General features: G+C 72.5%; 31 protein-coding genes (1 of these 31 only partly in view). 12 read left to right on the forward strand and 19 right to left on the reverse strand.

What is annotated here, in order from left to right; all coding sequences use genetic code 11:
• From EBO15_RS17635 to recD2, 4 genes are all read right to left on the reverse strand, one after another.
• Positions 1-82: the beginning of a hypothetical protein gene (locus tag EBO15_RS17635; RefSeq protein WP_147481535.1), read on the reverse strand. 329 nt of this gene lie to the left of the window's left edge; the window shows 82 of its 411 coding nt (coding positions 1-82); its start codon is at positions 80-82; its stop codon lies off the left edge, out of view.
• Positions 83-235: 153 nt separating this feature from the next.
• Entirely contained in the window at positions 236-859 is a 624-nt protein-coding gene (locus EBO15_RS17640) for an ATP-binding protein (RefSeq protein ID WP_122195490.1), read from the reverse strand.
• Between the two features lie 126 nt (positions 860-985).
• Complete coding sequence (locus EBO15_RS17645; RefSeq protein ID WP_233616264.1) at positions 986-1,507, reverse strand: hypothetical protein; 522 nt, start codon at positions 1,505-1,507, stop codon at positions 986-988.
• Between the two features lie 72 nt (positions 1,508-1,579).
• On the reverse strand, positions 1,580-3,790 hold the full coding sequence (gene recD2, locus EBO15_RS17650) for an SF1B family DNA helicase RecD2 (protein ID WP_233616265.1): 2,211 nt from the start codon (positions 3,788-3,790) through the stop codon (positions 1,580-1,582).
• 165 nt (positions 3,791-3,955) lie between these two features.
• Between recD2 and EBO15_RS17655 the strand changes: the two genes are divergently transcribed.
• Both EBO15_RS17655 and EBO15_RS17660 read left to right on the forward strand, forming a co-directional pair.
• Positions 3,956-6,061 (forward strand): M28 family peptidase, encoded by a 2,106-nt coding sequence (locus EBO15_RS17655; RefSeq protein ID WP_122195493.1) that lies wholly within the window; start codon positions 3,956-3,958, stop codon positions 6,059-6,061.
• A 38-nt stretch (positions 6,062-6,099) separates the two neighbouring features.
• Positions 6,100-7,227 carry an aldose epimerase family protein gene (locus EBO15_RS17660; protein WP_233616266.1) on the forward strand — a complete coding sequence of 376 codons (1,128 nt, stop codon included), beginning with the start codon at positions 6,100-6,102 and terminating at the stop codon, positions 7,225-7,227.
• A gap of 91 nt (positions 7,228-7,318) precedes the next feature.
• Here EBO15_RS17660 and mtnA read toward each other — a convergent pair whose 3' ends face one another.
• Together mtnA and EBO15_RS17670 are read right to left on the reverse strand one after the other, a co-directional pair.
• Positions 7,319-8,344, reverse strand: coding sequence for an S-methyl-5-thioribose-1-phosphate isomerase (gene mtnA / locus EBO15_RS17665; RefSeq protein WP_122195495.1), 1,026 nt, complete (start codon positions 8,342-8,344; stop codon positions 7,319-7,321).
• A gap of 4 nt (positions 8,345-8,348) precedes the next feature.
• On the reverse strand, positions 8,349-8,873 hold the full coding sequence (locus EBO15_RS17670) for a CGNR zinc finger domain-containing protein (protein ID WP_233616267.1): 525 nt from the start codon (positions 8,871-8,873) through the stop codon (positions 8,349-8,351).
• Between EBO15_RS17670 and EBO15_RS17675 the strand changes: the two genes are divergently transcribed.
• Entirely contained in the window at positions 8,866-10,116 is a 1,251-nt protein-coding gene (locus tag EBO15_RS17675) for an MFS transporter (protein ID WP_233616268.1), read from the forward strand. The genes EBO15_RS17670 and EBO15_RS17675 overlap by 8 nt on opposite strands.
• On the opposite strand, the gene EBO15_RS17680 is transcribed toward EBO15_RS17675, so the two are convergent.
• Positions 10,025-10,984: a D-2-hydroxyacid dehydrogenase family protein gene (locus EBO15_RS17680; RefSeq protein ID WP_122195497.1), complete on the reverse strand. Its 960-nt coding sequence runs from the start codon at positions 10,982-10,984 to the stop codon at positions 10,025-10,027. The two genes, EBO15_RS17675 and EBO15_RS17680, sit on opposite strands and share 92 nt — an antisense overlap.
• A gap of 109 nt (positions 10,985-11,093) precedes the next feature.
• Here EBO15_RS17680 and EBO15_RS17685 point away from each other — a divergent pair, with 109 nt between their 5' ends.
• Genes EBO15_RS17685 through EBO15_RS17695 form a run of 3 tightly spaced genes read left to right on the forward strand, consistent with a single transcriptional unit; the run spans position 11,094 to position 16,646 of the window.
• Positions 11,094-11,837, forward strand: a complete 744-nt coding sequence (locus EBO15_RS17685; protein WP_199744614.1) for a hypothetical protein — start codon at positions 11,094-11,096, stop codon at positions 11,835-11,837.
• Entirely contained in the window at positions 11,834-13,357 is a 1,524-nt protein-coding gene (locus tag EBO15_RS17690) for a DNA polymerase Y family protein (RefSeq protein ID WP_233616269.1), read from the forward strand. The genes EBO15_RS17685 and EBO15_RS17690 overlap by 4 nt, the downstream gene beginning before the upstream one ends.
• Positions 13,350-16,646 carry an error-prone DNA polymerase gene (locus tag EBO15_RS17695; protein ID WP_122195499.1) on the forward strand — a complete coding sequence of 1,099 codons (3,297 nt, stop codon included), beginning with the start codon at positions 13,350-13,352 and terminating at the stop codon, positions 16,644-16,646. The genes EBO15_RS17690 and EBO15_RS17695 overlap by 8 nt, the downstream gene beginning before the upstream one ends.
• Before the next feature lie 12 nt (positions 16,647-16,658).
• On the opposite strand, the gene EBO15_RS17700 is transcribed toward EBO15_RS17695, so the two are convergent.
• On the reverse strand, positions 16,659-18,113 hold the full coding sequence (locus EBO15_RS17700; protein ID WP_147481536.1) for a polysaccharide deacetylase family protein: 1,455 nt from the start codon (positions 18,111-18,113) through the stop codon (positions 16,659-16,661).
• 236 nt (positions 18,114-18,349) lie between these two features.
• Between EBO15_RS17700 and EBO15_RS17705 the strand changes: the two genes are divergently transcribed.
• The gene (locus EBO15_RS17705) at positions 18,350-20,449 is read left to right on the forward strand and encodes a protein kinase domain-containing protein (protein ID WP_233616270.1); all 2,100 of its coding nucleotides are present in this window, start codon (positions 18,350-18,352) and stop codon (positions 20,447-20,449) included.
• Here EBO15_RS17705 and EBO15_RS17710 read toward each other — a convergent pair.
• The 3 genes from EBO15_RS17710 to EBO15_RS17720 form a co-directional block, all read right to left on the reverse strand.
• The gene (locus tag EBO15_RS17710) at positions 20,409-22,547 is read right to left on the reverse strand and encodes an MMPL family transporter (RefSeq protein ID WP_122195502.1); all 2,139 of its coding nucleotides are present in this window, start codon (positions 22,545-22,547) and stop codon (positions 20,409-20,411) included. The genes EBO15_RS17705 and EBO15_RS17710 overlap by 41 nt on opposite strands.
• A gap of 193 nt (positions 22,548-22,740) precedes the next feature.
• Positions 22,741-23,667, reverse strand: a complete 927-nt coding sequence (locus EBO15_RS17715) for a Ppx/GppA phosphatase family protein (RefSeq protein WP_122195503.1) — start codon at positions 23,665-23,667, stop codon at positions 22,741-22,743.
• Between the two features lie 93 nt (positions 23,668-23,760).
• Positions 23,761-24,249: an LURP-one-related/scramblase family protein gene (locus tag EBO15_RS17720; RefSeq protein WP_122195504.1), complete on the reverse strand. Its 489-nt coding sequence runs from the start codon at positions 24,247-24,249 to the stop codon at positions 23,761-23,763.
• A gap of 59 nt (positions 24,250-24,308) precedes the next feature.
• On the opposite strand from EBO15_RS17720, the gene EBO15_RS17725 reads away from it, so the two are divergent.
• Positions 24,309-24,743 carry a PH domain-containing protein gene (locus tag EBO15_RS17725; RefSeq protein WP_122195521.1) on the forward strand — a complete coding sequence of 145 codons (435 nt, stop codon included), beginning with the start codon at positions 24,309-24,311 and terminating at the stop codon, positions 24,741-24,743.
• 52 nt (positions 24,744-24,795) lie between these two features.
• Here the strand turns inward: EBO15_RS17725 and EBO15_RS17730 are convergent, their stop codons facing one another.
• The 5 genes from EBO15_RS17730 to EBO15_RS17750 form a co-directional block, all read right to left on the reverse strand.
• Entirely contained in the window at positions 24,796-25,698 is a 903-nt protein-coding gene (locus tag EBO15_RS17730) for a ribokinase (RefSeq protein ID WP_122195505.1), read from the reverse strand.
• A 38-nt stretch (positions 25,699-25,736) separates the two neighbouring features.
• The gene (locus EBO15_RS17735) at positions 25,737-27,680 is read right to left on the reverse strand and encodes an ABC transporter permease/substrate-binding protein (protein WP_122195506.1); all 1,944 of its coding nucleotides are present in this window, start codon (positions 27,678-27,680) and stop codon (positions 25,737-25,739) included.
• On the reverse strand, positions 27,677-29,203 hold the full coding sequence (locus EBO15_RS17740) for a sugar ABC transporter ATP-binding protein (protein ID WP_122195507.1): 1,527 nt from the start codon (positions 29,201-29,203) through the stop codon (positions 27,677-27,679). Before EBO15_RS17740 ends, EBO15_RS17735 begins: the two co-directional genes overlap by 4 nt.
• Positions 29,200-30,270 carry a LacI family DNA-binding transcriptional regulator gene (locus EBO15_RS17745; RefSeq protein WP_122195508.1) on the reverse strand — a complete coding sequence of 357 codons (1,071 nt, stop codon included), beginning with the start codon at positions 30,268-30,270 and terminating at the stop codon, positions 29,200-29,202. Before EBO15_RS17745 ends, EBO15_RS17740 begins: the two co-directional genes overlap by 4 nt.
• A 148-nt stretch (positions 30,271-30,418) precedes the next feature.
• Positions 30,419-31,486, reverse strand: coding sequence for a helix-turn-helix domain-containing protein (locus EBO15_RS17750; RefSeq protein WP_122195522.1), 1,068 nt, complete (start codon positions 31,484-31,486; stop codon positions 30,419-30,421).
• 150 nt (positions 31,487-31,636) lie between these two features.
• Here EBO15_RS17750 and EBO15_RS17755 point away from each other — a divergent pair, with 150 nt between their 5' ends.
• Positions 31,637-33,043 carry an FAD/NAD(P)-binding protein gene (locus EBO15_RS17755; RefSeq protein ID WP_122195509.1) on the forward strand — a complete coding sequence of 469 codons (1,407 nt, stop codon included), beginning with the start codon at positions 31,637-31,639 and terminating at the stop codon, positions 33,041-33,043.
• Here EBO15_RS17755 and EBO15_RS17760 read toward each other — a convergent pair whose 3' ends face one another.
• Positions 33,044-33,262 (reverse strand): hypothetical protein, encoded by a 219-nt coding sequence (locus EBO15_RS17760; RefSeq protein WP_122195510.1) that lies wholly within the window; start codon positions 33,260-33,262, stop codon positions 33,044-33,046.
• 101 nt (positions 33,263-33,363) lie between these two features.
• Between EBO15_RS17760 and EBO15_RS17765 the strand changes: the two genes are divergently transcribed.
• Positions 33,364-34,011 carry a GNAT family N-acetyltransferase gene (locus EBO15_RS17765; RefSeq protein WP_122195511.1) on the forward strand — a complete coding sequence of 216 codons (648 nt, stop codon included), beginning with the start codon at positions 33,364-33,366 and terminating at the stop codon, positions 34,009-34,011.
• Between the two features lie 9 nt (positions 34,012-34,020).
• Here EBO15_RS17765 and EBO15_RS17770 read toward each other — a convergent pair whose 3' ends face one another.
• Positions 34,021-35,169, reverse strand: coding sequence for a glycerophosphodiester phosphodiesterase (locus tag EBO15_RS17770; RefSeq protein WP_122195512.1), 1,149 nt, complete (start codon positions 35,167-35,169; stop codon positions 34,021-34,023).
• A 240-nt stretch (positions 35,170-35,409) separates the two neighbouring features.
• Positions 35,410-36,204, reverse strand: a complete 795-nt coding sequence (locus EBO15_RS17775) for an aldo/keto reductase (RefSeq protein WP_378237389.1) — start codon at positions 36,202-36,204, stop codon at positions 35,410-35,412.
• Positions 36,205-36,409: 205 nt separating this feature from the next.
• On the opposite strand from EBO15_RS17775, the gene EBO15_RS17780 reads away from it, so the two are divergent.
• Together EBO15_RS17780 and EBO15_RS17785 are read left to right on the forward strand one after the other, a co-directional pair.
• Complete coding sequence (locus EBO15_RS17780) at positions 36,410-37,840, forward strand: cytochrome P450 (protein WP_122195513.1); 1,431 nt, start codon at positions 36,410-36,412, stop codon at positions 37,838-37,840.
• Positions 37,841-38,062: 222 nt separating this feature from the next.
• Positions 38,063-40,588, forward strand: a 2,526-nt coding sequence (locus EBO15_RS17785) for an ATP-binding protein (protein ID WP_122195514.1), incomplete at its 3' end; no start/stop codon positions are given.

Below are 40,588 nucleotides of genomic sequence, written 5' to 3' on the forward strand. Positions count from 1 at the left end.
GCGAGTGGACCCGAACGCTCACCGAACCGTCCGCATCAGCGGGCATCGGTTCCAGACGGACAAGCATGACCAGATCATCCACCTTCCCCTCGCCGCGAGGCCATCAGCGAACTCACCGGCTGCCCGGTCCGGTCGAACGCCTTGGAGCGCGGGTCACCACCCGGCAACCCCGAGAAGCGGCTGCTCCGGCCGATCGGCGAGCACTCGGCGACCGGGAATCGCGTCGAGGGCGGCCTCATGCTCGTGGAACCAGCGCGAACCGTGCTGCCACCTGACCGGCCAGGTCGGCGACGGGAGCGCCGCCGTCGATCGTGACGACGTCGAGGCCGTGATCGTCTGCTTGCCTGCGGACCTCCTCGTCCCAGAGAGCATCGCGTCCGAGGCGTTTGGCGAGCGTGGATTCGAGGTCGTTACTCCCCCAGTTGGCGCGTGCACGGACAGGATCCGCGTAGCGTGCGGCGAGTGCCTCGCGCCGGAACCGGGGTGTGGGCAGGAGGAAGACGGCTTGGTCGCGCTGCCGTAGCAGCGGTCCGAGGTGGCCGGGCAGGATCCCGAAGTAGTCGACCACGATGACGCGGTCGGAGGGCATGGCCAGGAGGTCGTCGGCGATGAAGCCGACGGTCTCTCCGTGCAGGCTCGCCATCGTCTGGAACAACTGCCGGGAGGTACGGCCCCGCCACATCTCGCCCGGGGGCGCTCCGCGCATGGCGGCCAGGCGCGGGTGACGCTGCGGCGTGCACCGCGCCAGCCAACCGTGTTCCGCACGGTCACCGTCGTACACCGCGACGTCGTACTGGTCGGCCAGGATCCGGGCCAGCGTGCTCTTACCGGCACCCGTGCCGCCGGCGATCCAGCGCACGTGTGTCAGCCGATCAGCCAGTTCTCCACACGTCTCGGCATCCAATGTCTCGTCCCCCTCCGCCGCCTCGAAATGGCTCGCCTGCACGCACCAAGCAGCCGAGCCCCCGAAACAAGCTTCCCGGCATCAAACAGGCTCGTCGGGCTGGTTCACATTCCACGCACGTGGCAGTGGCGCTTCGCACACAGCGCAGACGTAGAAGTCGTCCTTGACGATGTTGCGCTGGTGGCACGCGGTGCAGCGCCGGAAGACCATCGGATGAGTGAAGGTACCGGGATGGCCCAGGCCCGCGCGTTCCAGCGCCGACTCCACGGCTGGCCAGGATGTGACATCGGGGCAGCAGCCGGTCGACTGGTTGCTGACCTCGCTGACCAGCCAGCGGCCTCCTTCTCTCACGAAGGCGACCTCACCAGCGCTCAGCACGGGCTCGCCTGCGGCACAGGCCACGTGCTCGCTGTGCCGTGAGGCCAGCATCAGGGTTCCGTCCAGCTCGATGACAAAGGTGCAGGGCTCCTCACGCTCGCCGCTCGGCAGCCCACCCAGCCAGGCTTCAAGATCACCGGAGGACGTGATCGCCGCGCCCCGGACCCCGACCCGGACCTGGCCACGAATCTCGGCCGGGCCGACGTAGTCGTAGTGCCACTTCACGCACGGAGCGTGCCACACAACCGCCGATCGACGCACCCACGCAGCACGCAGCGCGGAAGCGCGGGTGGGTCATCAGGTGGGGGTGAGGAGCCGGTGGGTCAGGGCGGTGTGGCGGCGGCCGGCGGAGGTGGTGCGGACGGCGGCGGCCAGGGCGCGGCGTGAGCCGGTGAGGACGACGAGCCGCTTGGCGCGGGTGATGGCGGTGTAGAGGAGGTTGCGCTGGAGCATCATCCAGGAGCTCGTGGTGAGGGGGATGACGACGGCGGGGTACTCGCTGCCCTGGCTTCGGTGGATGGTGATGGCGTAGGCGTGGGTGATCTCGTCGAGTTCGTCGAACGAGTAGTCGATGTCCTCGTCCTCGTCGGTGCGGACGGTGAGGGTGTGGTCTTCGCGGGAGACGGTCGTGACGACGCCGACGGTGCCGTTGAAGACGCCCGCCTCGCCCTTGTCGTAGTTGTTGCGAAGCTGGGTGACCTTGTCGCCGGGGCGGAAGACGCGGCCGCCGAAGCGGCGTTCGGGGACGGTCTCGCGGTGGGGGGTCAGGGCGTCCTGGAGGAGCGCGTTGAGGGAGCCGGCTCCGGCGGGGCCGCGGTGCATGGGGGCGAGGACCTGGATGTCGCGCCGGGCGTCCAGGTCGAACTTGGCGGGGATGCGGTTGACGACGACGTCGACGGTGAGGGCCGCGGTCTCCTCGGAGTCCTCGCAGGGGAACAGGAAGAAGTCGGGGTAGCCGCGGGTGTGCGGGTGGTCGCCGGCGTTGACGCGGTGGGCGTTGACGACGATGCCGGACTGCTGGGCCTGGCGGAAGATCTTGGTGAGGCGGACGCGCGGGATGGCCGCGTCGGCGCCGAGGAGGTCGGCGAGGACCTCTCCGGCGCCGACGGACGGGAGCTGGTCGACGTCGCCGACCAGGAGCAGGTGCGCGCCGGGCGGGACGGCCTTGATCAGCTTGTTGGCGAGGATGAGGTCGACCATCGAGCACTCGTCGACGACGACCAGGTCGGTGTCGAGGGGGTTGTCCTGGTCGAACTTGGCGTCGCCGCCGGGCTGGAGCTGGAGCAGGCGGTGGATGGTGGCGGCCTCGTGTCCGGTGAGCTCGGCGAGGCGTTTGGCGGCGCGGCCGGTCGGCGCGACGAGGGTGATCTTGGCCTTCTTGGCCGCGGCGAGTTCGACGACGGAGCGGACGGTGAAGCTCTTGCCGCAGCCGGGGCCGCCGGTGAGCACGGCGACCTTCTCGGTGAGGGCGAGCCGGACGGCCTGCTCTTGCTCGGGGGCGAGTTCGGTGCCGGTGCGTTCGCGTAGCCAGGTGAGGGCCTTGAGCCAGTCGACGTCGGCGAACGCGGCGAGCCGGTCCTTCGGGACGTTGAGGAGGGTGCGCAGGCCGCGGGCGACGGACCGCTCGGCGCGGTGGAAGGGGACCAGGTAGACGGCGGGGACGTCGTTCACGCGTTCGCGGACGACGCCCTCGTCGCCCGCGAGCTCGTCGAGGGCGGGGACGATGAGGTCGCGGGCGACGCCGAGGATCTTCTCGGCGGCGGTGACGAGGTTGGGCTCGGGCAGGAAGCAGTGGCCCTGGTCGGCGGCCTCGGACAGGGTGTACTGGAGCCCGGCCTTGATGCGCTCGGGGCTGTCGTGCGGGATGCCGACGGCCTGCGCGATGGTGTCGGCGGTCTTGAAGCCGATGCCCCACACATCGGCGGCGAGCCGGTACGGCTCGCGGCGGACGGTGTCGATGGACGTGTCGCCGTACTGCTTGTAGATGCGGACGGCGAGGGAGGTGGAGACGCCGACGCCCTGCAGGAAGACCATGACCTCCTTGATGGCCTTCTGCTCCTGCCAGGCGGCGGCGATGCGCGCGGTACGGCGCTTGCCGAGGCCGCGCACCTCGACGAGCCGTCCGGGCTCCTCCTCGATGACGCGGAGGATGTCGGTGCCGAAGTGGGAGACCATGCGGTCGGCCATCACCGGGCCGATGCCCTTGATCATGCCGGAGCCGAGGTAGCGGCGGATGCCCTGGACGGTCGCGGGCAGCACGGTCGAGTAGGAGTCGGCCTCGAACTGCCGGCCGTACTTGGGGTGGGAGCGCCAGCGGCCGGTCATCCTGATGCTCTCGCCGACCTGGGCGCCGAGGAGGGCGCCGACGACGGTGAGCAGGTCGGCGCCGGACTTCTCGGTGGCGACGCGCGCCACGGTGTACCCGGTGTCGTCGTTGGCATAGGTGATCCGTTCGAGCACCGCCTCGAGGATCACCGGTTTCGGGGGAACTGCCGCCTGGTTCGTCACGGATCCCATCCTCGCGGACCGGCCGCCGCCACCGAAACCGAAACCGGTTCTGGGGATAACCCGCGGGTTCGTCTTGGCCGCATCCGGCGAACGATCTGGATCTTCACGTGATCGCGACGTACGTTCCGGGCGCACACGTACCACGAGTACCGGGAGGTACCACTGGTGTTCCGCTCCCGAACCCTGGCCCTCGCGGTGGGGCTCGCCACCGCCGTTCCGCTCGTCGCCGCCTCTCCGGCCACGGGCCACGCCACCGTCCCCGCCCCCATCCCCGGATTCACGGCCAAGTCCTCGGCCTGGCAGCGCGCGTACGAGAAGGAGTTCAGCGCGATCCCGTCCGCCGCCAACGCGCGGCGTCTCGACGCGGAGCTGGCACAGGAGCCCGCGCTGGCGGGGACCACCGGCGACTGGCATCGGGTCCAGCGCATCGTCCGCGAGCTGCGTTCCTATGGACTGAAGCCGCAGGTGAACACCTACTACACGTACCTGTCGCGGCCTAAGCGCGTCAGCGTGGAGATGACCGCGCCCCAGCGACGCGTCCTGCCGGTCAAGGAGACCAAGCAGCCCTGGCAGAAGTACTTCGACGACATCATCCCCGGCTACAACGGGCTGTCGCCGTCAGGGAACGTGGAAGGCGAGGTCGTTTACGCCAACTACGGTCGTCCCGAGGACTTCGCGCTGCTCGCCAAGAACGGAATCTCACTCAAGGGCAAGATCGCTCTGGTCCGCTACGGACAGGTGTTCCGGGGTGTGAAACCCGCTCAGGCGGCCAAGGCGGGCGCCAAGGCCGTCATCATCTACTCGGATCCCGCCAACGACGGATTCAACCGGGGCACGGTCTACCCGAAGGGGCCGTGGCGCGCGTCCGACGGCATCCAGCGCGGCAGCGTCGCCCAGATGATGTACGCCGCGGGTGACCCGCTCACCCCCGGCTGGGCGTCGACGAAGCACGCGCGCAGGCTGAAGCCGTCGCAGGCGCCGGAGCTCCAGGGACTCATCCCGACCACGCCGATCTCCTACGGCGCCGCCGAGCCGCTCCTGCGCGCGCTCAACGGGGCCCAGGTGCCGAAGGAATGGCAGGGCGGCCTGCCCTTCCCCTACCATTTCGGCCCCGGCGGAACGCGCGTCCACCTGGATCTGCAAAGCGACTTCATCACCACGCCCATCTGGGACGTGACGGTGCGCATCCCCGGGGCGAAGCGTCCTGACCAGGAGGTCGTCCTTGGCGGCCACCACGACGCCTGGGCGTACGGGTCGCTGGACAACCTGTCCGGCACCGAGAACGTGCTGCAGGTGGCCCGTGCACTCGGGAAGCTCCTGAAGCGCGGTTGGCGTCCTGACCGGACGGTCGTCCTAGCGACATGGGACGGCGAGGAGTACGGCATCTACGGCAGTACCGAGTACGCCGAGGAGCACGAGAAGCAGCTCCGTAACGCGGTCGCCTACGTGAACATGGACATGGCGGCCGGTTCGGAGTTCACTCCGGCGTCCACCCCCGCGCTCGACCAGAGCGTCATCGACGCGTCCAAGGAAGTTCCCTGGCCCGGCACCAACGGAACGCTCTACGACGCCTGGAAAGAGCAGAACAAGGGTCAGACGCCCATCGACCGCATTGGCGGCGGCTCCGACTTCCAGCCGTTCTTCCAGCGATTCGGCGTTCCCGCCATGGACCTTGGCGCGACCAGCCCCGGAACGTCCGGGAACTACCACTGCACCTGCGACGACTTCTACTCCACGGAGCACTTCGGTGACCCGACCTGGGAGTACCACGCGGCCATGTCCAAGCTCGCGGGCATCGCGACCCTGCGCCTGGCCAACGCCGACGTCATCGCCATGCACTACCAGCCCTACGCCGCCGAGACCGTCGGCTATCTGAACGACTTCAGCACCGAGCAGCAGCAGAAGCTCGGCAAGGTGGCGGTGGACGTTTCACGTGACGTCCGGCAGGCGCAGGCATGGGAGAAGGCTGCGCAGGCACTCCAGGATCGGGCCGACAAGGCGCTCGCCAAGGGCGACACCGCCGTGTTCCGTTCCCTCAACGACCGTCTCATCCGGGCGGAGCGGGACCTGCTGACGAACGCCGGCCTGCCTGCGCGTCCGTGGTACCGGCACCAGATCTACGCGCCTGGTCTCGACACCGGATACGCCACCCAGCGCCTGCCGGCTCTGCATGACGCCTTGTTCCTGCAGAACAACCCGGCCAGTGCGCGCGTGTACGAGGGGCGCCTGTACGCCAGTCTCCAAGCCGCGACCCGAACTCTCACCCTCTGAGGACGGTCATGAAGCCCCTTCACGCAGCCTCAGGCGCCGTGCTCCTGGGCACGGCCATGCTCTTCACGGCCGTCCCTGCCAGCGCCACCAGTGGACCGTCCATCACCAAGGAGGCGTTCGGGAAGCTCTCCGACGGCACGAGAGTGGACCGGTACACCCTCCGCAACACCCACGGGATGCACGTCCGGATCCTCACCTACGGCGGCATCATCCAGATGCTGGACGTCCCGGACCGTAAAGGCCACGACGCCAACGTCGCCCTCGGCTTCGCCACGCTGAAGGACTACGTCGACAAGAACGGCGGCCCGTACTTCGGCGCCCTCATCGGACGCTACGCGAACCGCGTGGCCAAGGGCCGCTTCACCCTGGACGGAAAGACGTACCAGCTTCCCATCAACAACGGCCCCAACAGCCTGCACGGCGGCATCAAGGGCTTCAACACGAAGGTCTGGAAGGCCACGGTGACCAAGGGCAAGGACACCGTCGCCCTGCACCTCGCCTATGTCAGCAAGAACGGCGAGGAGGGTTACCCGGGGACGCTCACCACGAACGTCACCTACACCCTCGGCGCCAGCGACCGGCTACGGCTGGACTACCGGGCCACGACCGACAAGCCCACGATCGTCAATCTGACGAACCACTCGTATTTCAACCTGGCGGGTGAGGGCACGGGCGACGCCTACGGCCATCGGCTCCAGGTCAACGCGTCCCGCTACACGCCCACCGACGCCACCCAGATCCCCACCGGAAGGCTCGCTCCGGTCAAGGGCACGCCCTTCGACTTCACGCGCCCCCACACCATCGGCGAGCGCATCCGCGACAACGATCCGCAGCTCCTCATCGGCCATGGCTACGACCACAACTTCGTCCTGAACCAGCGCCGCCCAGGGGAGCTCACGCTCGCCGCCACGGTCACCGAGCCCCGCACCGGGCGCGTCCTGCGCCTCAGCACCACGCAGCCGGGCGTCCAGCTGTACACGGCCAACTTCCTGGACGGCTCTCTCGTCGGCACCAGTGGCCACGCCTACCGCCAGGGTGACGCGCTGGCCCTGGAGACCCAGCACTTCCCTGACTCCCCCAACCACCCGGCCTTCCCCTCGACCGTCCTGCGGCCGGGGCAGACCTTCACCTCGACGACCACGTACGCCTTCTCCACGACCGGCTGACGCTGCTCTTCGCATGAGCGCGTGAGCGGAACGGTGTGCCCGAACACCTTTGGGTGTTCGGGCACACGCGTGTGCGCGAGCCGATGAACGCTTATCGGGCGCGGGCCGGCGTTTGACCGTCGGCAAGGATGAGAGGGCCGGTTTCGGTGATCAGGGCCGTGATGAGGCGGGCCGGGGTCACATCGAAGGCCGGATTGTGGGCCCGGGCGCCTTCCGGGGTGACCGAGGCGGGGCCGTTGGCCAGGATCTCAGCAGGTGAGCGTTGCTCGATGGGGATGTGCTCGCCGTCCGGAGTGGAGAGGTCGATGGTGCTCCAGGGGGCGGCGACCAGGAACGGGATGCCGGCGGCGGCGCACGCCAGGGCCACGGCCAGGGTTCCGACCTTGTTGGCGGTGTCGCCGTTCGCGGCTATGCGATCGGCTCCGACGATCGCGGCGTCCACGTGGCCTCGAAGGATGGTCCCGGCAGCGGCACTGTCGGGTTGGACGTAGTAGGGGATGCCCAGCTGGTGGAGTTCCCAGGCGGTCAGGCGGGAGCCCTGTAGGAGGGGGCGCGTTTCGTTCGCATAGACGGTATCGATGAGGTTTCGGGTATGGAGCTCCCGGACGACGCCCAGAGCCGTGCCCCAGCCCGCCGTTGCGAGGGCTCCAGCGTTGCAGTGGGTGAGGAGCCGGAGGGGTTTGGCTCCCAGGCGGGTGCTCAGCCAGTCCGCTCCGTGGCGCCCTATCGCGTGGTTCCCCTGGACGTCCTCGTCCAGAACGGCCAGGGCTTCCGCAAGGACGGCGTCGGTGCCCTTCTCGGCCAGGGAACGGACTCGGTCCACTCCGGCCGCCAGGTTGACCGCTGTGGGACGGGCCTCCCGGATCCGCGTTATGGCGGCGTCCAAGGTGGCGGCGTCCCAGCCTTCCCGCTCCCCCTGGCGCAGGGCCACGACGACGCCCAGGGCCCCGGCCACGCCCAGGGCGGGCGCTCCGCGGACGACAAGTCGCTTGATCGCGTCGACCAGGTCGTCGACGTCGGTGATGTCCCGGTACTCCACGCGCGCGGGCAGGAGCGTCTGGTCGAGGAGACGCAGTGAGTCACCGGTCCACTCGATGGGGGCGATATCTGGCGTCATAGGTTCATTTTCTCGCACGCCTGTGGGATGCGACACGTTCACGGCTTCCGCATCGTGCCGAGCAGTAGCGGCGGGGTGCGCCACGGCCGGTCATGACGAAGGGCCTTCCGCAGGAAGCGGACGCGCACAGTCCGCCTGGGAGAGCCCTCCGTTCGGCCAGGAGAACGGCCAGGGCGAGCGCGGAGGAGGCCGCGAACCACTCGGCCCAGGACGCGTCGTCGTCGCGATCCGCGTGCAGGTGCCAGAACGTGCCGTCGTGGGCGCTCAGCCTTGGCGGCGCGGCGGTCTCGGCCAGGAGGTCGTTGATGAGGCGGGCGGCCGTGTCGACGTCCGGAGCCCCGAAGATCTCCCAGAGGCGGTCGGCGACCGGACGCAGGGCGGCGACGTCGGCGTCGGTGACGTCCGGTCTGGCCGGCTCCCCGTGCGCGTGCAAGAGGGACGCGACCGCCGAGGCGTCCGCCTCGTCCACGCGAAGTGCGCCGGTCAGGGCGGCGGCCCGTTCGGCGGCGTCCGATGGCCGGTTGATCACCACGTCCTCCTTGTGTTACGTCTTTTACATGATAAGCCGTTACGGAGGTGCGGCGGCCTACTTCGCCGGTGCGCTCGGCGCACGGACGGCCGACGAGATGTCGGCTCCCGCGTTGTTGCTGCTCGGGATGGCCGTGCTGGGGTCCGAGCGTCCGGCCTCGCTGCTGTTCGCCGCGTTGACCGTGGCGTCCGCCATAGGCGGGCCGCTGCTGGGCGCCCTGATGGATCGCGCGGCCCGTCCCGGCCTGTTCCTGGCTCTTGCCCTGGGCGGCTATGCCGCCGGGCTGGCCTTGGTGACGGCCGTTCTGGGACACCTGGGGACGGCCCTGGCGGTGGCCGTCCTCACCGGGCTTCTCGCACCGGCACTGTCAGGGGCCTGGACCGCACGCCTTGTCGACGTCCTGCCTGAGCGGCACCTGGGGCGCGGCCATTCACTTGATGCGGCGACCTACAACGTGGCCGCGCTGGCCGGTCCTGCCGCGGCGGGCCTCATCGCAGGGGTTGATCCCTACTGGGCCATGGCGGCGACCATCGTTTTGCTGCTTCTGGCCGTTCCGGCCGCGTTGGCGCTTCCGCCTCAGAAGCCGCGTGCGTCCGCCGCCTTCACCGCCGACCTCAAAGCGGGCTTCGCGGCCATCGTGCGCGCGCCCGGGTTGCGGCGGGTCACGGCGGCTTCCATGGTCGCGTTCGTCGGCACGGGGATGCTGATCGTGTCGTGTCCTCCGCTGGGCGAGCGCCACCTCGGCGGGGCCGGGCACGGCGGACTGCTGCTGTCCTTGCTGGCGGCGGGGGCGATGGTCACTACCGCTGTGACGGCACGGTGGCCACCCCAGCGCAGGCCGGAAACCGTGTTCGCCGGTGCTGCCGTGTGCGTCGCCCTGGGGCTGGCCGTTCTGGCCGTCGCGCCGAATGCGGCCGTCCTGGTCGTCGCCGCGGTTCTTACGGGGGCGGGTGAGGGGCCACAGCTGGCGGCGGTGTTCGACATCAGGCACCGAGAGGCACCGGACCGGGTGCGCGGGCAGGTGTTCACCACGGGGGCGAGCCTCAAAATCACCGCCGGTGCTGTGGGCGCGACACTGGCGGGCGCCTTGCCCCTGACCCTGGCCCTCGTTCTGGCCGCCGCCACTCAGCTCTTGGCGGCGGCCCTGCTGATCAGGTCAGGGCGCGCACGGGCGCGCCCGCGAGGAACGCCTCGATATCCTCGACGGCCTCGGCGAAGTAGCCCCGATAGTTGTCCTCTGTGACGTAGCCGAGGTGGGGCGTGGCGAGGAGGTTCGGCAGCGTCCGGTACTCGTGGTGCGCCGGGAGCGGCTCGATGTCGTAGACGTCCACCCCCGCGCCTGCGATCTGGCCTTCGCGGAGCGCGTCGGCGAGCGCGTCCTGGTCCACGATGGACGCGCGGGACGTGTTGATCAGGAAGGCCGTCGGGCGCATCCGCTTCAGTTCGGCCGCGCCGATCAGGCCGCGTGTGCGGTCGCCCGGTTTCACATGGACGGTCACGAAGTCGCTGCTCTCCAGCAGCTCGTCCAGGGTGGCGAGGTGGCGTACCCCGGCCTCGGCGGCCCGTTCGGGGGTGAGGCTGCGGCTCCAGGCGGCCACGTCCATGCCGAACGCGGCGCCGACCCTCGCCACCCGGGAACCGATCCGGCCGAGCCCGACCACGCCGAGTCGCCGTCCGTGGAGGTCGGTCCCGAGGGTCTGCTGCCAGGGGCCGCCGGAGCGCAGGGACGCGTTCTCGGGCACCACATGACGCGCCAGGCCGAGCAGGAGGGCCCAGGTCAGCTCGACGGTGGGGTGGGTGGCGCTGGCCGTCCCGCAGACGGTCACGCCGTGCCGCGCGGCCGCCTCGAGGTCGATCGAGGCGTTCCGCATGCCACTGGTGATCAGGAGGCGCAGGTTCGGGAGCCGCGCGAGCAGTTCCTCCTGGAAGGGGGTGCGCTCTCGCATCGCCACGACGATCTCGTAGTCGCCGAGCTCCTCGGCGAGCCGCTCAGGGTCGGGCTCGTGCGCGCGCAGGAACCGGACGTCGACCCGCGACGCGATCCGCGACCAGTGGGCCAGAGACTCCGCAACGCCCTGGAAATCGTCGATGACGGCACATTTGATCTTCATTGCCTCCACTGTATCCCGACCCCTCAGAACACTTTCTGACCTGGGGTAACTTGACAATGGTCGAACTCATGTTCGACATTGTCGGAGTGGCGAGCGCAAGGGAGGCGAAGTGGCGGACGCGTCGGCGGCCCCCAGTCTCCTGCCGCACGCCGTCCTCCAGGATCGGCTCGTGCGCGCGGGCGGACCGCCGGTGCCGGTACTGCCCGCACTTCGGACGCTCCTTCCCGGCGGGCTGCGGGCGGGCTCGGTCGTCGGGCTGGACGGTTCCGGGTCGGCGTCCCTGGGCGTCGCGCTGGTCGCCGGGGCGTCCACCGGTGTCGACGCGGAACCGGGCGGTGGGACGAACGGCTGGTGCGCGGTCGTCGGCGTCCCCGAGTTCGGGGTGCTCTCCGCGTGCGGGATGGGCGCCGACCCGCGCCGCCTGCTCCTGGTGGACGACCCGGCCGAGCGGTGGCCCGACGTGGTCGCGGCGCTGGTCGAGGCCGTGAGCCTGGTTCTGGTCCGGCCGCCTGAGCGTCCCACGCCCGCTGCCGTCCGCCGCTTGACCGCCCTCGCGCGCAAACACGGAAGCGTGCTCGCCCTCACGGGCCCCGCCACGCAGACGTGGCCGGGGGTGCGGCTGCGGCTCGCCGTGACCGAATCCCGGTGGGAAGGGCTCGGGGACGGTCACGGCGTCCTGGGCGGACGTCGCGCGCAGGTCGTCGCTCATGGACATGACTCCCCGGGGGCCGGACGCCGCGAATGGCTGTGGCTGCCCAATGCCGCCGGACGGATCGAACCGGCCGAGGCCCCGCGCGCCCGCGCGTCCGGACGGCCCGTGCTGGAGGTCGTCCGGCCCCGGAGAGTGTCGTGAGCAGGGTGCTGGTGGTGTGGTGCCCTGACTGGCCCGCGACGGCGGTCGGGATCGAGGCGTCCACGCCTGGAGTGGTCGTGAGCGACAGCCGGGTCGTGGCCTGTACGTCGGCGGCGCGTTCCGAGGGCGTGCGGCGCGGCATGCGAGTTCGGGACGCGCAGAGGCGCTGCCCCGATCTGCTCGTGCGCACGCGCGATCCCGACGCCGAAGGCCGCATGTTCCTGGCGGTCGCGGCGGCCGTGAGTGAGGTCACGCCCAGAGTCGAGGTCGTCCGGCCGGGCCTGTGCGCCGTGCCCGCGCGCGGCCCGGCGACGTTCTACGGCGGTGAGGAGGCTGCCCGGGTTCTGCTCCAGGACGCTGTGGTCGAGGCGGGCTTCGACTGTGGAGTGGGCGTCGCGGACGGCCTGTTCGCGGCGGAACTGGCCGCGCGCGTGGAGGGCGGCCTGGTGGTACCGCCAGGTGGTGCGGCGGCGTTTCTGGCGCCGTATCCGATGTCGGTCCTGGACCGTCCTGAGCTGACCGACCTGCTGGACAGGCTCGGTATCCGGACGCTGGGCGCGTTCGCTGCGCTGCCCGCCGGGCACGTCGCGGGCCGGTTCGGCGCGGACGGAGCGCTCGCGCACCGGCTCGCGCGCGGGGAGCCGCCTCGTCCGGTCGCGCCGTCCGCCGCGTCCGCCGACCTGACCGTCCGGGCCGATTTCGATCCGCCCGCGCAGGCCGAGGAGGTGACGTTCGCCGCGAAACGGCTGGCAGGCGAGTTGCACGAGTCGCTCGCCGAGCACGGCCGTGACTGCGTGCGGCTGTCGGTGGAGATCGGCTTGGCGGACGGTCACGTCCTGCAAAGGCTCTGGCGGCACGACGGCGCGCTGTCCGCGCTCGCCGTGGCCGAACGCGTCCGCTGGCAGCTCTCCGCATGGCGGACCGACGCCCCCGGCCATGACGAGGACGCCGTCTGGGGCGGTGTGGTCTGGCTGGAACTCACCCCTGACCAGCTCGTGCCCGCGGTGGGCAGCCAGGACGCGCTGTGGGGGCACAGCGGCGTGGACGAGCGCGTGTCGCGCGCGACCGACCGCATCCAGGCGCTGCTGGGGCATGGCGGCGTGACGCGTCCCGTGCTCGTGGACGGCCGGGGGCCCGGCGAGCAGGTGATCAAGGTTCCGGTGGGCGACCTGCCGCCCGGGGAGATCCCGGACGGCCCGTGGCCCGGCCGCGTGCCGGCGCCCGCCCCGGCGGTCGTCCCGCCGGCGCCCCTGCCCGCCGCCGTGACAGCCCCGGACGGCGCCGAGGTGCGCGTGTCGGCGCGTTGCGCGGTCTCCGGGCCTCCGGCCCACATCACGATCGGCGAGGCGCCTCCGGACGCCGTGACGGCCTGGACGGGGCCGTGGCCGGTCGCCGAGCGGTGGTGGGAGCCCGAACGCGCCCGCCGCCGGGCGCGCTTCCAGGTCACGACCGCCGGGGGAGCCGCGTACCTGCTGGCCGTCGAGGGCGGCCGATGGCACGTGGAGGCGGCGTATGAGTAACTGGTTCAACCCGCCGATCCCCTGGTCCGAGCTGGAGAAACGCCTGACCTGGAACGGCGGCGGCGCCGTGGCTCCGCCGTCCCCGCAGCAGCACCGACCCGCTCCGTCCGAGCCCGCTCCCCCGCGCTCGCGCGCTGTGCCCGAGGTCCCCTGGGCCGAGCTGCACAGCCACTCGTCGTTCAGTTTCCTGGACGGGGCGAGCGACCCCACGCGGCTCGTGGAGGAGGCCGCGCGGCTGGGCGTGGGCACGATGGCGGTGACCGACCACGACGGCATGTACGGCGTCGTCCGCTTCTCCCAGGCCGCCCGCGAGGCCGGGATCCGCACCGTCTTCGGCGCCGAGCTCAGCCTGGGCATCGAGACCCCGCGCGCGGGCGAGACCGATCCGGCCGGACGGCATCTCCTCGTGCTCGCGCGCGACCCGGCCGGCTACGCGAAGCTGTGCTCGGCCATCACGACCGCGCAGCTCGCAGGCGGGCAGAAGGGGCGGCCCATCTACGACCTGGACGCCCTCGCGCACGCCCACGAGGGGCGCTGGGCCGTGCTGACCGGATGCCGTAAGGGCCCCGTCCCGGCGGCGCTCGCCGAAGGCGGCCCAGAGGCGGCGGAGCGCGAGCTTCGCCGCATGGTCGAGATGTTCGGACGGGACAACGTCTTCGTCGAGCTGATCGACCACGATCAGCCGGGCGACGACCTCCGCAACGACGCGCTCTTCGCGCTCGCGCACCAGGTCGGGGTACAGGTCGTGGCGTCCAACAACGTGCACTTCGCCGCGCCCGGGGCGGAGGCACGGCTGGCCGAGACGATGGCGGCCGTCCGGTCGCGGCGGGCCTTGGACGACATGGTCGGCTGGCTTCCCGCGAGCGGTACGGCGCATCTGCGCAGCGGCAGGGAGATGGCGGCGCGCCTCGCTCGTTTCCCTGGTGTGCTCGAACGGACGGTCGCCCTGGGCGCGGAGTGCGCGTTCGACTTCTCCGTCGTCGTACCGAAGCTGCCCGACTGGCCCCTACCGGAAGGCCAAACCGAGGCCGGCCACCTACGGGAACTCGTCGCGGAGGGCGCTCTCGCGCGCTATGGCACGCCCGACAACGAGAACATGCCCGGCGCCTACGAGCAGATCGCCAAAGAGCTCGACATCATCGAGGGCCTCGGATTCCCCGGATACTTCCTGATCGTCCACGACATCGTGGCGTTCTGTAAGCAGGAGAACATCCTGTGCCAGGGACGAGGGTCGGCGGCGAATTCGGCGGTCTGCTACGCGCTCGGCATCACCGGAGTGGACGCGGTGAGGCACGGCCTCCTGTTCGAGCGTTTCCTTTCCCCCGGACGCGACGGACCGCCCGACATCGACCTCGACATCGAGCACAACCGCCGCGAAGAGGTCATCCAGTACGTCTACGACAAGTACGGGCGCGAGTGCACCGCGCAGGTAGCGAACGTCATCAGCTATCGGCCCCGCATGGCCGTCCGGGACGCGGCGCGGGCGCTCGGCCACTCCCCCGGCCAGCAGGACGCCTGGTCACGCGGCATCGACCCGCGCGACCCGGTCGGGTCGGAGACCGAGGTCCCGGGGCCCGTCCAGGAACTGGCTCACCAGATGCTGGAACTGCCCCGCCACCTCGGCATCCACTCCGGCGGCATGGTCATCGCGGATCGCCCGGTCGGCGAGGTCTGCCCCATCGAATGGGCGTCGAAGGAGAAGCGCAGCGTCCTGCAATGGGACAAGGACGACTGCGCGGCGGCCGGGCTGGTGAAGTTCGACCTGCTCGGCCTCGGCATGCTCGCCGCCCTGCACGACTGCTTCGACCTCGTACGCGCGCACTACGGCGAGAGCTACGACCTCCAGTCCGTTCCGCCGGAGGACTCGGACGTCTACGACATGCTGTGCGACGCCGACACCGTGGGGGTGTTCCAGGTGGAGTCGCGGGCGCAGATGTCCGCGCTCCCGCGCCTGCGTCCGCGCCGCTTCTACGACCTGGTCGTCCAGGTGTCGCTGATCCGGCCGGGGCCGATCCAGGGCGGGTCCGTCCATCCGTATCTGCGGCGGCGTAAGGGACTGGAAGCGCCGGCGTGCCCGCATCCGCTGATGGAGGGCGCGCTCGCGCGCACGCTGGGTGTTCCGCTGTTCCAGGAGCAGATGATGGAACTGGCCATCGCGTGCGCGGGATTCACGCCCGCGGAAGCCGACCAGCTCAGGCAGGCCATGGGGGCCAAACGCGCACCCGAACGCGTTGAACGGCTCAGGGAGCGCCTGATGCATGGGATGGCGGAGCGGGGCATCCCGGAAGACGTAGCCAAGGACGTCTACCAGAAGATTCTGGGCTTCACCGGGTACGGCTTCCCCGAATCGCATGCGCAGAGCTTCGCGCACCTCGTCTACGCGAGCGCCTACCTGAAGCGGCATCATCCGGCCGCGTTCACCGCCGCCATCATCCGTAACCAGCCGATGGGGTTCTACAGCTCCAATTCGCTGCTCGCAGACGCGAAACGGCACGGGATCACCGTGCGAGGCGTGGACGTCAACGCGAGCGACCTGCACACGACGCTTGAAGAGCCGGTCGCACCCACGCGCGCGCACGAGCACGCGCCGAAGGCGCCTCAGCCTGCCATCCGTGTCGGCCTGGCGAGCGTCCGTGACCTGGGGACGGCCACCGCCGAGGCAATCGCGGCCGGACGTCCCTACCGTGACATGGAAGACCTCGCCCGGCGCGTCACCCTCTCAGCGGCGGCCCTTGAGGCCCTGGCCACGGCGGGCGCGTTCGGCTGTTTCGGGCTGTCCCGGCGGCAGGCGCTATGGGCGGCGGGCGCGCTCGCGGGAAACAGCGAGAACGCCCTAGAAGGCGTCACACCGGGAACCGTCGCGCCCCCGCTCCCCGCCATGACGCCCGTAGAGGAGACGCTCGCGGACCTGTGGGCCACGGGAATCGCGCACACCCACCCCATGACGCACGTGCGCGAAGCACTGGACGATCTCGGCGCCCTCTCGTCCGAGAACCTCGGAGAACAGCCGGGCGACACGAACGTGGTCGTCGCCGGGCTGGTCACGCACCGGCAGCGGCCGCCGACGGCGGGCGGCATGGTCTTCATGACCCTCGAGGACGAGACAGGCGTGATCAACGTGGTCTGCCCGCCGCCGGTGTTCGCCCGGTACCGCTCCCTCGCGGTCGACTCCCAGGCCCTCCTGGTCCACGGACGCCTCGAACGCGTCGACGGCGTCACCCACGTCCGCGCGACCCGGCTGAGGAGGCTGCCCGTCCCCGGACGCGTCCGCTCCCGCGACTTCCACTGACCTCGCCGGATCTCACAGGCCGGTGAAGCGGTCCCCTGGGCGGGCGTGCCGGGCCGCGAGCAGGTCGGACACCGTCACCAGCGTGTAGCCCTCACCCTTCAGCCGCGCCACGATCCGCGGGACGGCGTCCACGGACGTCCCGTAGGTGTCGTGCATGAGGATCACCCCGCCCGGGCGCGCGCCGCCCACGGCCCGGTCGGCGACGGCGGCAGGGTCCTGGTCGCGCCAGTCCAGCGTGTCCGCGTTCCACAGCACCTGGACGAGGCCGAGCGAACGCGCGACATCCGTGACCACCCCGTTGGACGCGCCGTACGGTGGCCGCAGCAGCACCGGGGCGCGGCCGGTGATCCGCCGGACGGTGTCCTGTGTCTGCTGCACCTCCGCGTGCACCTGGATCGGCGCGAGACGCGTCAGATCGCGGTGGCAGCGCGTGTGGTCCCCGATCTCATGGCCCTCGGCGGCCATGCGCCGCACCACCTGCGGATGGGCCGCCGCGTTCGCGCCGACCACGAAGAACGTCGCGCGGGCGTCCGCGCGGTCCAGCGCGTCCAGCAACCGGGGCGTGTCGGGCCCGGGGCCGTCGTCGAAGGTCAGGGCCACGCACTTGGCGACGCTGCAGTTCACGCGCGCGGACGGCACCCGCGTCCGGACGTCCCTTGTCGCCGTGGGAACGTCCGCGCCGAGGGTGAGCCGAGGACGCGGTGCCAGGGACGCGGCTCGGGCACGGCGCCCGAGGTCCGACAACAGCGGTTCGAACTCCCGTGCGGACAGCGCGACGGCGACGCGCCCGGGCGCGTCCGGAGCCACCGAATGGTCGCTGAACTCCACGACCAGCTCGCCGTCGTCGTTGAACGCCATCGACGAGAAGGTCTCTGGGAAGGCGGTGACGCGTTTGGGGTCGGCCTTGGCCTCGATCCGCGCGCGCACGAGCTCGGCCAGGCGTTCCAGATCGCGCTCGCCGTTCACCAAGGCGTCCGAGCCGACGGCCTTCCCGGTGGTGCCGTCGTACCAGTACGTGCGGCGGGTCTCGCCCACGTCCGCACCCTGCGATTTCCAGTTCACGAGCCGGACGCCGACGACGTTCCCCGACGCGGCGGTCAGCGACCACTGGACGTTCAGCTCCGGCACCAGCCCACCGAGCTCGGCCCGTCCACTGGTGATGTCGCGCTCGTACGGGTCGGCCAGGTCGTCCACGGCACGGGCGAGCCGTTCGGTCAGCGCCTCCGCGCCGGGGACGACCGGATAGGTGGTGAAGAGGCGGTGCCGCTTGTCGGTCGCACTGCGGGTGACGGTCTCCAGGCCGGTGACGGACGCGGGTTCCACGACGTGCGGGAGGGTCGGGTCCAGGGCGATCTGCCGCGCCGCCCGCGGGCCGCCGTCCGCGGGCGCGCAGCCGGCGACCGTGACGCCGAGCGCCAACCCCGCCGCGAGCAGGGCCGCTGTTCCGCGCCGCCGCACCGGTCGCACGCCACCCCCACCGCACAATCCAGACCAATCAGACAGACCGGCAGACTATGGCCGTCCCGGTGGCGGTGGCCGCAGATCCGGACAGGCATGAACGAGGTTTGCCCCACCTCCGATTCTCCTTTACCTCCATTTGACATTCCCTTGGCACTGGCCCTACTGACCTGGGCTCTGTCATGGTGTGACCGTCGGGGGAATCCGCGCGGGTGGGCGGAGTTCAGGGACGCAGGGTGATGCCCATGGCGGGTCGGCCGCTGGAACCGGACGACCCGGTGCGCGTCGGCGCGTACCGGATCGAGTCCAAGATCGGCGAAGGCGGGATGGGCGCGGTCTACCTCGGCCGCGCCGAGGACGGACGCCGCGTCGCGGTCAAGGTCGTCCGGCCCGAGCTCGCCGGGGACCGGGCCTTCCTCGCGCGCTTCCACGACGAGGCCGTCAACGCCGAACGGGTCGCGTCGTTCTGCACCGCGCAGGTGTACGAGCACGGCCGCGACCTCGGCCTCGCCTACCTGGTCACCGAGTACATCGAGGGCCCGTCGCTCCAGCAGCACATGCTGCAGCGGGGGCCGCTGAGCCCCGGCATGCTGCACGGCGTGGCGGTCGGGGTCGCGGCGGCGCTGGTCGCGATCCACTCGGCCGGACTCGTCCACCGCGACCTCAAGCCCAGCAACGTGCTGCTGTCCCTGACCGGACCGCGCGTCATCGACTTCGGGATCGCCCGCGCGCTGGACGTCGCGGTCTCCCACACCCGCACCGGCCAGGTCGTCGGGACGCCCGGGTACATCGCGCCCGAGCAGGTCGGCGGGCACGAGCTGACCCCGGCGGTGGACGTGTTCGCCTGGGGCTGCCTGGTCGCCTACGCCGCCGGCGGGCAGAACCCGTTCGGCAGCGGCTCGTTCGAAGTCATGATCGCGCGGTCGCTGCACGGCGAGCCCGACCTCGCCGCGGTCACCACCGAGCCGCTGGCCGGCCTCGTCCGGCGGGCGCTCGCCAAGGACCCCAAGAACCGCCCGAGCGCGCAGGACCTCCTGCTCGGCCTGGTCGGCGGCGCGTCCGACGCCGCCGTGTCGACCACGCTGAACGAGGCATGGGACGAGCCCCTCCGACAGGCGTCCCCCCAGCCACAGGCCAGGGACGTCCGCGTCGTCCCCACACCGAACACCGTCCCCACACCGAACGTCGCTCCCACACCGAACGTCGCCCCCGCACCGAACGTGGACGCCGCGACGCACCCCCCGACCGACGTGGCACGGATCGAGCGCACGCACCCGCCCACCGAGGTCGCCAGGGTCAGCCACCAAGAACACGGACCCCCTGCCCCCATCCCAGGAGGCCCAGCAGGCCCAGGAGCACCTTCCGGCCATCGCCCCACGCGCGTCGCGCCGAAACACCGCGCCCGTCCCGTCCTCGTGGCGCTCGCCGTCGTGGTGGTCGCGGCGGCCGGGGGCGGCACCGCCTACCTGCTCTCGAACAAGAAGCACGACTCGCCGGCCAAGGGCGGCAGTTCGGGCGCGTCCGCCGCGGCGTTCCCCAACGAGACGATGCTCGTCCGCCAGGACACCGCTCCCGGCTGGCCACAGACCTGTCACGCCCGTATCTCCCGCTACTCGGCGAACACGGGCGCGGCGCCCTCGGCCGTGACGTCCGGGAGCTGCGACATGCTGCCCGCCTACGCGCCCGGCCTGGGCAAGTTCTCCTTCACCCGGAAGACCGGCGGCGGGAACCAGCTCTGGACGGCCGACCCCGACGGCTCGAACGCGGCCGAGCTCGTCGGCGCGATCGGCGGCGGACGGACCACCTGGTCCCCCGACGGCCGCCGCATCGCCTACTTCACCAAGGACGGCACCGGCGTCAACCAGCTCTACATCGTCACCGTCGCGGACGGGAAGACCACGCGGATCACCACGGACGGCTCGGCCAAGGACGACCCGTCCTGGGGGCCGTCCGGCAAGATCGCGTTCTTCGGCGACACGTCCGGGCAGAACCAGATCTACGTGCTCGACCCCCAGCACCCCGACCTGCCCCGCGTCCGGCTGACCGGCGACAACGTGTTCTCCAAGGACCCGTCGTGGTCCCCGGACGGCACGCGCCTGGCGTTCACCCGCGGCGCGTACCCGCACGGCGAGATCTGGGTCATGCAGGCCGACGGGTCCGGCGCGCACCGCCTGGTGAGCTCGTCCGAGCACGACATGGACCCGGTGTGGTCCCGCGACGGCGCCTGGATCGCCTACACCCGCGGTCCGTACGCCGCGCCCGTGGTCCGCGCGGTGCGCGCGGACGGCACGGGCGACCGGAGGGTCAGTCCCCAGGGCGCGTCCCTCGCTCACCCGGGCTGGTGACGGGGCGCTCCCGCCCGAGGCGGCTCGGCCACCACATGCGCGCGCCCACGTCCAGGTTCAGGGCCGTGACCAGCACCGACCGGACGACGAAGGTGTCCAGCAGCACGCCGAACGCGACGGTGAAGCCGAGCGCGGTCACGAAGACGAGCGGCAGCGAGCCGAGCGCGGCGAACGTCCCGGCGAGGACGGCCCCCGCCGAGGTGATCACACCGCCGGTGGCGGCGAGGCCGATGAGCGCGCCTCGGCGCATGCCGTGCCGCTTGGCCTCCTCGTGCACGCGCGTCATGAGGAAGATGTTGTAGTCCGTGCCGAGCGCGACGAGGAAGACGAACGTCCATAGCGGGAAGGACTGGTCGACCCCCGCGAACCCGAATACGTGCTTGAACATCACCGCGCTCACCCCGAGGGCCGCCGTGTAGGACAGCACCACCGTCAGCACCAGGACCACAGGCGCGACCACCGCCCGCAGCAACAGTCCGAGGATCAGGACCACGACGCCCAGGACGATCGGGATGACGAGCCACTGGTCATGCCGGGACGCCGTGTTGACGTCGAGCGTGAACGCCGACCCGCCCCCGACCTTCGCCGCCGCGTCCGGGACCCGGTGGACGATGCTCCGCGCGTCCCTGACGGTCCGGAACGCGGCGCCGCTGTCGGCCGGGGCCGTCAGCGTGCCCTCCATGTACGCGACACCGCCCCGGGACGGCCCGACCTGGTGGACGCCGACGATGCCCGGCACCCCCGACGCCGCCGCCTGCACCTGCGGCTGCTGCGCCGCGTTCGAGACGATCACGACGGGCGAGCCGGTCCCGGCCGGGAAGTGCCTGGTCAGCACCTCCTCGCCGGTGACCGAGTCGGGCTTGCCGGAGCTGAAGGCGTCCTTGTTGGCGACCGGCCCGGTGTGCAGGCTGAACAGCCCGGCGGACAGCACCCCGAGCACGACGGCGGTCCCGAGCCAGGTGACACGCGGGCGCATCGCGATGCGCGTCCCGGTCCGCGCCCACAGGCCGCTCTCGGTCGGCTCGGTGGTCCCGTACGCGGGACGCCGCGGCCAGAAGACCCAGCGGCCGAGCGCGACGAGGATCGCGGGCAGCAGCGTGACCTCGGCGAGCAGCGCGACGGCCACGCCGACCGCCATGACCGGGCCCATGCTCTTGGTCGAGTTCAGCTCGGCGACCAGCAGCACCAGCATGCTGATCGAGACCGTGGTGCCGCTCGCGATGATCGCGGGTCCGGCGCGGCGCAGGGCGATCGCCATCGCCTCGTGCCGGTCGCGGTGCCGCCGCAGTTCCTCACGGTAGCGGGCGATGAGCAGCAGCGCGTAGTCGGTGCCCGCGCCGAACACCAGCACGGTCAGGATGAACGTCGCCTGCCCGTTCACCGTGAGCCCCGCGTGCCTCGCCAGCAGGTACACGACCCCCTGCCCGGCCTCCAGGGCGAAGAACACGCAGATCAGCGGCATCATCCAGAGCACCGGGCTGCGGTAGGTGAGCAGCAGGATCAGGATCACGATCGCCGCGGTGATCAGCAGCAGCGTCTTGTCGAAGCCGCCGAACACGTTGCCGAAGTCGCCGCCGTACCCGGCCGGGCCGGTGACGTGCGCGGACAGCCCGGCCGGGTTCCCGTTCCGGGTGATCCCGCGGAAGTCCTTCACGCCCGCGCCGAGCAGGTCCCACCCGGACGACCCGACCTTGACGTTGACGATCGTCTGCAGGGCCCGCCCGTCCCGGGAGACGACCGGCCCCTGCACGGACGCGACGATGGGCCGCCGCGGCTGCCCCTTCGACTTGCCGGTGACGGCCTTCAGCGCGGCCGCGTCGGCGGTCGCCTTGGCCCGGTCCGCGGCCGTGACCGCGCCGCCGGCCCGCTCGTAGACGACCACGGCCGGGTACTCGTCGGACGGCACGAACGGCTTGGACAGCTTGAACGCCTCGGTCGACTCGGCGTTCTTCGGCAGCCACGACGAGGCGTCGTTCTTCTGCACGTGGACGAGCCTGCCCGCGAGCGGGGACGCGATCATGACGATCACGACCCAGACGACGATGACCACCCATTTGCTCCACCGTCCGCACGGCAGCGCGGAGATCCTGCCCGTCATCGCACCCTCGCAAGCGTGGTCGCCCGCTCCCAGTGCAACCCCGCCGTCAGGGCAGGTCAAGACATGTCGCGTTGTTACAAGGAACAGTAAAGTTCCCTGGCCATAAGCCCGCAGGTGACCGCGACCTCCCCGTCCGCAAGCGGCCAGCAGAGACCCCGGAACCGCACCGGCCGCTCGTCGGCCTCCGGGCGGGTCAGCCGGTGATCATGTCGAGGCGGCGCAGGATGACGCCCTCGCGCAGCGCCCACGGGCAGACCTCGAGGACGCGCAGCCCGAACAGGTCCATCGCGGCGTCCGCGACGACCGCCCCGGCGGGCAGCAGCGCCGCGCGCCGCTCGGACACGCCGGGCAGCGACGCCCGCTCGGCCGCCGGCATCCGGGCGAGCTCGTCCACCCACTCGGTGAGGCCCGAGTGCTTCAGCTCGCGCCGCGCGAGCGGGCCGTCCGAGGACGGCGGCGCGCCGGTGATCCGGGCGAGCTGGCGGAAGGTCTTGGACGTGGCGACCGCGTGGTCCGGCCTGCCGTAGCGGGAGATCTCCCCCACCCGCCGGGCGATCTCGGCGCGGACGTGCCGGCGCAGCTCCCGCACCCGCTCGGCGGACGGCGGGTCGGACTCGAACCACTCGCGGGTGAGCCGGCCGACGCCGAGCGGCAGCGAGATCGCGACGTCCGGGTCCTCGTCGATGCCGGTCGCGAGCTCCAGCGAGCCGCCGCCGATGTCCATCACCAGCAGCCGCCCGGACGACCAGCCGAACCAGCGGCGCACGGCGAGGAAGGTCAGCCGCGCCTCCTCCGGACCGGGCAGCACCTGGATGTCCACCCCGGTCGAGGCGTGCAGCCGGGCCAGCACCTCGGCGCCGTTGCCCGCCTCGCGGACGGCGGAGGTCGCGAAGGCGACCAGGTCCTCGACGCCCTTGTCCTCGGCGATGCGCAGCGCGTCCCGGACGAACGCGGTCAGCCGCGCCTCGCCCTCCTCGGTCAGCCGGTCGCCCTCGAGGTGGGCGGCCAGGCGCATCTCCTCCTTGTGGGAGAAGGCGGGCAGGGGCCGGGCCCCCCGATGGGCGTCCACCACGAGCAGATGCACCGTGTTGGACCCGACGTCCAGCACACCGAGTCGCATGGGTGGAACGCTATAGGGACAGGCCGCCCGATACCGAATCCGTCCCCGGGCGGTATCGGTCCCGGTCAGCCGGCGGCGCCCGCCCGGGCCGGTTCAGTCGTCGTGCTTGTCCTCGGTGAGGGCGTCCACGCAGACGGCGACGGCGATCGCGAGCGGGACGTCGTATCCGTCCACGATGTCCACGGCGTAGGTGTCGCGGACGCGGAACCAGCGGCGCGAGATGAGCGCGACCGGGCCCTCCTCACCCTCGATCCCGTACTCCTTGTCGAGCAGGTCGCCGCGGACCGTCCACTCGCCGCCGCCCTCGTGGTCGACCTTGAGCTGGTCGCGGAACAGCGTGAAGTGCTTCTTGTGCACGGTCGCGACCTTGTCGCCGCCGCGCTCGATCACCATCACGTCGTGGACGCTCATCAGCTTCTTGCGGATGACGGCCACGACCTCGCCCTCGCGGGTCTTCAGCTCGAACGTCTGGCGGATCCGCAAAGCCTTGCCGTCGACCAGGAAGACCTTCTGGCCGTTCTCGTCCTCGACCCAGAAATCCTCGCCGATCCCGAACACCCGGTCGCGAATGAGGAACTTCATTCCCGCATGCCTCCGTCCCCGCGGCGGAGGGGTTCGCCGCTACGGATACCGTGGCGGACGTGAGTGAGGACACGCAACCCGCGGCCCGCTGGCGGGTGCCGCCCGCCCAGACCGCCGTGAAGATCGCGGCGACCGCCGTGCTCGCCGCGCTGGCGCTGCTCTCGCTGGACGATCCGCAGTTCCTGCTGCTCACCGGGGTGGCGGCCGTCGGCGCGGCCGCGCTCGCCGTCCGCGACGTGCTCGCCCCGGTCCGCCTGGAGGCCGACGCGGACGGGCTGACCGCCGTGCGCGGCTACGCGACGCGGACACGGCTGGAGTGGCCGCGGGTCACCGCCGTCCGGGTGGACGAGCGCAAGCGGCTGTTCAGCAAGACGCTGCTGCTCGAGATCGAGACCGAGGACGACCTGATCATGCTCAGCCGGTTCGACCTGGGCGCGGACGTCCGCGACGTCGCCGAGACCCTGACCGGCCTGCGCGACCAGGCCACGGCCTGAGAACGACGACGGCCCGGGCCTGAGGCCCGGGCCGTCGTCGAGGAACCGCTGGTCAGACGGGCAGCGGTTCGCCCTCGGCCGGATAGGACGACTGGGCGCCCTCGCCCCGCACCGCCGCCGCGCCCACCCGGACCGCGAACCGCGCCGCGGCCTCCAGGTCGTCGCCGCGCGCGAGCCGCAGGCAGAGGGCCGCGGTGAACGCGTCCCCGGCGCCGGTCGTGTCGACCGGGTCGACCTTCGGCGACTCGACGGTCCGGACGCCGTCGCGGGTGGCGACGAGCGCCCCGTCCGCGCCGAGGGTGATCACGACCGACCTCGGGCCCAGTTCCAGCAGGCAGGTCGCCAGCGTGGCCGGGGCGTCGGACGGGTCGCCGCCGGGCAGCAGGAACGCCGCCTCGTGCTCGTTGACCACGAGTGGGTCGCAGAGTTCGAGCAGGTCGGACGGCACGGACGCCGCGGGCGACAGGTTCAGCACCACGCGCGCCCCGGCGTCCACCGCCGTGCGGGCGGCCGCCGCGACGGTCGGCTGCGGGATCTCCAGTTGCAGCGACACCACGGCCGCGCCCTCGATCAGCTCGCGGGCGGACAGGACGTCGTGCTTGGTGAGCCGGCCGTTCGCGCCCGGCGACACGATGATGCTGTTGTCGCCGTCCGGGCCGACCGTGATCAGCGCGACCCCGGACGGCCCCTCGGAGGTCAGCAGGTGCGACACGTCCACCCCGGCGGCGCCGAGCGCGGCGCGCAGCAGGGCGCCGTTCCCGTCGTCGCCGGTGCGGGCCAGGATGGCGACCCGGCCGCCGAGCCGTCCGGCGGCGACGGCCTGGTTGGCGCCCTTGCCGCCGGGCAGCGTGGTGAGGTCGGAGCCGAGCACCGTCTCTCCCGGTCCGGGCCGCCGGTCGACCCTGACGACCAGGTCGGCGTTCACCGACCCCACCACGACCACCTCGTGCGCCATCCGCTTCTCCCCTGTGTCCGGCCTGCGTCTACCGTGCGTCAGCCCGCGAACTGGTCGGCGTTCTCGCGGGTCGCGACCTTCACCGGCACCGCGTTCGTCGGGTCGATCTTCTCACCCTGGGCCGCCTTGACCGCGCTCTGCACCGCCATCCGGCCGAGCAGCCGCGGCTGCTGCGCGACGGTCGCGAACAGCGTGCCCGCCTTGACCGCCTTGACGCCGTCGGGGGTGCCGTCGAAGCCGACGACCTTGACCTGCGATCCGGCCTTGTTCCCGAGCGCCTTGATCGCGCCGAGCGCCATCTCGTCGTTCTCGGCGAACACGCCGTTCACGTCGGGGTGCGACTGGAGCAGGTTGGTCATGACGTCCAGGCCCTTGGTCCGGTCGAAGTCCGCGGGCTGCTTGGCGACGACCTGGATGCCGGGGTACTGCTTGATGCCCTCCTCGAAGCCCTGGCCGCGTTCGCGGGAGGCCGAGGTGCCCGGCTGGCCCTGGATGATCACGATCTTGCCGTGCCCGCCGAGCGCGTCCGCGAGCGTCTTGGCCGCGTCCCGGCCGCCCGCGACGTTGTCGGAGGCCACGAACTGGGCCACCTGCGCGCCGTTCACGGTGCGGTCGGCGGCGACCACCGGGATGCCCGCGCGGTTGGCGGCCTGGACCGCGGGCGCGGCGGCGTCGGAGTCGACCGGGTTGACCACGATGGCCTTCATGCCCTGGCTGCTGTAGTTCTGCACCTGGTTGACCTGCTGGGACGCGTCGTTCTGCGCGTCCTGGACGCTCAGGGTGACGCCCTCCTTCTTCGCCTCCTCCTGCGCTCCGTCGCGGAACTGGACGAAGAACGGGTTGTTCAGCGTGGAGACCGACAGGCCGATCTTGATGTTCGCGTGGCCACCGCCCGCGACGCCCGATCCGCCGGACTTGTTCCCGGTGGACGCGACGCCGACCGCGATCGCCACGACCGCCGCGAGGGCGACGGCCGCGCCGGCCCACGCCTTCCGGGACGACAGCCGCAGCCCCTTGCGCCGGACGGTGTCCAGCAGGACGGCGAGGGCGATCACGACGCCGATCACGACCTGCTGCCAGAAGGCCGACACCTCGAGCAGGTTCAGCCCGTTGCGCAGGACGGCGAGGATCAGCGCGCCGACCAGGGTGCCGAACGCGCGGCCCTTGCCGCCCGCGAGGCTCGCGCCGCCGATGACGACGGCGGCGATGGCGTCCAGCTCGTAGCCGTTGGCGGCCTGCGGCTGCGCCGAGGCGAGCCGGGAGGCAAGGACGACGCCCGCGACCGCCGCGAACGCGCCGGACAGGGCGTAGGTGACGAGCTTCTGCCGGTCCACCCGGATGCCGGACAGCCGGGCGGCCTCCTCGTTGCCGCCGATGGCGTACATCGCACGGCCCGAGTAGGTGCGGGCCAGGACGACGGCGGTGATCCCGCCCATCGCCAGCATCACCAGGACGGGCACCGGCAGGTACTTGCCGATGGTGTCGCCGAGGTGGGTGACCGCGGACGGCAGCGGGATCGGGCTGCCGTCGGAGATCACCAGCGCCAGGCCGCGCGCCACGCCGAGCATCGCGAGGGTCGCGATGAACGGCGGCAGCTGCCCGTAGGTGATCAGCAGGCCGTTGACCAGCCCGGCGGCGATGCCGACGAGCACGGCCAGGACCAGCGCGACGGGCCACGGCACGCCGTGGTTCGTGGCCGTCCAGGCCAGCACGACCGCCGACAGGGCGGCGACCGCGCCGACCGACAGGTCGATGCCGCCGGTGACGATGACGAAGGTGACGCCGAAGGCGAGGATGGCGGTCACAGCCGCCTGGACGCCGACGTTCAGCAGGTTCGTGACGGTGAGGAAGTCGCTGGACATCAGCGCCAGGACGACCACCAGGACGACCAGCCCGGCCAGCGCCCCGTTCTCCCCGAGGAACCGCCGGGCCAGGCTCGCTGCGTTGCTCTGCCCCGTCTCGCGGGGTGTGGTGGTGCTCATGATTCGGGGTCCTTCTGGGAGTTCTCAGGGGTGCTCGCCACCGCGAGCTCCATGACCGCGTCCTGGGTGGCCTCGGCGGACGCCAGCTCGCCGGCGATCCGGCCGCGTGACATGACCAGGACCCGGTCGCTCATCCCCAGCACCTCGGGCAGGTCGCTGGAGATCATCAGCACGGCCCGTCCGGCCGCGGTGAGCCGGTTGACCAGCTGGTAGATCTCGACCTTCGCGCCGACGTCGACGCCGCGGGTCGGCTCGTCCAGGACGAGCACCCGGGCGTCGGCGAGCAGCCACTTGCCGATCACGACCTTCTGCTGGTTGCCGCCCGACAGCGTGCGGACCTCCTGGCCGAGGCCGTGCATCCGCACGCCGAGCCGGTCCGCCATGCCAGCGGCCTCGGCGCGGTGCTTGGAACGGTCCACCAGGCCGCCGCGGCTGGCCTCGCCGAGCGTGACCAGGCCGAGGTTCTCACCGACGTCCGCGCCGAGCACCAGGCCCTGGCCCTTGCGGTCCTCGGGGACCAGGCCGAGGCCCGCCTCCCGCGCCGCGTGGACCGAGCCCGGCGGCAGCCGCCTGCCGTCCACGACCACCTCGCCGGCGTCGTAGCGATCGGCGCCGAACAGCGCGCGGGCGACCTCGGTGCGGCCCGCGCCGACCAGGCCCGCGAGGCCGACGACCTCGCCCGCCCGGACCTCGAACGACACGTCCTGGAAGGCGCCCTCGCGGCCGAGGCCGCGCACCTCCAGCAGGACCGGGCCGGGCTCGGTCCGCTCACGCGGGTACTGCTGCTCGATCGACCGGCCGACCATCAGCCGGACCAGCTCGCGCTCGGGCGTGTCCGCCGGGACCCGCCCGACCGAGCGGCCGTCGCGCAGCACCGTCACCCGGTCCCCGATGCGGGGGATCTCCTCCAGGTGGTGGGTGATGAACACGACCGCGACGCCCTGGTCGCGCAGCCCGGACACGATCTCGAACAGCCGGTCCACCTCGCCGGTGGTCAGCACGGCGGTCGGCTCGTCCATGATCAGGATCCGCGCGTCCAGGCCGAGCGCCTTGGCGATCTCGACCATCTGCGCGCGGGCGATGCCGAGGTCGCCCATCCGGGTGCCCGGGTCGACGTCCACCCCGACGCGGGCCAGCAGCTCGCGCGCCCGCGCGTTCATCGCCCGCTTGTCGACCAGCCCGAACCGGCGCGGCTGGCGGCCGAGGAACAGGTTCTCGGCGACGGTCAGCTCGGGGACGAGGTTGAACTCCTGGTAGATGGTCGCGATGCCGAGCGCCGCGGCGTCCTGCGCCGAGCGGATCACGGCGGGCTTCCCGTCCACCTCGATCGTGCCCTCGTCCGGACGGTGCGCCCCGGACAGCGTCTTGATCAGCGTGCTCTTCCCGGCGCCGTTCTCGCCGAGCAGCACATGCACCTCGCCAGGACCGAGGTCGAAGTCGACCCCGTCCAGCGCCTGCACGCCCGGGAAGCCCTTACGCAGGCCCCGCACGCGCAGGATCTCCCCGGATCTCCCGGTGCTCATGCCGGAACGCTCCCTTCGTCATGCCTTCCGCTCCGCGGACCTGCGGGCTTTCCGCTCCGCGGGGCTTCCCGCGGCTCGCCGCAGGACCCGCGGACGACCAGTCGCGCCCGCAGCGTGACCGTCTCGACCTCCCGCCCGGCCACACGCTCGGCGAGCGCGCGCACGGCGCGGCGGCCGAGCTCCTGGACGGGCTGGGCGATCGCGGTCAGCGGCGGGTCGAGATGGAGGAACCAGGGCACGTCGTCGTACGAGGCGAGCGCGACGTCCCCCGGGATGGACAGCCCGCGCGCGTGGATCTCGTCCAGCGCGCCGAGGGCCATCAGGTTGTCCCCGGCGACCACGGCGTCGGGGGGTTCGGGAAGGTCGAGCAGCCGGGCGAGGGCGGCGCGGCCGCTGGCCGCCTGGAAGTCGCCCTCCTCCAGGTACTCGGGCCGCACCGGCAGGCCGCGCCGGGCGAGGGCGCACGCGAACGCGTCGGTGCGCTCGCGCCCCGTCGACAGGATGGCCGGGCCGGACACGAACGCCAGGCGTTCGCGGCCGAGGCCGAGCAGGTGCCCGACGAGCTCGTCGATCGCGTCCGCGCCGTCCGCGCGGACGGTCGGGACGTCGAGGCCGTGCAGCGTGCGGTCCAGGAACACGACCGGGGTGCCGGACTCGACGGTGTCGCGGACCAGCGGCGTCAGCTCGGCGGTCGGGCACAGCAGCAGGCCGTCGACGCGGCGTTCCAGCAGGGTCCGGACGTAGTCGTCCTGGCGGTCGGGGCGCTCGTCGGCGTTGCCGATCACCACCGCGTAGCCGGCGATGCGCGCCTCGTCCTCGACGGCGCGCGCCAGCTCGGTGAAGAACGGGTTGAGGATGTCGCCGATGACCAGCCCGATCGTGCCGGTCGCGTCGGTGCGCAGCGAGCGCGCGACCGCGTTGCGCCGGTAGCCGAGCCGCTCGACGGCCGCCAGCACGCGGGCGCGGTTGCTCTCCGACACGGTCGCGTTGTCGTTCAGCACGCGCGAGACCGTGGCGACCGAGACGCCCGCCAGCCGCGCCACGTCCTTGACACTGGCCTGGGCCATGCGCCCCACCCCCTCTCGGAAGCCGGTGATGTAATCGTTTACATCGCTCGTGTAAACGATTACACCATCACCCTCATTCCCGCAAAACCCACGGAGATCAGGAGGCGCTCAGGTCACCGTCCGGCAAGGGCCCGGGTGCGGCGGACGGCTACCGTCCGGCGAACAGGCGGGCGACCAGTTCGCCCCGGCTGGACACGCCGAGCTTGCCGAACACCGCCTTGAGATGGCCGCGCACGGTGTGCGGCGAGATCACCAGCGTCTCCGCGATCGGCCCGGTGCCGAGGCCCCGCGCGACCAGCCGAGCGATCTCCAGCTCGCGCGGGGTCAGCCCGTACGCCTCGGCGACCAGGACGCCCAGGTCGGCGGCCGACGCCGGTTCGATCACCAGCGCGACCGGACCGGGCGCACCGTCCGGGCCGTCCAGGCAGGACGCGTGGCACACCAGCCAGCGGCCGTCCCCGGCGCGGACCCGCGTCCGCGCGCCACCGCGTTCACGTCCCCGGGCGACCGCCCTGGCCTGGAGCGCCGCGCCCGCCGCCCAGATCGGCAGGCGCAGGCCCAGGCGGGACGGCACGAGCGGGCCGTCCGGCAGCGCGGCCAGGTAGGCGCGGGCCTCGGCGTTGGCCGAGGTCGCCTCGCCGCGCTCGTCGAACAGCACCAGGCCCGGCACGGAGGCCCCGGCGGCCCCCACGGGTCCGGCGGGACGCGCGAACCGCCGCAGCAGCCCCGCCAGCGGCCCCGACAGGGCGGCCAGCAGCGCGACGTCCTCCGGCCCGAACTCCCTGGCCCGGCGGCCGGTCCGGAACAGGCTGACCAGGCCCCACGGGCGGTCCCCGATCCGCAGCACGGCCCGCAGCTCGTCGTGGACGCCCTGGTCGCCGAGGACCCGCCGGAACCGGGAGCTGCGCGCGGGCAGCCCGCCGGTCGCGGCCCGCAGCCCGGCCGCCGGGACGGCCGACCGGGCGAGATCACGGAACGGCAGGACGTTCTCCTCCAGCAGCTCGCTCTCCCAGTACGCGGCGCAGCGGTCGCCGCCGAGCCCCTCCACCAGCATCGGCGCGGTGACGAGGCCCGTCTCGGGGTCGCTGGCCGTCCAGACGGCCGCGTCGAAGCGCAGCAGCGGCCGCAGCCGGGACGACACGCGGGCGAACAGGTCGAGCGGGCCCGCGGCGCGTTCGGCCACGTGGAGGACGGCGGCGTTCCGTTCGGACGGCATGATGATCACTCTGTCCGGTGCGGACCCCGGTCACCACCCCCCACCTGAGGGGGTGCCGTCCGGGCGAGCGCCGCGGACGGGGCATGGCGCCCCGGCCGCGCCGGTCGCGAGACTCGGGGCCCACCGAACGACCCCCGAGAGGAACGACCCATGCGAATCGCGATCATCGGAGCGGGCCCCGCCGCCGTCGGCCTGATCGACACCCTCACGCACCCGGGCGCGGACGGCACCGTGCCCGACGTCGCCGTGCCCGATGTCGTGGTGTTCGACCCGTCCCCCCACCCCTGGCGGGGACGGCCCTACGCACCCGACCTGGACAGCGTGCTCGTGAACGTCCCGCCCGCGATCATGTCGGTGCGGCACGGCGACCGGGAGCACTACGCCTCCTGGCTCGGCGAGCGCGGCGCGGCCTACTTCGACCCCCTGCTGGGCGCGCCGCTCGCCCCGCGCGCCCTGTACGGCGAGTACCTGGAGGAGACGGCCGGGAAGGCGATGGCCGCCGGGAACGTCCGGCTGGTCCCGTCGCGGGTCGTCGCCGTGACCCGCGACCTGCGGATCCGCACCGAGGACGGCCACGAGCACGAGGCCGACCGGCTCGTGCTCTGCGTCGGCTCCGGCACCCCGTCCGACCTCTACGGCCTGGACGGCGCCCCCGGGTACGTCACCGACCCCTACCCGCTGGCCCGCACGCTGGCGGACGTGCGCCCGGAGGCGTCCGTCGCGATCATCGGCAGCAGGCTCACCGCCGTGGACGTGGCCGTGTCCCTCGCCGCGCGCGGCCACCAGGGCCCGATCTCGCTGGTGTCGCGCGGCGGGATGCTCCCGCACGTCTGGCAGCGCCCGGACGACTACCGGCCCGAGCACCTCACCGTCGAGGCGGTCGAGGCGCTCGGCGCGGACGTGACCCTGGCGCGCCTCCACGACCTGCTGCGCGCCGAGCTGGACGGCCTCGGCGAGGACATCGCCGACCTGGAGGCCGACCTGCGCGCCGCCGCCACCGAGGCCCCGGCCGTCCGGCTGCGCCGCCAGATCGAGATGGTGGACACCCGCTCGCAGGCGCGGCGGCTGGTCCAGGACGCCTGCCACGGCGTCATGGCGACCGCCTGGCCGCTGCTGCCCGAGGCGGACCGGGCGACGCTGCGGCGGCACGCGCGGCTGGCGGTGTCGCTGGCGTCCCCGATGGTCCCGGTGAACGCCGTGCGCATGCTGGCGCTCTATGACTCCGGGCAGCTGGACTCGGTCGCGGACGTCCGGGCCGTCCGGGCCGCGGGCGGGGGCTTCGTGATCGAGACCGGCGGCGGGTCGCGCCACGCGGACGTGGTCGTGAACGCGGTGAACCCGCCGCCCGGGTCCGTCCCGCGAGCCGCCGCCGAGCTGGTCGGCACGCTGCTGGACGAGGGGCTCGCGGCGCGGCATCCGGACGGCGGGTTCCTGCCGTCCGACCCGCGCGTCCACGTCGTCGGCGACCTGCGCGGCGGCCGTCCGTTCCTGACGGGCGGCATCCCGGACGTCGCCCGCGGGGCGGCGCGGGCCGCCCGGGCGCTCACCGGAGGGTGATCAGGGCCCGGCGGGCGTGAGGGAGGCCAGGTCGACGAGGCCCGCGAGATCCTCGATGGAGGCGTACCAGCCTCGGCCGACCGGCCGCCCCTCGCGGGTGACCAGGAAGGCCGAGGTGGCGTCGGCGGGGACGCCCGCGAAGTCGGCCCAGGCTCGGTGGGCGCCGTCCAGCGGGACGGCGGTGACGCGCAGGCCGTCCGGGCCCGTCCAGACTTCCATGCACTCCACGCTACCGATCCACTACACAGTGGCATCGAACCGGGGGTTGACCCCGGGCGAGGAGCGATCGATGATCGGCGGATCCCCTCGGGAGGTCCTCCATGGCGGATTCCGAATCACCGGCGGCTCCGGACACGGCGCCCTCGGCGCGGGTGGCGGTGGCCGCCGACGTCGATCGGATCGCGGCCGTCCTCGCGCGCGCGTTCGAGGACGACCCGGTGTGGAGCTGGATTCTTCCGGACGAGGCGTCCCGGCTGCGTCGGCTACGGGCGGCGTTCGGGATCCTGCTCCGGGAGGTCCATCTCGGGCACCGCGCGAGCGAGCACACCGGGCGTCACGGCGACATCGAGGCGGCCGCGTTGTGGGATCCGCCCGGCGCGTGGCGGACACCGCTCTCGGCGCAGGCGCGTCAGGCCGTTCCGCTCGTGCGCGCGTTCGGGACGCGCCTTCCGGTCGCCCTGCGCGCCCTGGGACGCGTCGAGGGCCACCATCCGAAGGAACCGCACTGGTACCTGTCGATGATCGGCACTGATCCCCAGGCGCAGGGCAGCGGCCTCGGGACGGTCCTGCTCCGCTCGCGGCTCGACCGGTGCGACGCGTCCGGGGAGGCCGCCTACCTGGAGTCGTCCAAGGAGAGCAACGTCCCGTACTACGAGAAGTTCGGGTTCACGGTGACGCGGGAGCTGCGGCTGCCGGGGAACGGGGCCCCGCCGGTGTGGCTGATGTGGCGGGACCCCGGGGCCGGCTGAGGCGGCGGGTCAGGAGCGCTCGCCCAGGAAGTCCTGGCGGGCGCGGTAGGCGGTGTCGGAGTTGTCGGTGAACATGCCGTCGATGCCCGCCTTGAAGTACGTGTCGTACTCCTTGAAGATCTGGCCGTAGTCACCGGGGGCGGTGCCGTTGCGCAGGTCCTTCGGCAGGAACTGGTTCTCGTTCCGGAAGGTGTAGGGGACGACCTTGAGGCCGGCCTTGTGGGCGTCCTTGACCAGCGGCCCGGGGGTGCCGAGCGAGCCGTCCGCCGTCGGCGGGACGACCATGGACTTCTCCGGCCCGATCCAGTCGGCGTAGCTACGGACGGCCTTGAGGCCCTCGGGCTTGGCCATCTCGCCGAAGGTCGGCCCGTGGCCGGTCGCGACCGTGTCGTACGGCGAGCCGCTGGCGGACATGCACTGCAGGACGGTCACGTGCGGCAGGGCCTTGTGCAGCTGCTGGAGGCTGGTCGGCTCGAAGGACTGGACGACCGTCCGCCCGCCCTTGTCGAAGCCGTTCCGCTTGATCGTCGCGACGACGGTGTTCTCCAGCGGCAGGCCGATCGAGCGGAAGTAGGTCGGGTGCTTGGTCTCGGGGACGATCCCGATCCTGCGGTGGTACTCGCGGGTGAACCGCTTGGCCAGGTCGATGACCTCCTGGAGGGTCAGCACCTGGTAGCGGCCGTTGTAGAGGGTGTTGCGCTGCCGGATGTCGGGCAGCCGCTCGACGGCGCGCAGCGTCTTGATCTCGGCGAGGGTGAAGTCCTCGGTGAACCAGCCGGTGATCTTCGTGCCGTCCACCGTCTTGGTGGTCTTGCGGCCCGCGAACTCCGGGTGGGACGCGACGTCGGTCGTGCCGCCGATCTCGTTCTCGTGGCGGACGACGAGCTGCCCGTCCTTGGTGGCGACCAGGTCGGGCTCGATGAAGTCGGCGCCCATCCGCACGGCCAGCTCGTAGGAGCCCTCCGTGTGCTCGGGCCGGTAGCCGGACGCGCCCCGGTGGCCGATGATCAGCGGCCCGCGGGCGGCGGTCAGGGCGGGCTCGGCCTGCGCGGACGTGGCGGTCGAGGGGGAGGCGGCGGGCAGGGTGGTGACCGCGAGGGCGGCCGCCGGCACCAGCACGGCCGCGGCCGTCGCGAGGGCTCGGGCTCGACGGATCATCGGTCGGGCTCCTTCCGGGGAGGGTTCCGGGGATGTGAGGTCGCCCGGAAGGTACCGAGCGGACGGTGCCCCTGCCGGGAACCCCGCGGTGACGTCCCGGCCAACCTTGATCGCCCGGACGGTGAACGCGCACGCCGGAGGGCCCGCGACCGCGCCCAGAGCGCGGCCACGCCCGGAGAACGCGGAACGCCCCGCCCGGCACAGGGCCGGACGAGGCGTGCGCGAGGAGCGGAGGGCCGGTCAGCCCATCCAGTCGAAGGTGGCCGGGTCGGGTCCGAGCCGCTCGCCCTTGTCCAGCCGGGCGATCGCGGCCATGTCGGCGTCGGTCAGCGCGAAGTCGAACACGTCGATGTTCTCGGCGATCCGGGACGGCGTGACCGACTTCGGGATGACGATGTTGCCGATCTGGACGTGCCAGCGCAGCGCGACCTGCGCCGGGGTCTTGCCGTGCGCCTTGGCGATCCGGGCGAGCTCCGGGTCCTCCAGCAGGCCCCGGCCCTGGCCGAGCGGGCTCCACGCCTCGGTGCGGATGTCGTGCTCCTGGTGGAACGCCCGCAGTTCGGCCTGCTGGAAGTTCGGGTGCAGCTCCACCTGGTTCAGGACCGGCTTGACGTCGGTCTCGGCGAGGAGCCGCTCCAGGGTGCCGATCGTGAAGTTGGACACGCCGATCGCGCGGATCCGGCCGTCCTTGTAGAGCTTCTCGAACGCCCGCCAGGTGTCGACGTAGTTGTCGCGGGCGGGCATCGGCCAGTGGATCAGGTAGAGGTCCAGGACGTCCAGGCCGAGGCGCTCCATGCTGGCGTCGAAGGCGTGCAGCGTGGAGTCGTAGCCGTGGTCGGAGTTGAACAGCTTGGTGGTGACGAACAGGTCGTCCCGGGCGATGCCGGAGCCGCGCAGCGCGCGGCCCGTGCCTGCCTCGTTCTCGTAGGCGCTGGCCGTGTCGATGCTGCGGTAGCCGGTCTCCAGCGCGACGGCGACGGCCTTCTCGGCCTCGTCGTCGGCGACCTGCCAGACCCCGAAGCCGAGCTGCGGCATCTCGACGCCGTTGTTGAGCCGCACGTTGGGTACGGTCACGATCCCCCCATTTGTATGCGCGTGCAAGTACCTCATTCAGGTGTACCAGATACCTGCCCCATGCCCGAAATCCGAGGCCACGAAAGATGTCGGGGTTTCCCACGATGTGGGTCCCGGAGGCGCCGGGCACGATCGGGGGATCGCCACCCCGTACAGGAGCCCCGCCATGCCCTCCGCCGCGCACGCCTCCCCGTCCTCAGGGGCCTCAGCGCCGCTTCCTCCCGGTTTCCGCGTCCCCCCGGCCGTCCAGGTCGCCCGGCTCATGGCCGATCCGCTCGGCTTCTACGAGGCGGGCCGCCGCCGGTTCGGGCCGATCTTCACCCTCCGGTACCCGGGCCTCCCGCCCGAGGTCTGCGTCGCGACCCCCGAGCTCGCCGAGGAGGTCTTCGCCACCGACGGCGGGCCGGGCCGCGCGGGCGAGATGCGGCGCGCGTTCATCGGGCCGCTGGTCGGCGAGGAGTCGCTGCTCTGCCTGGACGGCGAGCCGTGGTGGCGGCACCGCCGCCTGGTCAGCCCCCCGCTGCACGGCCGCGCCGTCGCCGCCTGGGCGGACCGGATCGCCGCGATCGCCGCCGCCGAGGCGGGCCGCTGGCCGGTGGGCGTCGCCATGCCGCTGCGTCCGGCCATGGAGCGGATCACCCTCGAGGTGATCATGCGCGTGGTGTTCGGCATCGAGGACGCGCGGCGGCTCGGCGCGCTGCGCGTCCTGCTGCCCCGGCTGATGCGGCTCGCGGGGTCGGCGGCGCTGGTCCGCATCCCGCCGAACGCGCGCGAGCGGGCGCTCGCCTCGCCGCTGCTCCTGCGCGCGGGCGCGCTGCCCACCACGCGCTACGTCCGCGCGAGGGACGAGGTGGACGCGATCCTCTACGACGAGATCGCGCGCCGCCGCGCCGACCCGGACGCGGCGGCCGGAGCGCCCGACGTGCTGTCGCAGCTCGTCGCCGCGCGCGACGAGGACGGCGAGCCGCTGACCGGACGCGAGATCCGCGACGAGCTGATGACGCTGCTCGCCGCCGGGCACGAGACCACCGCGACCTCGCTGGCGTGGACGTTCGAACGCCTCGTCCGCACCCCGCACGCGATGGACGCGCTCGTCACCGAGCTCACGTCCGGAGCGACCAGCGCGCGTGGCGAGACGTCCTATCTGGAGGCCGTCGTGAAGGAGGGACTGCGCGCGCGCCCGGTCGTGCTCGGCGCGCCGAGACTGCTGGACGACACGGCGAAGATCGGCGGCTACGAGATCCCGGCGGGCTGGTACCTGTCGGCGTCGATCCCGCTGGTGCTGAGCGACCCCGAGGCGTTCCCCTCGCCGGAACGGTTCCGCCCGGAACGGTTCATCGCGGGCGCGTCGTCGCCCGAGGCCGTGGCGCGGGCGAACCGCGCGTGGATTCCGTTCGGCGGCGGCCGCCGCTACTGCGCGGGCGCGCAGCTCGCATTGCTGGAGATGCGCGTCGTGCTCGCCGAGGTACTACGCCGCGTGACGCTGACGGCGGCGCGTCCGGAGGACGAGAAGCGGCGGCTCAAGAACGTCACGCTCGTGCCGGGCAGGTCCGGCCTGGTCATCGCGCGCCCGAGGTCGGACGGCGCGTCCGGGTGAACCCTGTCGGAACCGGACGGAAGAAGATGACGAACAAGGCACGGTCCACTTCAGACGGTTGACACCCGTGCCCTGAGGACGGTTGATAGCACTGTGACGGTCGGGGGGAGCTGATCACTCGCGCCGACCGTCCACTCGATAGAGTGGCCCCCGCGATCGACGCATTCGCGACAAGAGAACCAACACGGCGTATCGACCGCCTGTCTCTGGTGGGGTGTGGACATGGATGGTCGTACGGACCAGCAGCGCGCGGACCGTCCGCGCCCGGCCGGGCACAGTCCGGGCGGCCCCGCGACGGGGCGCGGTCCGGGCGAGCGCGGCGACGGGCGCCCCGGCCAGGTCCCGCTGGTCGGACGGCACGACGTCCTCCAGGTCCTCGACGAGAGCCTCGACGAGGCCGCCGACGGCGTGTTCCGGTTCGTCGCGCTCGCGGGCGAGCCCGGCGCGGGCAAGACGCGGCTGCTCGGCGAACTGACGGCGGGCGCGGTCGCGCGCAAGCTCGCGGTGTCGTCCGGGCGGGCGGCCGAGTTCGAGCAGGAGATGCCGTTCGGCGCCGTCGTCGACGCGCTCGACGACCACCTCGAGGAGCACCTTCCCGAGCTCGGTCCCGCGACCGTGAAGCTGCTGCTCCCGGTCTTCCCCGCGCTCGCCTCCGTCGTGCACGGCACGATGCCGACGGTCACCGGCAACACCCCCGTCGCCCGCTACCAGCTGTTCCGCGCGGTGCGGCGGCTGCTCGAGCAGCTCGCCGCCGAGGACGGCCTCGTCCTCATCCTGGACGACGTGCACTGGGCGGACGAGGCGACGATCGAACTGCTCGACTACCTCGTCCGGCACCCGCCGCGCGCCCGCGTGATGATCGCCGTGGCGTTCCGTCCTGCGCAGGCGTCGGCGCGGCTCGCGGCGCTCGTCGAGGCGTCCGTGCAGGGCGCGTGCGGGCACCGCGTGCGGGTCCGCCCGCTGACCGAGGACGAGGTCGCGCAGCTGCTCGGCCCGGACGTCACCGCGACGCGCTGCCGCGAGCTGTTCGAGGCCAGCGGCGGCAACCCGTTCTACCTGGAGGCGCTCGCCCGCAGCGAGGAGCCGCTCGCCGAGGGGCCGCGCGAGGGCGACATGCCGCCCGCCGTCCGCGCCGCGCTGCAGATGGAACTGAGCGGCCTGTCGCCCGACGCCCTCCGCGTCGCGCGGGGCGCGGCGGTCGCCGCCGACGAGTTCGCCCCGGCGCTGGCGGCCGTCGCCGCCGAGGTGTCCGACCCGGTCGCGCTGTCCGCGCTGGACGAGCTGGTCGCCCGCGACATCGTCCGGCCGGGCGCGGGACGCTTCCGGTTCCGCCACCCGCTCGTTCGGCACGCGGCGTACGGGTCGGCGGCGGCGGGCTGGCGGCTGGCCGCGCACGCCCGCATCGCGACCTACCTCGCGGAGATCGGCGCGCCCGCCGCGGTCCGGGCGCGGCACGTCGAACGGTCCGGACGCGTCGGCGACCGTCCGGCGATCGCCACGCTCGTGGAGGCCGGGCGCGCGTACGCGACGCAGGCGCCGGTGACGGCCGGGCACTGGCTGAAGGCGGCGCTGCGGCTGATGCCGGAGAACGCCCCCGCGGGCGCGGGCCTGCCGTCCCGGCTCGACCTGCTGATGGAACTCGCGCAGGTGCAGTCGGTCGGCGGCGCGCTCACCGAGGGCCGCGAGACCGCGCGCACGCTGCTGCGGCTGCTGCCCGGCGACGCCTACGAGCGGCGCGCGAAGGCGGCCCGGCTCGCCGCGCTGATGGAACGCCAGCTGGACCGTCCGCACGAGGCGCGGTCCCTGCTGCTGGACGAGCTGCGGAACATGCCCGACCCGCGCTCCCCCGCCGCGATCCCGCTGCGGATGCGGCTGGTCGCCGAGCGCACCATGCGGCTGGAGTTCCGCGCCGCGCAGGCCGTCCTGGACCTGATGCCGGACGACTCCGACGACTGGGAGCCGAGCCTGAAGGTCGCGGTCGCCGCGCTGCGCCCGATGCCCGCGTTCGCCGGCGGACGCGTCGCCGACGCGCTGCGCTACGCCGAGGCCGCCGACCGGCTGCTGCACACCGCGCCGAACGAGCACCTGGCCGACTGGATGGACGCGATCGCCTGGCTGTGCTGGGCGGAGACGATGCTCGGCCGGTACCGGACCGCCGCCCGGCACTTCGAGCGCGCGCTCGACGTCGCCCGCGACACCGGGCAGCTGTACGTCGTCACGAACCTGCTCGCGGGGCTCGCCCGCTCCTACGGGACGCTCGGGAACCTGGCGCAGGCCGCGTCCGCCGCCGAGGACTCGGTGGAGGAGGCGCGGCTGGTCGCGTCCGGCCAGCAGATCGTGTTCGCGCTCACCCAGCAGAGCCTGGTCGCGACCTGGTCCGGCAACGAGGAGACCGCGCTGCGGCACGCCGACGAGGCGGTCGCGACGGGCGCGGGCGTCGGCGAGTGGTGGGGGTCGATGGCCCACTACGCGCGCGCGATGGCGCTGTTCGGACTCGGCCGCCAGGACGAGGGCGTCCAGGCGATCATGAAGGCGGCCAACGGCTTCGACACCCCCACGCTCGACCAGCGCACCCTGCTGTCCTGCGCCGAGACGCTCGCGCAGGTCGAGGCGGGCCGCGGCCGGCGGGACGCCGCGCTCCAGTGGGCCGAGCGCGCCCAGCACATGCGGCTCGAGGGCGTGGACTCCAACAACGCGCTCGCCGACCTGGCCCGCGCGCACGCGCTGCTCGGCAGCGACCCGGCCGAG

Origin of the sequence: Actinomadura harenae (genome assembly GCF_003696215.1) — a bacterium.
In the GTDB taxonomy this organism is placed as follows: domain Bacteria; phylum Actinomycetota; class Actinomycetes; order Streptosporangiales; family Streptosporangiaceae; genus Spirillospora; species Spirillospora harenae.

What these genes read in the sequence shown, in the direction of transcription:
- EBO15_RS17740 (WP_122195507.1), bottom strand. Translation starts at nt 29,203, where the DNA reads ATGAGCACCGGGAGATCCGGGGAGATCCTGCGCGTGCGGGGCCTGCGT.
- EBO15_RS17730 (WP_122195505.1), bottom strand. Translation starts at nt 25,698, where the DNA reads ATGGCGCACGAGGTGGTCGTGGTGGGGTCGGTGAACGCCGACCTGGTC.
- EBO15_RS17720 (WP_122195504.1), bottom strand. Translation starts at nt 24,249, where the DNA reads ATGAAGTTCCTCATTCGCGACCGGGTGTTCGGGATCGGCGAGGATTTC.
- EBO15_RS17695 (WP_122195499.1), top strand. Translation starts at nt 13,350, where the DNA reads ATGAGTAACTGGTTCAACCCGCCGATCCCCTGGTCCGAGCTGGAGAAA.
- EBO15_RS17750 (WP_122195522.1), bottom strand. Translation starts at nt 31,486, where the DNA reads ATGCCGTCCGAACGGAACGCCGCCGTCCTCCACGTGGCCGAACGCGCC.
- mtnA (WP_122195495.1), bottom strand. Translation starts at nt 8,344, where the DNA reads ATGACGCCAGATATCGCCCCCATCGAGTGGACCGGTGACTCACTGCGT.
- EBO15_RS17705 (WP_233616270.1), top strand. Translation starts at nt 18,350, where the DNA reads ATGGCGGGTCGGCCGCTGGAACCGGACGACCCGGTGCGCGTCGGCGCG.
- EBO15_RS17710 (WP_122195502.1), bottom strand. Translation starts at nt 22,547, where the DNA reads ATGACGGGCAGGATCTCCGCGCTGCCGTGCGGACGGTGGAGCAAATGG.
- EBO15_RS17775 (WP_378237389.1), bottom strand. Translation starts at nt 36,204, where the DNA reads ATGCCGCAGCTCGGCTTCGGGGTCTGGCAGGTCGCCGACGACGAGGCC.
- EBO15_RS17765 (WP_122195511.1), top strand. Translation starts at nt 33,364, where the DNA reads ATGGCGGATTCCGAATCACCGGCGGCTCCGGACACGGCGCCCTCGGCG.
- EBO15_RS17745 (WP_122195508.1), bottom strand. Translation starts at nt 30,270, where the DNA reads ATGGCCCAGGCCAGTGTCAAGGACGTGGCGCGGCTGGCGGGCGTCTCG.
- EBO15_RS17715 (WP_122195503.1), bottom strand. Translation starts at nt 23,667, where the DNA reads ATGCGACTCGGTGTGCTGGACGTCGGGTCCAACACGGTGCATCTGCTC.
- EBO15_RS17780 (WP_122195513.1), top strand. Translation starts at nt 36,410, where the DNA reads ATGCCCTCCGCCGCGCACGCCTCCCCGTCCTCAGGGGCCTCAGCGCCG.
- EBO15_RS17755 (WP_122195509.1), top strand. Translation starts at nt 31,637, where the DNA reads ATGCGAATCGCGATCATCGGAGCGGGCCCCGCCGCCGTCGGCCTGATC.
- EBO15_RS17735 (WP_122195506.1), bottom strand. Translation starts at nt 27,680, where the DNA reads ATGAGCACCACCACACCCCGCGAGACGGGGCAGAGCAACGCAGCGAGC.
- EBO15_RS17760 (WP_122195510.1), bottom strand. Translation starts at nt 33,262, where the DNA reads ATGGAAGTCTGGACGGGCCCGGACGGCCTGCGCGTCACCGCCGTCCCG.
- EBO15_RS17770 (WP_122195512.1), bottom strand. Translation starts at nt 35,169, where the DNA reads ATGATCCGTCGAGCCCGAGCCCTCGCGACGGCCGCGGCCGTGCTGGTG.
- EBO15_RS17680 (WP_122195497.1), bottom strand. Translation starts at nt 10,984, where the DNA reads ATGAAGATCAAATGTGCCGTCATCGACGATTTCCAGGGCGTTGCGGAG.